At 65.7% G+C, this 50,279-nt stretch carries 40 protein-coding genes and 1 pseudogene; 31 read left to right on the plus strand and 10 right to left on the minus strand.

Annotated elements, in window-relative coordinates; all coding sequences use genetic code 11:
• The 3 genes from B2W22_RS11545 to B2W22_RS11555 all read left to right on the plus strand — a co-directional run.
• The coding region (locus tag B2W22_RS11545) for a hypothetical protein (protein ID WP_286937750.1) at nt 1-1,999 on the plus strand (1,999 nt) is incomplete at its 5' end.
• Nucleotides 1,999-2,796 (plus strand): DUF6708 domain-containing protein, encoded by a 798-nt coding sequence (locus B2W22_RS11550; RefSeq protein ID WP_286937753.1) that lies wholly within the window; start codon nt 1,999-2,001, stop codon nt 2,794-2,796. The genes B2W22_RS11545 and B2W22_RS11550, both read left to right, overlap by 1 nt.
• Entirely contained in the window at nt 2,720-3,061 is a 342-nt protein-coding gene (locus B2W22_RS11555; RefSeq protein ID WP_349679454.1) for a DUF6708 domain-containing protein, read from the plus strand. The genes B2W22_RS11550 and B2W22_RS11555 overlap by 77 nt, the downstream gene beginning before the upstream one ends.
• Before the next feature lie 294 nt (nt 3,062-3,355).
• On the opposite strand, the gene glpK is transcribed toward B2W22_RS11555, so the two are convergent.
• Both glpK and B2W22_RS11565 read right to left on the minus strand, forming a co-directional pair.
• On the minus strand, nt 3,356-4,882 hold the full coding sequence (glpK, locus tag B2W22_RS11560) for a glycerol kinase GlpK (protein WP_286937756.1): 1,527 nt from the start codon (nt 4,880-4,882) through the stop codon (nt 3,356-3,358).
• Nucleotides 4,869-6,323 (minus strand): DHA2 family efflux MFS transporter permease subunit, encoded by a 1,455-nt coding sequence (locus tag B2W22_RS11565; protein WP_175125961.1) that lies wholly within the window; start codon nt 6,321-6,323, stop codon nt 4,869-4,871. Before B2W22_RS11565 ends, glpK begins: the two co-directional genes overlap by 14 nt.
• 99 nt (nt 6,324-6,422) lie before the next feature.
• Here B2W22_RS11565 and B2W22_RS11570 point away from each other — a divergent pair, with 99 nt between their 5' ends.
• The 4 genes from B2W22_RS11570 to B2W22_RS11585 all read left to right on the plus strand — a co-directional run bounded on the left by B2W22_RS11570 (nt 6,423) and on the right by B2W22_RS11585 (nt 8,958).
• A complete protein-coding gene (locus B2W22_RS11570) occupies nt 6,423-6,611 on the plus strand; it encodes a DUF3460 family protein (protein ID WP_056564661.1) in 189 nt (62 codons plus the stop codon).
• A gap of 17 nt (nt 6,612-6,628) precedes the next feature.
• Nucleotides 6,629-7,519, plus strand: a complete 891-nt coding sequence (locus tag B2W22_RS11575) for a segregation and condensation protein A (RefSeq protein ID WP_105237199.1) — start codon at nt 6,629-6,631, stop codon at nt 7,517-7,519.
• A 35-nt stretch (nt 7,520-7,554) separates the two neighbouring features.
• Entirely contained in the window at nt 7,555-8,409 is an 855-nt protein-coding gene (gene panC, locus B2W22_RS11580) for a pantoate--beta-alanine ligase (RefSeq protein ID WP_286937759.1), read from the plus strand.
• A 183-nt stretch (nt 8,410-8,592) separates the two neighbouring features.
• The gene (locus B2W22_RS11585) at nt 8,593-8,958 is read left to right on the plus strand and encodes a response regulator transcription factor (RefSeq protein ID WP_217467871.1); all 366 of its coding nucleotides are present in this window, start codon (nt 8,593-8,595) and stop codon (nt 8,956-8,958) included.
• Nucleotides 8,959-9,204: 246 nt separating this feature from the next.
• Here the strand turns inward: B2W22_RS11585 and B2W22_RS11590 are convergent, their stop codons facing one another.
• Nucleotides 9,205-9,999 carry a copper resistance protein NlpE N-terminal domain-containing protein gene (locus B2W22_RS11590; RefSeq protein WP_175125959.1) on the minus strand — a complete coding sequence of 265 codons (795 nt, stop codon included), beginning with the start codon at nt 9,997-9,999 and terminating at the stop codon, nt 9,205-9,207.
• Between the two features lie 202 nt (nt 10,000-10,201).
• On the opposite strand from B2W22_RS11590, the gene B2W22_RS11595 reads away from it, so the two are divergent.
• The 7 genes and pseudogenes from B2W22_RS11595 (at nt 10,202) to B2W22_RS11625 (ending at nt 21,777) form a co-directional block, all read left to right on the plus strand.
• Nucleotides 10,202-11,050 carry a prepilin peptidase gene (locus tag B2W22_RS11595; protein ID WP_175186078.1) on the plus strand — a complete coding sequence of 283 codons (849 nt, stop codon included), beginning with the start codon at nt 10,202-10,204 and terminating at the stop codon, nt 11,048-11,050.
• A 129-nt stretch (nt 11,051-11,179) separates the two neighbouring features.
• Nucleotides 11,180-11,873 (plus strand): annotated as a pseudogene (gene coaE / locus B2W22_RS11600) (dephospho-CoA kinase).
• Entirely contained in the window at nt 11,870-12,622 is a 753-nt protein-coding gene (gene zapD, locus B2W22_RS11605) for a cell division protein ZapD (protein ID WP_175125956.1), read from the plus strand. The pseudogene coaE and the gene zapD overlap by 4 nt, the downstream one beginning before the upstream one ends.
• A gap of 133 nt (nt 12,623-12,755) precedes the next feature.
• Nucleotides 12,756-14,021 (plus strand): MdtA/MuxA family multidrug efflux RND transporter periplasmic adaptor subunit, encoded by a 1,266-nt coding sequence (locus B2W22_RS11610; RefSeq protein ID WP_286937764.1) that lies wholly within the window; start codon nt 12,756-12,758, stop codon nt 14,019-14,021.
• 12 nt (nt 14,022-14,033) lie between these two features.
• Nucleotides 14,034-17,132 (plus strand): MdtB/MuxB family multidrug efflux RND transporter permease subunit, encoded by a 3,099-nt coding sequence (locus B2W22_RS11615; RefSeq protein ID WP_175125954.1) that lies wholly within the window; start codon nt 14,034-14,036, stop codon nt 17,130-17,132.
• Nucleotides 17,129-20,242 carry a multidrug efflux RND transporter permease subunit gene (locus tag B2W22_RS11620; protein ID WP_175125953.1) on the plus strand — a complete coding sequence of 1,038 codons (3,114 nt, stop codon included), beginning with the start codon at nt 17,129-17,131 and terminating at the stop codon, nt 20,240-20,242. The genes B2W22_RS11615 and B2W22_RS11620 overlap by 4 nt, the downstream gene beginning before the upstream one ends.
• A complete protein-coding gene (locus B2W22_RS11625) occupies nt 20,239-21,777 on the plus strand; it encodes an efflux transporter outer membrane subunit (protein WP_286937766.1) in 1,539 nt (512 codons plus the stop codon). Before B2W22_RS11620 ends, B2W22_RS11625 begins: the two co-directional genes overlap by 4 nt.
• Before the next feature lie 39 nt (nt 21,778-21,816).
• Here the strand turns inward: B2W22_RS11625 and B2W22_RS11630 are convergent, their stop codons facing one another.
• From B2W22_RS11630 to B2W22_RS11660, 7 genes are all read right to left on the minus strand, one after another.
• On the minus strand, nt 21,817-23,235 hold the full coding sequence (locus B2W22_RS11630; RefSeq protein WP_175125952.1) for an amidase: 1,419 nt from the start codon (nt 23,233-23,235) through the stop codon (nt 21,817-21,819).
• A 196-nt stretch (nt 23,236-23,431) separates the two neighbouring features.
• The gene (locus tag B2W22_RS11635) at nt 23,432-24,394 is read right to left on the minus strand and encodes a Nudix family hydrolase (protein WP_175125951.1); all 963 of its coding nucleotides are present in this window, start codon (nt 24,392-24,394) and stop codon (nt 23,432-23,434) included.
• Nucleotides 24,387-25,253 carry an ATP-binding protein gene (locus tag B2W22_RS11640; RefSeq protein ID WP_175125950.1) on the minus strand — a complete coding sequence of 289 codons (867 nt, stop codon included), beginning with the start codon at nt 25,251-25,253 and terminating at the stop codon, nt 24,387-24,389. Before B2W22_RS11640 ends, B2W22_RS11635 begins: the two co-directional genes overlap by 8 nt.
• Before the next feature lie 6 nt (nt 25,254-25,259).
• The gene (argJ, locus tag B2W22_RS11645; RefSeq protein WP_175125949.1) at nt 25,260-26,486 is read right to left on the minus strand and encodes a bifunctional glutamate N-acetyltransferase/amino-acid acetyltransferase ArgJ; all 1,227 of its coding nucleotides are present in this window, start codon (nt 26,484-26,486) and stop codon (nt 25,260-25,262) included.
• Nucleotides 26,487-26,628: 142 nt separating this feature from the next.
• Complete coding sequence (locus B2W22_RS11650; protein WP_175125948.1) at nt 26,629-27,669, minus strand: hypothetical protein; 1,041 nt, start codon at nt 27,667-27,669, stop codon at nt 26,629-26,631.
• Nucleotides 27,670-27,729: 60 nt separating this feature from the next.
• Nucleotides 27,730-28,224 carry a MarR family winged helix-turn-helix transcriptional regulator gene (locus tag B2W22_RS11655; protein ID WP_056564603.1) on the minus strand — a complete coding sequence of 165 codons (495 nt, stop codon included), beginning with the start codon at nt 28,222-28,224 and terminating at the stop codon, nt 27,730-27,732.
• A gap of 11 nt (nt 28,225-28,235) precedes the next feature.
• A complete protein-coding gene (locus B2W22_RS11660; RefSeq protein ID WP_286937770.1) occupies nt 28,236-29,129 on the minus strand; it encodes an alpha/beta hydrolase in 894 nt (297 codons plus the stop codon).
• A 238-nt stretch (nt 29,130-29,367) separates the two neighbouring features.
• Between B2W22_RS11660 and B2W22_RS11665 the strand changes: the two genes are divergently transcribed.
• The 17 genes from B2W22_RS11665 (at nt 29,368) to B2W22_RS11745 (ending at nt 49,912) form a co-directional block, all read left to right on the plus strand.
• Complete coding sequence (locus tag B2W22_RS11665) at nt 29,368-30,531, plus strand: ABC transporter substrate-binding protein (RefSeq protein WP_175125945.1); 1,164 nt, start codon at nt 29,368-29,370, stop codon at nt 30,529-30,531.
• A gap of 185 nt (nt 30,532-30,716) precedes the next feature.
• The gene (locus tag B2W22_RS11670) at nt 30,717-31,637 is read left to right on the plus strand and encodes a branched-chain amino acid ABC transporter permease (protein ID WP_063953921.1); all 921 of its coding nucleotides are present in this window, start codon (nt 30,717-30,719) and stop codon (nt 31,635-31,637) included.
• Between the two features lie 2 nt (nt 31,638-31,639).
• Entirely contained in the window at nt 31,640-32,602 is a 963-nt protein-coding gene (locus tag B2W22_RS11675; RefSeq protein WP_175125944.1) for a branched-chain amino acid ABC transporter permease, read from the plus strand.
• Entirely contained in the window at nt 32,599-33,456 is an 858-nt protein-coding gene (locus B2W22_RS11680) for an ABC transporter ATP-binding protein (RefSeq protein WP_414631956.1), read from the plus strand. Before B2W22_RS11675 ends, B2W22_RS11680 begins: the two co-directional genes overlap by 4 nt.
• The gene (locus tag B2W22_RS11685) at nt 33,456-34,160 is read left to right on the plus strand and encodes an ABC transporter ATP-binding protein (protein ID WP_175125965.1); all 705 of its coding nucleotides are present in this window, start codon (nt 33,456-33,458) and stop codon (nt 34,158-34,160) included. Before B2W22_RS11680 ends, B2W22_RS11685 begins: the two co-directional genes overlap by 1 nt.
• 319 nt (nt 34,161-34,479) lie before the next feature.
• Nucleotides 34,480-36,465, plus strand: coding sequence for a biofilm regulation protein phosphatase SiaA (siaA, locus tag B2W22_RS11690; protein ID WP_217467870.1), 1,986 nt, complete (start codon nt 34,480-34,482; stop codon nt 36,463-36,465).
• A gap of 23 nt (nt 36,466-36,488) precedes the next feature.
• Nucleotides 36,489-37,028, plus strand: a complete 540-nt coding sequence (gene siaB, locus B2W22_RS11695; RefSeq protein ID WP_056564586.1) for a biofilm regulation protein kinase SiaB — start codon at nt 36,489-36,491, stop codon at nt 37,026-37,028.
• Between the two features lie 37 nt (nt 37,029-37,065).
• Nucleotides 37,066-37,443 carry a biofilm regulation phosphoprotein SiaC gene (gene siaC, locus B2W22_RS11700; RefSeq protein ID WP_218342211.1) on the plus strand — a complete coding sequence of 126 codons (378 nt, stop codon included), beginning with the start codon at nt 37,066-37,068 and terminating at the stop codon, nt 37,441-37,443.
• Nucleotides 37,440-38,237: a biofilm regulation diguanylate cyclase SiaD gene (gene siaD / locus B2W22_RS11705; protein ID WP_175125940.1), complete on the plus strand. Its 798-nt coding sequence runs from the start codon at nt 37,440-37,442 to the stop codon at nt 38,235-38,237. Before siaC ends, siaD begins: the two co-directional genes overlap by 4 nt.
• Nucleotides 38,238-38,276: 39 nt before the next feature.
• Complete coding sequence (locus tag B2W22_RS11710) at nt 38,277-40,853, plus strand: sensor domain-containing protein (protein ID WP_286937774.1); 2,577 nt, start codon at nt 38,277-38,279, stop codon at nt 40,851-40,853.
• 1,221 nt (nt 40,854-42,074) lie between these two features.
• A complete protein-coding gene (locus B2W22_RS11715; protein WP_175125938.1) occupies nt 42,075-44,426 on the plus strand; it encodes a bifunctional salicylyl-CoA 5-hydroxylase/oxidoreductase in 2,352 nt (783 codons plus the stop codon).
• On the plus strand, nt 44,423-45,214 hold the full coding sequence (locus B2W22_RS11720; RefSeq protein WP_175125937.1) for an SDR family NAD(P)-dependent oxidoreductase: 792 nt from the start codon (nt 44,423-44,425) through the stop codon (nt 45,212-45,214). Before B2W22_RS11715 ends, B2W22_RS11720 begins: the two co-directional genes overlap by 4 nt.
• Before the next feature lie 42 nt (nt 45,215-45,256).
• A complete protein-coding gene (locus B2W22_RS11725) occupies nt 45,257-46,114 on the plus strand; it encodes an enoyl-CoA hydratase family protein (protein WP_175125936.1) in 858 nt (285 codons plus the stop codon).
• A 2-nt stretch (nt 46,115-46,116) separates the two neighbouring features.
• A complete protein-coding gene (locus tag B2W22_RS11730; RefSeq protein ID WP_191578247.1) occupies nt 46,117-47,286 on the plus strand; it encodes an acyl-CoA dehydrogenase family protein in 1,170 nt (389 codons plus the stop codon).
• Between the two features lie 62 nt (nt 47,287-47,348).
• Nucleotides 47,349-48,989: an AMP-binding protein gene (locus tag B2W22_RS11735; protein WP_279975160.1), complete on the plus strand. Its 1,641-nt coding sequence runs from the start codon at nt 47,349-47,351 to the stop codon at nt 48,987-48,989.
• A gap of 25 nt (nt 48,990-49,014) precedes the next feature.
• Nucleotides 49,015-49,455, plus strand: a complete 441-nt coding sequence (locus B2W22_RS11740) for an acyl-CoA thioesterase (RefSeq protein WP_286937776.1) — start codon at nt 49,015-49,017, stop codon at nt 49,453-49,455.
• 49 nt (nt 49,456-49,504) lie between these two features.
• Nucleotides 49,505-49,912 (plus strand): RidA family protein, encoded by a 408-nt coding sequence (locus tag B2W22_RS11745; RefSeq protein WP_175186015.1) that lies wholly within the window; start codon nt 49,505-49,507, stop codon nt 49,910-49,912.
• The last annotated feature ends 367 nt before the right edge of the window (nt 49,913-50,279 follow it).

The raw sequence follows: 50,279 nt of genomic DNA on the forward strand, positions 1-50,279 counted from the left end.
TTCCGAGGGCAACATTCAACCCGTCACCGGACCGTCAGCGCGCGCGTGGGAAGCCTGGGTCAAGGATGGTCAGAGCATCGTCTTCAAGACCCTGCTGGCGCTCGACAAAAGCCTGATGCAAAGTCTGGTGCCCACGTTCGGCAATCAGGGCGAACTGGATTGGAACGACTTCGGGAAGCTCTACGCCCCGGTCACCAAGATCATTACCAGTAGCGACCTGGGCGACAAACTCATATGGCCTAACGTCCAGGACGCGATCGCCAGTGTGCTGGCCGCTTACAACGGTGCGGTGAGCCGACTGGAACTGAAGGTTGATGCCGGCGTGCGCAACGTCGCCACGCGTGTGAACAGCGCATCGCTCTTGCTGTACTCGCGCACATACATGACCCAGGTCGCCGTTCAGATGAAGCTGGGTGAGTTTTACACATTGATGTGCAAGCAGATCGGGGAAGACCGAAACAGGCTTGCGACGGCCATTGAGAAAGCGACCGGAAAGGCGCACAAGCAGGTGCGGTCGGTGCTGACTGCTGGTGTCCTCAGCCTGGCCCTGAGCGATCCGAAACTCGCGGAACAGATGGTTGAAGTGGTGCTCTGGGTCGAAGGCAACGCGAATGACCTGCGAAAGCGGTTCGGCGACGTCGTCAAGGATGCCACCCAGCAAACAGGGGAGGTTATCGGAGACGCCGCGCGCCGAGCCGGCGAAGCGCTAAGCGAACTCAAGGTGCTCGCTGGCACGCTGGAGCCGGGGGCACGCAAGGCCTTGGCCGGTCTTCAGCTAAACGTGGCGCGGGCCGCCGACCTCGCGCAGACCGGATTGAGGGGCGCGCGCAGTGCTGCCGCGATTGCCCGCGGCACGGTCGGAAGCGCTGAACTGCTGCTTGCTGTTGGCTCCACATACCTGTTATCGCAGGGCTTGCGTAAATCGGTTGAAGCCGTGGATGCCACCTTTGGAGCTAAACACGTGGAAGCCGTGCTGGCGGTGTATTCGGCGTCGATCGGAGTTTTGGGGGGAAGTTTTGAGGTAGTGGGACTGGCGTTGAAGGGCAGTGCCGAACAGGCGCGGAAGGTCCTGCGCGCGCCTGCGACCGGGAGCGGTGCAATCAGCCGGATCGCGAATGCTGGTAAAGCTCTGGCGCGATTTGGAGCTTTACTGAGTGCGGTATCTGGTTTCGTCGATGCAATCGCGTCATTCAAATCTGCAAGAAATGCTCGCGATTTGGGAGGCCGACCGGAGGTTGGATATTACACAGCGGCCGCGTTTTATGGAGCGAGCGCAGCTGCGTCGGGATACGCTATTTACGCAAGCTCCGCAGCCATTCTAAGCTCGACATGGGTGCTTGGACCCGTCGGTTGGGCAATTCTTTTCGGCTTGATCGCATATATAGCCGAGAGAATCGGAGAGGAAGCAGAATCTTCGCCATTGGAGAGGTGGGTCTACTGCAGCCACTTTGGTAAATCCGATTCCGGTAAATTTACCGACGCCAGTACTGCGGTTGCTGCGTTGAATGCAGCTGTTTTGGGAATCGATGCACATGTGATTTTTGATTCTGAGATCCGCTTGGTGCATTACGAAGGGTTGGCTGCAGCCATGGGAGGCATGGAGGCTGGCCCCGCAGTTATCCCGCGCTTGAAATATCGAATAGTTCTTCCGCGATACGACTCGGTCAGGGCTGCGTACTCATGGAAACTTCAAGTCAACCGCTATCGGGGGGACGAAGTGCTCGCGTCGGGCAATTACCCTCACGATGCTGCAAAAAAGGAAGAAGTGATCCTTCCATGCAATCCGTTGGATTACCGCCCGGATAGCACCATTCCGACAGTCAAGGAAGAACTGCTGACTCTCGCTGATGAGAGTAAGTCGAGTTTCCTTGTCATCGAGGGGGATATCGAACTTTCGGTAGGGCACGATATTGATGTGGCAGTCATCAGCGTCGAGTACCTCCCCAATGTTATCGATCCCGAGATGATTGCCAAAGTGGAATGTATAGAAGCAAAGTAATGATGAAAAAAAATGCACGTTTGGATAATCCAACAAAAGGGTGGCGAGCCGACCTGCCTCTGCCGAATACATTGCCTGGTGCACCACTGCCTCTGTTAGGTCGCTGCCCGAACTTCGTGGACGATATCTATCTGGAACTTAGCGGCTCCCGCAATTTTAATCGCACAGTCATATTCATTTTTGCTTTTTCGATGTTCCTAATAGCAGTATTTATCGTAAAGATATTTTTCTTCGATCTTGGCGGCGGCGCATTTTCGAGCCACCCATTTCTGTTCATGCTGACGACGGCCTTGTCAATTGGGACACTGGTTGCCGGAATAGGAATATTCCGCTCTGGCGCGGCCCCCCCTCGCGATGAGCCGATCCGCTTTAATCGCAAGCGTCGCAAGGTCTACGTTTATCGCTTTCACAACGGCAACCTAGTAAGCGGCAAAGGTACGGGCGTATGCCCCGTGATTTTTAACTGGGAAGATCTGCGCGCCGAAGCCTGGAGCCGAATGAGCCCAAGCCCGAGCGGCGTCCCGATTTTTGCTTGGGGCGTCGATATTGCAGTGGTTGCACAAGGTTCCAATCACGTTATTGATCGCTTCCAATTGGCCGGCAGCAATGCCGATGGGGAACATATGTGGGCCATGGCGCGCGCGTTCATGAACCAGGGACCCGGGTCGTTGCCAAAGTATTCGAACCTACCGCGTGATTGGAATAATCACATCCCGGCGTGTGATCCTGGGCTGCGACTGGCACCAAAAGTGCATTGGCCGATTGATATGGACGTTGAGTCGAAGACGGCGCCGTAGAACGCGTTTGTTCAGCTTCCGAATCTTGATCGAGTGGTCTCGCGGCATTGATCGCTTCCAATTAGCTGGCAGCAACGCCTACGGCGAACACATGTGGGCAATGGCGCGCGCGTTCATGAGCCTGGGACCGGAAGCATTACCCCAATATCCAAACCCTTCCCGTGATTGGAACAAAGATGTGCCGCTCTATCACTTGACCCTGCGTTTAGCGCCCAAGGTGGGGTGGCCGGATGATATGGACGTCGAATCGCGCACGGCACCGTAACTCGTCTTTGGTTGGCGCCGAAGTCAAAGTGCCGACGATGTGCCGTTGGAGCCACGCATCTACTGTCGCAGGGGTTGCGCCAATCGGTTGAGGCCGTGGATGGGCTCTCGGCCGAGATGCGACGAAGATTCTCCGCGCACCGGTGACGGGTGCCGGTGCGACCACAATACGGCATCGACGTGTCGCCCGAGTTCACCAAATCGCTGATCGATGGGGACACGGGTGAAGGCCTTGCGCAGCACAAGGCCATCTATCTGGGCGCCAGACACCAACGCCAAACCAACAACCGATGCCTTACTTAGCGGCCCCTACCGACCACCCCTTAGACAACTCCACTGCCTGCCGCCACCGCTTCATCCGCGCATCTCTCACGGACTGAGGCCAGGCCGGCGTGAACGTGCGTTCAGCCTGCCACTTCGATGCAAATTCATCCTGACCCGACCAGAAGCCTACAGCCAGGCCGGCGAGGCCCGCTGCGCCGAGTGCAGTCGATTCGGGAACCCGGGGGCGGACAACCGGAACGCCCAGAATGTCAGCCTGCATCTGCATCAGCAGGTCATTGCGGGCGGCGCCGCCGTCGACGCGCAATTCCGTCAAAGCGATGCCGCTGTCCGCATTCATGCACGTCAGCAGTTCAGCGCTTTGCAGGGCGATGGATTCCAGCGTGGCACGTGCGATGTGGGCGCGTGTGGTGCCGCGAGTCAGGCCAACAAGGGTGCCGCGCGCGTAGGGATCCCAGTGCGGTGCGCCCAGACCGGCGAAGGCCGGGACCATGAAAACGTCGTCCGTGTCCGAGACGCTGGCGGCCAGGGATTCGATTTCTTCGGAGCGCTGGATGATGCCCAACCCGTCGCGCAGCCATTGAACCGCAGCGCCGGCCACGAAGACGCCGCCTTCCAGCATGTACGCCGGCTTCCATTTGTCCTGCCCCGCTTGAGGCAGGCCCCAGCCGACCGTGGACAGCAGGGTGTTGCGCGATTCGACGGGCTTGTCGCCCACGTTCATCAGCATGAAGCAGCCGGTGCCGTAGGTGTTCTTGGCCATGCCCGGCGTAAAGCAGGCCTGACCGAAGGTCGCGGCCTGCTGGTCACCCGCCACGCCCGCGATGGGCACGGAGCCGCCCAGCCATTCCGGCAGCGCCTCGCCGACGATGGCGCTGCTGGGCGCGATCTGCGGCAAGACGCTGCGCGGGATGTTGAGCAGCGCCAGGATGTCGTCGTTCCAGTCCTGCGTGTGCAGGTCGAACAGCATCGTGCGCGAGGCATTGCTGGGGTCGGTGCTGTGTACCGCGCCGCCCGTCAGTTGCCAGATCAGCCAGGTGTCGATGGTGCCGAAGGCAAGTTCGCCGCGTTCGGCCAGGCGGCGGGCGCCGGGCACGTGGTCCAGCAGCCAGGCCAGTTTGGTGCCGGAAAAGTAGGCGTCGACAACCAGGCCCGTGCGCGCCTGCAGGAAGTCGCCGTGGCCGTCCTGGCGGAGCTGGTCGCACATCGGGGCCGTGCGGCGGTCCTGCCAGACGATGGCGCGCGCCAGCGGGCGGCCGGTGGCGCGTTCCCAGATCAGCGTGGTTTCGCGCTGGTTGGTGATGCCGATGGCGGCGATGTCAGCGGCAGCCGCGCCGGCGTTGCGCAAGGCTTCGCGGGCGACGTCGAGCTGGCTGTGCCAGATCTCGTTGGCGTCGTGCTCGACCCAGCCCGGACGGGGATAGTGCTGGCGGAATTCACGTTGGCCGACGCCGCGGACCACGCCGTCGCGGTCGAACACGATGGCCCGGGAGCTGGTCGTGCCCTGGTCCAGGGCTAGGACAAATTCATTCGTCGTCACTGTTTTTCGCGCCGTTCAGGTGTGCCCCGGCCAGCGGGTCGAGGCGTCTAAAGGAGAAAGTCGATGCCATGCACAGCAGGCCGATGACGATGAAGCCGGCAACCACGTCGCTGATGGCCAGCGTTTCGGCGCCGCGCAGCGACATGCTGATGTTCAACGTGACCGCAGCCACCCCGACGCCCAGCGTGATGCCCAGTTGCTGGGCCATGGCCGAAAAGCTGCTGGCGCGGCTCATCTTGGCGGGCGGGATGTCGGCATAGGTTAGCGTATTTACCCCCGTGAACTGCAACGACCGGAAGAAGCCGCCCACCAGCAGGATGGCGATCATCAGCCATACGGGCGTGGCCGGGTTGAAGGCGCCGCAGACGATGATGAAACCGCCCGTCAGTAGCGCATTCAAGGTCAGCACGCGGCGAAAGCCGAAGCGTTGCACGATGGGCGTGGCCACGAACTTCATCAGCAGCGCGCCGGCGGCGCTGGCGAAAGTGATGAGGCCGGCCGAGAACGGCGAAAGGCCAAAGCCCACCTGCAGCAGCATGGCCAGCAGGAACGGCGTGGCGCCGACGGCAAAGCGGCACAGGTTGCCGCCCAGCGTGGAGATGGCGAACGTGGGAATCCGCATCAGGGACAGATCGATGATGGGATGTTCGGTGCGCCGTGCGTGCACGCCGTACAGCAGTCCGCACACGATGCCCACGGAGATCAGGCCGAGCAGCATGGGCAGCGGCATCACGTCGCGGCCGATGGCCTCGAAGCCGGTGACCAGGGTGGCCAGGCAGCCGGCGCTCAGCAGAAAGCCGATCCAATCGAGCCGCGGCGTGCCGGTTTCGCGGATTTCGGTGACGTACCGCAGCACCAGAAAAATGCCCAGGAACCCGATCGGGATGTTGATCAGGAAGATCCAGTGCCACGACATGTACGTGACCATGAAACCGCCTAGCGGCGGTCCGATCACCGGTCCCAGCAGTGCCGGGATCGACAGGAAGGACATGGCCTTGAGCAGATCCTGCTTGGGGACGGTGCGCAGGAGGATGATGCGGCCCACCGGCACCATCATGGCGCCGGCCATGCCCTGGACGATCCGGGCCAATACGAGTTGGGGGAGGTCCTGCGAGATAGCGCAGGCGACGGAACTGAGGGTGAACAGGCCGATCGCGGTAATGAATACGCGCCGGGCGCCGTAGCGGTCCGCCGCCCACCCACTGATGGGCACGAAGACGGCGACGGCCAACAGGTACGACGTGATGGCCACATTGAGCCGCACCGGGGTGGATCCCAGGGCCCGTGCCATGGCGGGCAGGGCGGTCGCCACGACCGTCGCGTCCAACATTTGCATGAACAGCGCGCAGCCGACGATGAAGGGGATCATGCGCGCCGCGCGCACCGCATCCGGGGTTGACGGTGGAGCGGGATTGGCTGCGGCGGCGGATTCTGCGGACATGTCGGACGGGCTGCGGTGGAAGCCTGACGATTGTAACGCCGGGGATATGGCCGCCGTGAAGTAAACTCGAGACATCTGCAACCTAATGAAATTGGCGTCATGGCGACCAACTACGAATCCGAGATCACCCAGTTCCTCAAGGACTTCAAGAAATCCCACCCTGGCACCGAAGAGCGCCAGCGCGAGGGACGCGCCCGCCTCTGGGACAAACCGCAGGATCAAGAGCTGCTCGAAGGCTTCCGCGCGGCTCGCGTGGCGCAAAGGCCGTACGTGTATCAGGCCGACTGATACCGTTCTCGGCAAACATGGTCCAGAACCCCTCGGTGCCAGGCGATGCCCTGGCCAAGCTAGTGGCACCGTCCGTCGACAGCACGCCCGACACCATCGATAGCGTGGCGTTTGCGCGTCTGTATGGCGAACCGCTGTTCCAGATGCCGACGGACCTGTACATCCCGCCCGATGCGCTGGAAGTCTTCCTCGAGGCGTTCGAAGGGCCGCTGGACCTGCTGCTTTACCTGATCCGCAAGCAGAACTTCAACGTTCTGGACATCCCCATGGCGGATGTCACGCGGCAGTATCTGTCGTATGTGGATCAGATCCGCATCACCAATCTCGAACTGGCCGCCGAATACCTCCTGATGGCGGCCATGCTCATCGAGATCAAGTCGCGCATGCTGCTGCCGGTCAAGAAGACCGACACCGGCGAAGAGCCCGAAGATCCCCGCGCCGAACTGGTCCGCCGCCTGCTCGAGTACGAGCAGATGAAGCTGGCCGCCCAGAAGCTCGACAAGATGCCGCAGCTGGGGCGCGATTTCGTCAGCAGCCAGGCCGTGGCCGACCTCAGCGTCGAGCGCGCGCTGCCCGACGTCAGCGTGGACGACCTGCGCGCGGCCTGGGCCGACATCATGAAGCGGGCCAAGCTGAACCAGCATCACCACATCACGCGCGAGCAGCTGTCCGTGCGCGATCACATGACGCACATCCTGCGCCGCCTGAACGACGTGCGTTTCATGGAGTTCGGCGACCTCTTCATGGAGCGCGTCCGCGAGGGCGCACCCGCCGCGGTCGTCGTCGTGCATTTCATCGCCATGCTCGAACTGGCGCGCGAATCGCTGCTGGAAATCACGCAGGCCGAGCCGTATGCGCCCATCTACGTCCGCCTGGCGTACACCAGCGTGGCAGCCGTTGCGGCCTGATCCTGACCGGGCTCCTGCCCACCCCGGAGATTCCCTTGAAAGTCGTACACACCATCCAGGAATTGCGCGATCACCTGCGCGGACAGAACCGCGTGTCGTTCGTGCCCACCATGGGCAACCTGCATGAAGGCCACCTGTCGCTGATGAAGCTGGCGCGCCAGCACGGCGATCCCGTCGTGGCTAGCATCTTCGTGAACCGCCTGCAGTTCGGCCCGAACGAGGACTTCGACCAGTATCCGCGTACCCTGGCCGCCGACATCGAAAAGCTTGAAGCGGCGCGCGACGTCTACGTGCTGTTCGCGCCGAACGAGCGCGAGATGTATCCCGAGCCGCAGAATTTTCGCATCCAGCCGCCCGATGACCTGGGCGACATCCTGGAAGGCGAGTTCCGTCCCGGGTTTTTTGCCGGTGTCAGCACCGTCGTGCTGAAGCTGTTTTCCTGCGTGCAGCCGCGCGTGGCGGTGTTCGGCAAGAAGGACTACCAACAGCTCATGGTGGTGCGCAACATGTGCCGCCAGTTCCAGTTGCCCGTCGAGGTGCTGGCGCATGAAACCGTGCGCGCGGACGACGGCCTGGCGCTGTCGTCACGCAACCGCTACCTGACCGACGGCGAGCGCGCCGAGGCGCCGGCGTTGTACGCCGAGCTTCAGGAGATCGGCCGCCGCCTGGCCCAGCGCGAGCGCGATGCTACTGCGTTGGAGAACGACGCGGCCCAGCGGCTGACGCAGCGCGGCTGGAAGGTCGACTATGTGGCCCTGCGCCGCCAGCGCGATCTGAAGCGCCCCGAGGCCGCCGACCTGCAGGCGGGCGAACCCGTCGTCGTGCTGGCCGCGGCCAAGCTGGGCGCCACGCGACTGATCGACAATCTGGAATTGGTCTACACGGCCTGAAGCGGCGGGTCGGTGACATCCGGGCGCGCGATGCGGGGCGCTCGGTACAAGGCACCTGGTACAGGCGCTTGATAGGGCAATTGAGGCGAGGCGTTTTCATCAGCCCCTAGCAGAATTGCCAGCTTACGGCGGCCCGGCCGGCGGGGCAGACTGTTTGCAATCCTACATTGCAAACGAGCTTCCATGCCCTTTCCTCACCCCGAACTCGACGCCGCCCTTTCAGCCCTGACCGCCCGCGAACGCCAGATTGTTGACTACGTGGCGGCTGGGCGCGCCAACAAGGTCATTGCCATCGACCTGGGCATTTCCCTGCGCACGGTCGAGGCCCACCGCGCCCGCATCTTCGCCAAACTCGGCGCCCGCAACGCCATGCAACTTGCCTGCCGGCTGTGTGCGCACGGGCAGTCCGGCGCATCGCCCGTTCCGGGCGCGCACTGGCCGTCCCGCACTATGCCGCCTTTCGTCCGCCCTGGCGCGCCGGCCCAGGCATTGCACGAGCCCGCCAGCGAATACGGCGACTGCCCGGCAAAACCCGATGTTCCTCCCTGATGGCGATTTGGTGCCGGCGGTCTTGTGCTCACACGTAAGGCAAGCCGTGCTTCGCAGCCAAAACCCTCCGCCATAACGTGCAGCCGTGGGGGCCGCCGTATTCCGCCGCGCTTGTCGTTTCACCGGGCCCAATGGCTGCCGGCCAAAGAATTCGGGCCTGACGAACAAGGTGTTCGTCAGGCCCGGGTGGGGTGCTGCGGTGTTCGCCCTGCGGCGCTCACGCGCCGTGGGCGGACATCCCTTCGATCAAGGGCACTTGGGCGCTGCGGCGCTGGCCAGTTCGTCGATCGGGTCCAGATCCGGCTGGCGGGTCAGGTTGTAGTTCAGGTTGGGCGTCTGGCCGCCAATGGAGCGCACACGCAGCACGTTGTTGGCCGCGACCACGAATTCCACGCGGACATTGCCTTGGCCGTCCATCAGGATGACGCGCGGCGGGCGTTCTTCGGTGGCATCCCAGCAGCCTTGCTCGGAAACGGGCGGGCCCTTCTTGGGATCGTTGTCCAGGTAGGCGGTGCGGCCGCGCCAGCGGCCATTGGGCGCCAGCGTCAGCGTCACGCGCTGGGCCGTGCACTGCATGGCGGGCGAAAAACACGGCAGCGTGCCCATGTAGGTTTGCGGCTGCGGAACGAGGCTATGGGTGATGCCGTTGGCCGCAGGGGCAGGGGCAGGGGCCACGGGGGCGGGTGCCGAGCCGCCGGCGCCGCCGGAGCCACCGGCACCGCTTTCTGCGCCTTCGGGCACGGACTGGCCGTCTTCGGTGGTCTGGCCGGCAGCAACCGCCTGCTGATTCTGGTTCTGTTGACGGCGCGCGTCGGGCTTGAGCTCGATCTGCACTTGCGACGGGGCGCGGATGACGGTGCGGTAGCCGGCGCCGGAACCTTGATACTGGGCGTCGGTCACGGTGCTTTCGGCAGGCAGGTCGTAATAGCCTTCAGCTTTCTGCTTGGCGCAGCCGGTTGCGGCGATCACGGTGCCCGCTAGCAGCAGCCCCATGACGCTGAGTTTGCGGGAGCGGGAAACGATTTCTACGCGCGCGGCCATGGCAGCTTATCCGTGAATTGAGTCTGTCTCCGATTTTACGCACTTATGCGAAGATTCGATACGTTCCCCTTAGCCGTTCCCGGGCATCCCGGCACTTTATGCACAAATTACGACACGGCCGCGCGCGGCTCCTCATTCCTTGCGCCATCGCCGTTCTGTCGGATGGGCAGGCGCGTCCGGACCGCAAGGGGCGATGACGCCGATGTGGCACGTCTTTGATTTACCCCTTGGCGTCTTCATCGGCGTGGCGGCGCTGGCGGGCCTGTTCGTGGGCAACTGGCTGACGGTGCTGACCCATCGGCTGCCGCGCATGATGGAGCGCGAATGGCAGGCGCAGTGCCTGGACGCCGCCGGCAAGCCGCGGCCCGCCGGACACTATGGCCTGCTGTCGCCGGCCTCGCAATGCCCGGCCTGCGAGGCGCCCATCGAAAGAATGGCCCGGATTCCCGTGCTCGGCTGGCTGCTGCTGCGCGGCCGGTGCGCGGCGTGCCACGCGCCCATCGGCTGGCGCTATCCCGTCATTGAACTCCTGACCTGCGCGCTGTTCGCCGCCTGCGCGCTGCGCTTTGGCGCAACGCCGATCGCGTTGGCGGCCATGGGCTTGTCGGCCATGCTGGTGGCGCTGGCATGGATCGACTTCGAAACGACGTTGCTGCCCGACGTTCTGACGCAGCCGCTGGTGTGGGCGGGCCTGCTGGTGAACCTGTTTGATGCATTCACCAGCGTGCAGACGGCGGTGGTCGGCGCGGCAGCCGGGTATCTTTTCCTGTGGGTTATCTTTCATGTGTTCCGCCTGTTGACCGGGCGCGAAGGCATGGGGCAAGGCGACTTCAAGCTGCTGGCCGCGCTGGGCGCGTGGTTTGGTGTCGAGGCCTTGCCGATGTTGCTGCTCAGTGCGTCGCTGGTGGGCGTGCTGATCGGCGGGACGCTGACGCTCACCGGCCGCGCCAGCCGCGGCCAGCCCTTGCCCTTCGGGCCGTACCTGGCGCTGGCCGGCCTGGTCATGCTGCTGCTGGGCGGCGAACAAGGCATATGGCAGTTCATGAACTAGGGACGGCCGGTCAGGACGGCCAGTTGGGGCGACCAGTCAGGACGGCCGGTCAGGACGATCGGCCAGCCGAGGGCCGCCGGTATCGACGGCCATGCAACGGCACTAAGCAAGAGACAAAGGAAAGGCAGCATGTTCAACATTGGTCTGACGGGCGGCATCGGCTCGGGCAAGTCCCGCGTGGCGGACATGCTGGCGGAGTGGGGCGCGGCGTTGGTCGACACCGACGAGATCGCGCGATCGCTCACCGCCGCCGGCGGCGCTGCCATGCCCGCGATCGAACACGAGTTCGGACCGCAGGCGCTGACGCCCGACGGCGCGCTGGACCGCGCGTGGATGCGCACGCAGGCGTTCGCCGATCCGCAGGTGCGGCGGCGGCTGGAGGCCGTGCTGCACCCGGCCATCGGCCGCGAAACGCAGCGGCAGGCGGCGGCCGCGCGCGGATCGTATCTGGTCTTTGTGGTGCCGCTATTGGTTGAGTCCCTGGACCGTTGGCGTGACCGCGTGGATCGTATCTGCGTGGTCGATTGCGATCTCGAAACGCAGGTCGCTCGCGTGCAGCAGCGCAGCGGGCTGACGGAGCAGGACATCAGGCGTATCATGGCGGCACAGGCTGCGCGGGCACGCCGGTTGGAGGTCGCGGACGACGTCATACTCAACGACGCAACGACAACACCGGAACAGTTGCGCGCGCGGGCGTTGACCCTGCATGACCGCTGGCTGGCGCTGGCGACCACCACGGGCCGGTAAGCCAGCGGCTGCCGGCACCCCTGAAAATTCTTGGCCCGCCGGCCAACCACTTGATAGGGCCTGTAAAAAAGCGTGATCGTTTACGAATATCCCTTCAACGAGCGCATCCGTGCTTATCTGCGGCTGGAATACCTGTTCGACAGGCTCTTCTTCTTTGCTCGCGAGGGTGACTCACGCCAGCATCAGGTTGCCGTCACCTCCCTTTTCGATCTGCTCGACGCGTGCGAACGCACCGACGTAAAAGGCGCGGTCCTGCAAGACCTTGAACGCCAGCGCTTGGCGCTGGTCGGGCTGCGCGATCATCCCGGCGTGGCGCAGGACGCGCTGGAAGGCATGCTGCGCGAAATGGAAAAGGTGGCCAGTGCCCTGGCTGCCCCTGGCAAGACCGGCCAGTCGCTGCGCGAGAACGAATGGCTGACCAGCCTGCGCGGACGCCTGTCGGTGCCCGGCAGCGCCACGCAGGTCGACATGCCTTCGTACTATGCCTGGCAGAACAAGCCCGAGGCCGCGCGCTGCGCGGACCTGCAGGCGTGGGTGTCCCCCTTCATTCCCCTTTACGATGGCCTGACCCTGGCGCTGCGCCTGTTGCGCGAGTCCGGACGCAAAACCGACATCGTGGCCGAGCAGGGCGCCTATCAGCAGATGCTGGGCGGCAAACAGTTCCAGCTGCTGCGCGTCTGGGTGGACCCCACCCACGGCGTCTTCCCCGAGATCAGCGCCAATAAGTACATGATCTGGATACGTTTTTCCACCCAGGACGGGGAGTTCAAACCCCAGCAGGTGGCCCGTGATGTGTCATTCCAGATGACCCTCTGTAGCTCTTAGGCTGAAGTTACGCAGGGTTTCGCTGCCCGGATTCCTGTTGCGGGTAGTTTCAGCATGACGGTCATCAGGGCCGAAATCGGGACGGTCTAGTAGACAATACGGCTTTCCTTCCGAGTGTGCCGGAACCGTTTCCATGTCCGATAGCCGTCCTGTATCCCCACCCACCCGCTGGAGCCGTCGCCGCGTGGTCGGCTTGGGTCTGCTGCTCCTCGTTGTGGCGGCAATCGCGTGGTTGGTGCTCCGGCCCTCGGCCAAGCAGGGTGGTCCCGGCGGACGTGCCGGCGGCCGGCCTCCCATGGCGGCCATGGCCAACTTGCCGGTGCCGGTGCGGATCGCCACCGCCGCCCAGCAGGACATCGACATCTTCCTGCGCTCGCTGGGCACCGTCACCGCCTACAACACCGTCACCGTCCGAAGCCGCGTCAGCGGCGAACTCGTCGACGTCGCCTTCCAGGAAGGGCAGCAGGTCAAGGCCGGCGACCTGCTCGCGCAGGTGGACCCGCGTGCGTTTCAGGTGGCCTTGGATCAGGCGCGCGGCACGCAGATGCAGAACCTGGCCCAGCTGGAAAACGCCCGCCGCGACCTGCAGCGCTACCAGGCCCTCTTCAAGCAGGATTCCATTGCCCGCCAACAGGTCGACACGCAGGCCGCGCTGGTGCGCCAGTACGAAGGCACGGTCAAGAGCGATCAGGCCAATGTCGACAACGCCAAGCTGCAACTCGATTACGCGCGCATCACCGCCCCGATCGGCGGCCGTCTGGGTCTGCGCCAGGTGGACCGCGGCAATCTCGTGTCCAGCGCGGACACCAACGGTCTGGTCGTCATCACCCAGACTCAGCCGATTTCCGTGGTCTTCACCCTGCCTGAGACGCAGTTGCCCGAAGTGCGCGCGGAACTCGCCGCCGGCAAGACGTTGACGGTCGACGCCTACGACCGCGCCGACACCCGCCGCATCGCGACCGGCACGCTCGAAACGCTGGACAACCAGATCGACGTGACCACCGGCACGCTCAAGCTCAAGGCACGCTTCGACAACGCCGACGATGCGCTTTTCCCCAACCAGTTCGTCAACGTGCGCCTGCACGTGCTGACCCGCAAGGACGTGACCGCCATTCCGACGGCGGCGGTCCAGCAGGGCTCGGCCGGCGCGTTCGTCTTCCTGGTGCAGGACGACAACACGATCGCGGTGCGCCAGGTCAAGCTGGGCGCCATCAACAGCGGCATGGTCGCCGTGAACGAAGGCTTGAAGGCGGGTGACCGCGTCGTCACGGAAGGCACCGACCGCCTGCGCGCTGGCGCCAAGGTGGAAATCCTGGGCGGCGCCGAAGTCATTCCCGCCACCCGCGACAAGACGCTGGGCGCGGGGGCGCCGGCTGGCACCACGCCCGCGTCCAAGTAAGCCGAGAACGCCGTGAGCCCGTCGCGCCTTTTCATTCTGCGCCCCGTGGCCACCACCCTGTCGATGGTGGCCATCCTGATCGCGGGCCTCATCGCCTACCGTTTCCTGCCCGTTTCGGCGCTGCCCGAAGTCGACTACCCGACGATCCAGGTCGTGACGCTGTATCCCGGCGCCAGTCCCGACGTCATGACGTCGCTGGTCACGTCACCCCTGGAGCGGCAATTCGGCCAGATGCCCGGCCTGAACCAGATGTCGTCCACCAGTTCGGGCGGCGCCTCGGTCATCACCCTGCAATTCAACCTGACGCTGCCGCTGGACGTGGCCGAACAGCAGGTGCAGGCGGCCATCAACGCGGCGTCGAACCTGCTGCCGTCCGACCTGCCGGTGCCGCCCACCTACAACAAGGTCAACCCGGCCGACGCGGCGGTGCTGACGCTGGCGATCACGTCGCCCACCATGCCGCTGCCGCAGGTGCGCGACCTGGTCGATACGCGCGTGGCGCAGCGGCTGTCGCAGATCCCGGGCGTTGGCCTGGTCAGCGTGGCGGGCGGGCAGCGCCCGGCCGTGCGCGTCCAGGTGAATCCGCAGGCGCTGGCAGCGAATGGCCTGTCGCTGGCCGACCTGCGCACCGCCATCGTCGGCGCCAACGTCAACCAGCCCAAGGGCAACCTGGACGGTCCGCAGCGCTCCACCACAATCAACGCCAATGACCAGCTCAAGTCGCCCACCGACTACAACAGCCTGATCATTGCGTACAAGAACGGCGCGCCGCTGCGGCTGGCCGACGTGGCGCGCGCGGTCGAAGGCGCCGAAGACACCCGCCAGGCCGCGTGGGCCGGCGACAAACCCGCCATCCTGCTGAACATCCAGCGCCAGCCCGGCGCCAACGTGATCGACGTGGTCGACCGTATCCAGGCGCTGATGCCGCAGTTGCGCGCCGCGCTGCCCGCCACGCTGGACGTGACGGTGGTGTCGGACCGCACGCAGACCATCCGCGACTCGGTCGCCGACGTGCAGTTTGAAATGCTGCTGGCCGTCGGGCTGGTGGTCATGGTCACGTTCATCTTCCTGCGCAGCCTGACGGCCACGCTGATTCCCAGCGTCGTCGTGCCGCTGTCGCTGGTGGGCACGTTCGGGATCATGTATCTGTCCGGATTCTCGATCAACAACCTGACGCTGATGGCGCTGACCATTGCCACCGGCTTCGTGGTGGACGACGCCATCGTCATGATCGAGAACATCGCCCGCCACATTGAAGAAGGCGAAAAGCCGATGCAGGCCGCGCTGAAAGGCGCGTCGCAGATCGGCTTCACGCTGATCTCGCTGACCCTGTCGCTGATCGCCGTGCTGATTCCGCTGCTGTTCATGACGGAGGTCGTGGGCCGGCTGTTCCGCGAATTTGCGATCACGCTGGCGGTGGCCATCCTGATTTCGCTGGTGGTGTCGCTGACGCTGACGCCCATGATGTGCGCGCGCCTGCTGCGCGCCGAATCCGAAACGAAGCACGGGCGTTTTCATCAGGCCACGGGCGCCTTCATCGACCGCATCATCGCCGGCTATGACCGCATGCTGCAGGTCGTGCTGCGCCATCAGACGCTGACGCTGATTGTTGCGGTGGCCACCTTTGCGCTGACCGTGTTGCTTTACCTGGTGGTGCCCAAAGGCTTCTTCCCGCAGCAGGACACCGGCCTCATCCAGGCCATCACGCAGGCGCCGCAGTCCATTTCGTTTACCGCCATGTCCGAGCGCCAGCAGGCGGCGGCCCGCCTGGTGCTGGAGGATCCCGACGTGCAGGCCGTGTCGTCCTTCATCGGGGTGGACGGCAGCAACGCCACGCTCAGCGCCGGCCGCATGCAGATTTCGCTCAAGCCCCAGGCCGAGCGCAATGGCGATCTGCGCACCGTCATGGCCCGCCTGCAGGAAAGCCTGAACAAGCAGGACGGCCTGACCGTCTACATGCAGCCGGTGCAGGACCTGACCATCGAAGACCGCGTCAGCCGCACGCAGTACCAGATGACGCTGTCCAACCCCGACCTGAAAGTGCTGAGCGAATGGACGCCCAAGCTGGTCGAGCGTCTGCGCGCCGTGCCGGGCCTGATGGACGTGGCCGACGACCTGCAGGACGACGGCCTGCAGACGTGGGTGGAGATCGACCGCGACGCGGCCTCGCGGCTGGGCATCACCGCCGCCGTCATCGACGAGACGCTGTACAACGCCTTCGGCCAGCGGCTGATCTCCACGATCTTCACGCAGTCCAATCAGTACCGCGTGGTGCTGGAAGTCCTGCCGCAGTTCCAGATGTCGCCCAGCGCGCTGGGGCAGATCCACGTGCCCACGTCCACGGGCGCGCAAGTGCCGCTGTCGTCGGTCGCGCACATCAGCGAAGGCCGGACGGTGCTGGCCGTGAACCGGCTTGACCAGTTCCCCATGGTGACCGTGTCGTTCAACCTGGCGCCCGGCGCCTCGTTGTCCGACGCTGTGGAAAACATCAAGGCGGCCGAAGCCGAAATCGGCATGCCGTCCAGTGTCGAAACGCGCTTCCAGGGCGCGGCGCTGGCGTTCCAGAATTCGCTGTCCAGCACGCTGTGGCTGATTCTGGCGGCCGTGGTCACGATGTACATCGTGCTGGGCGTGCTCTATGAAAGCTACATCCACCCCATCACCATCCTGTCCACGCTGCCGTCCGCGGGCGTGGGGGCGTTGCTGGCGCTGCTGATCAGCGGCACGGAACTGGACATGATCGGCATCATCGGAATCATCCTGCTGATCGGCATCGTCAAGAAGAACGCGATCATGATGATCGACTTCGCGCTGGACGCCGAACGCAAGCGGGGACTCGCGCCGCGCGAGGCCATCCACGAGGCCGCGCTGCTGCGCTTCCGGCCCATTCTGATGACCACGCTGGCCGCGCTGTTCGGCGCCTTGCCGCTGATGCTGTCCACCGGCACCGGCGCTGAACTGCGCCAGCCGCTGGGCCTGGTGATGGTCGGCGGCCTGCTGTTGTCGCAGGTGCTGACGCTGTTCACCACGCCGGTCATCTACCTGATGTTCGATCGCATGTCCCGCCGTTGGCGCGGCGCGGGTGCGCCGTCCGCCGGAGACGCGCGATGATTCTGTCGGCCCCCTTCATCGTCCGGCCGGTGGCGACCACGCTGCTGAGCCTGGCGGTCGTGATGGCCGGCATGCTTGCGTTCTTTCTGTTGCCCGTGGCGCCGCTGCCGCAGGTGGACATCCCCACTATTTCCGTGTCGGCCAGCCTGCCGGGCGCCAGTCCCGAGACCATGGCATCCAGCGTCGCCACGCCGCTGGAACGCTCGCTGGGCAGCATTGCGGGCGTCACGGAAATGACCTCGCGCAGCTCGCAGGGCTCCACGCGCATCACGCTGCAGTTCGACCTGTCGCGCGACATCAACGGCGCGGCGCGCGACGTGCAGGCCGCGATCAACGCGGCGCGTTCGCTATTGCCGACCGGCCTGCGCAGCAATCCCACCTATAACAAGTCCAATCCGTCGGACGCGCCGATCCTGACGCTGGCGCTGACGTCCGACACGCTCAGCCAGGGCCAGCTGTACGACCTGGCCTCCACTATCGTGGCGCAGAAGCTGTCGCAGGTGGACGGGGTGGGCGAGGTCACGGTGGGCGGCAGCTCACTGCCGGCGGTGCGCGTGACGGTGCTGCCCGGGGCGCTGGCCAACCAGGGCGTGTCGCTGGACGAACTGCGCGCCACGCTGGCCAACGCCAATGCCAACCGCCCCAAGGGCGTGCTTGAAAACGACCGCTACCACTGGCAGATCATGGTCAGCGACCAGCTCAGCCGGGCCGAGGAATACCGGCCGCTGATCGTCGCCTGGCGCGACGGCCGGCCGGTGCGCGTGTCCGATGTGGCCAAGGTGGAAGACTCGGTCGAAGACCTGTATCAGACCGGCTTTTTCAACGACCGCAACGCGATCCTGATGGTCGTGCGGCGGCAGGCCGACGCCAACATCATCGAAGCCGTGGACGCCGTGCGCGCGCAGTTGCCCGTGCTGCAGGCGCTGATGCCCGCCGACGTCAACATGACGGTCGCGCAGGACCGCACCCCCAGCATCCGCGCGTCGCTGCACGAGGCCGAGGTGACGCTCATCATCGCCGTCGGGCTGGTGGTGCTGGTGGTGCTGCTGTTCCTGCGGCGCTGGCGCGCGGCCATCATTCCCAGCGTCGCGGTGCCGGTGTCGCTGATCGGCACGTTCTGCATCATGTACCTGTGCGGCTACACGCTGAACACCATCTCGCTGATGGCGCTGATCGTCGCCACGGGTTTCGTGGTGGACGACGCGATCGTGGTGCTTGAAAACATCATGCGCCACGTCGAGAACGGCATGTCGCCGATGCGCGCCGCCTTGCGCGGCTCGCGCGAGGTCGGTTTCACGGTGCTGTCGATGAGCCTGTCGCTGGTGGCGGTGTTCATCCCCATCCTGCTGATGGGCGGGGTGGTGGGGCGTCTGTTCCGCGAGTTTGCCGTCACCTTGTCCGCCGCCATCCTGGTGTCGCTGGTGGTGTCGTTGACGCTCACGCCCATGATGTGCGCGCGCCTGCTGCGGCCCGAACCCAAGGACCCCAAGCCGCGGGGCCGGCTGGCGCGCTGGACCGAGCGCAGCTTTCAGTCCATGCAGGACGGCTATCGCCGCTCGCTGGGCTGGGCGCTGGCGCACGGCCGCCTGATGATGCTGACGCTGGCGATCGCCGTGGGCCTGAACGTCTATCTGTACACCGTGGTGCCCAAGGGCTTTTTCCCGCAGCAGGACACGGGTCAGCTGCTGGGCTTTTTCCGTGTCGACCAGGGCACGTCGTTCCAGGCCACGCTGCCCAAGCTTGAAGCGCTGCGCAAGGTGGTGCTGGACGATCCGGCCGTGCAAAGCATGACCGGATACGCGGGCGGGCGCGGCGGCAGCAACAGCAGCTTCATGCAGATCCAGCTCAAGCCGCTGGGCGAGCGCAAGGTTTCGGCCGACGTGGTCATCAATCGCCTGCGCGCCAAGCTGCAGAACATGCCGGGCGCGCGCCTGTTTCTCGTGTCGCAGCAGGACATCCGCATCGGTGGCCGCCAAAGCCAGGGTTCGTACGACTACACGCTGATGTCGGGCGATCTGCAACTGCTGCGCAACTGGATGCCCAAGGTGCAGCAGGCGATGGCCAAGATTCCGGAGATCACCGACGTGGACGCCGACGTCGAGGACCGCGGCCGCGAGATCAACCTGGTCATCGACCGCGAAGCCGCGACGCGGCTGGGCATCAGCATGGCCACCATTTCCACGGTGCTGAACAACTCGTTCAGCCAGCGCCAGGTGTCGGTCATGTACGGGCCGCTCAACCAGTATCACGTGGTGCTGGGCGTGGACCCGAAGTTCGCGCAGGACATCGAATCGCTGCGCCAGGTCGAGGTCATCACCGCGGACGGCGCCCGCGTGCCGCTGTCGGCGTTCACCAAGCTTGAAAACGCGAACGCGCCGCTCAGCGTGAGTCACCAGGGCCTGTTCGTGGCCGACACCATCTCGTTCAGCCTGGCGCCCGGCGTATCGCTGGGGCAAGCGACCACCGCGATCGACAATGCCGTGGCGCGCCTGGGCTTGCCATCTGACCAGATCCAGGCGGGCTTTCAGGGCACCGCCGCCGCGTTGCAGCAGACGCTGGCGCAGCAACCCTGGCTGATCCTGGCCGCGCTGGTCACCATGTACATCGTGCTGGGCATTCTGTACGAAAGCTTCATCCACCCGCTCACCATCCTGTCCACGCTGCCGTCGGCGGGGCTGGGCGCGCTGCTGGCCCTGCTGCTGGTGCGATATGACTTCACGCTGATTGCGCTGATCGGCGTGTTCCTCTTGATCGGCATCGTCAAGAAGAACGCGATCATGATGGTGGATTTTGCGCTGGACGCCCAACGCCACCACGGCATGACGCCGCGCGACGCCATCTTCCAGGCGTGCCTCACGCGGTTCCGTCCGATCATGATGACGACGATGGCGGCCATCTTCGGCGCGCTGCCGCTGGTGCTGGCCACCGGCGCCGGCGTCGAGATGCGCCAGCCGCTTGGCATTACCATCGTGGGCGGCCTGGTGCTGAGCCAGATCCTCACGCTGTACACCACGCCCGTGGTCTATCTTTATCTGGACCGCTTCCGCCTGTGGGCCGCGCGCCGGCGCGCCTCGCGGGGCGGGAATTCCGCATCCATAGAACACACATGATCCGTACCAAGCCGTATTCCTCCGCCACTCTTGCCCGCGCCGCCGCCACGCTCGCGCTTTGCGCGCTGCTGGGCGCCTGCGCGGTCGGGCCCGACTATCAGCGCCCGGCGCTGGACGTGGGCGCGGCCTACAAGGAAGGCCAGGTCGAGGTGCCCGGCTGGAAGCCGGCCCAGCCGCGCGACGACGCCGACCGCGGCGCGTGGTGGAAGGTCTACGACGACGCCACGCTGAATGGCTTGGTGGACCGGCTGAACACATCCAACCAGACCATCGCGCAGGCCGAGGCGAACTACCGCCAGGCGCTCGGTCTGGTGCGCGGCGCGCGTTCGGGCTTCTACCCCACCGTGGGCGCGGGGGCGGGCATGACCCGGGGCGGTAATGGCGGGCAGAGCGGTTCGTCGACGGGGTCCGGCAGCAACGTGTCCAACCAGTATTCGCTGACGGGCAGCGTCAGCTGGGAACTGGACGTCTGGGGCCGGGTGCGCCGCAGCGTCGAGTCCTCTGAAGCCAGCGCCGCCGCCAGCCTGGCCGACCTGGGCGCGACCCGCCTGAGCGCGCAGGCCGCGCTGGTGCAGACCTATCTGCAACTGCGCGTGCTGGACGAACAGAAGCGCCTGCTTGACGCCACCGTGGCCGCGTACGAAAAGTCATTGCAGCTCACGCAGAACCGCTACGAAGTCGGCGTCGCGGGACAGGCCGACGTGGCCGTCGCGCGCACGCAGCTTGAAAGCACCCGCGCGCAGTCCATCGACCTGGATTGGCAGCGCGGTCAGTACGAGCACGCGATCGCGGTGCTGATGGGCCAGGCGCCTTCGCAGTTCAGCCTGCCGCCCGCGGTGTTCACGTTGCGGCTTCCGCAGATTCCGGTGGGCCTGCCGTCCGAGCTGCTCGAGCGCCGTCCCGACGTGGCCGCCGCCGAACGCCGCGCCGCGGCCGCCAACGCGCAGATCGGCGTGGCGCAGGCCGCGTGGTTCCCCAGCCTGACGCTGTCGGCCGACGGCGGTTTTCGCAATGGCGGATTCGCGGAGCTGCTGACGGCGCCCGCCCGTTTCTGGTCGCTGGGGCCGGCCCTGGCGCTGACGATCTTCGACGGCGGCGCGCGCGAGGCGCAGGTCGAGCAGGCCCGCGCTTCGTATGACTCGCAGGCCGCGGCTTATCGGCAGGCGGCGTTGACCGGTCTGCGCGAGGTCGAGGACTACCTGATCCAGCTTCGCGTGATGGAGCAGGAGCAGATCGTGCAGCGCCGCGCGCTGGAATCGGCGCGCGAATCGTTGCGCCTGATCCAGAACCAGTACAAGGCGGGCTTGGTCGATTACCTGAGCGTGGCCGTGGTGGACGCCACGGCGCTCAGCAGCGAGCGCAATGCGCTGAGCCTGTTGGGCAACCGGCTGGTGGCCAGCGTCAATCTGATCGTCGCGCTGGGTGGCGGTTGGGAAGGACTGCCGGTCGAGACGGCGCGTGCTGACGGCGCCGGGCCGGCCGTGACGCAGACGTCCGCCGCGCAAACACCTGCCGCGCAAACGCCGGCGCAGTAACCGCGCGCGGGGCCGGCGCCCCTGCGCCAGGCGGTGGCCTTACAAGCCAACCGCCTTCAGATCCGGCCGCTGGCGATGCCATTCCGTGACCGCCTGGAATGCGATGCCGATCTTGCCCAGGACGCCTTCCGCGTTGGGCTTGCCCAGCAACTGCACGCCTAGCGGCAAGCCGTCGCTGGTAAAGCCCGCGGGCAGCGCCAACCCGGCTGCATTCATGTAATTGCCTGGGCGGGTGAAAGCCGCAAGCGGAGTGGCCGCTTCGTCCACCTCGGCCAGCGGACGCGCGCCGAACGGGGCGGCTGGCGTGAGCACGGCGTCGAACTCCTGCATCCAGTCCAGCCAGTCGCGGCGCGCCTGTGCGTGCGCCTGCAACGCCGCGATGTAGTCGGCGGCCGAGATCCCCTTGCCCGACAGCACGCGCGCGCGCACATACTGCCCGATGGGCTTGGCAGGGTCCTCGATGTAGCCGCGATGCAGCGCGTAGGCTTCGGCCGAGATGATCTGGCCGTTGCGCTGCATCATCTCGCGAAAGTCGAAGGGCAGGGGCGTCTCGGCCACATCCGCACCCAGCGCGGCCAGCACGCGGCGCGCGTCGTCCAGCGCCGATAGCGCGTCGGCGTCCACGGCGATGGGATGCTGTGCCGTCGGCATCACCGCGATGCGTACGCCGCGCAGAGGCTGCGCGCCGCCGGCCGGCTCCCGGTAGTCGAACGCGGGGATGCCGAACGTCAACGGGTCCTGGGTATCGTGGCCGGCCATCAGTGCGGTCAGCAGCATCGCGTCGCGGGCGTCGCGGGTCAGCGGGCCCAAGGTGTCCAGCGTGGTCGACAACGCCACCGCGCCGTGCAGGCTGATGAGACCGCGCGTGGTCTTCAGGCCCGTGATGCCGTTCAGGGCGGCCGGGATCCGGACCGAACCACCGGTGTCCGATCCCAGGGCCGCAGGCGCCAGGCCGGCCGCCACGGCGACGCCGGATCCGCTGGATGAGCCGCCGGGCACGCGCGCACGCTCCAGGTCCCAGGGGTTGCGCGGCGTGCCCATGACGGGATTCGTGCCCCAGCCGCCGAAGGCGAATTCCACCATATGGGTCTTGCCCAGCATCACCATCCCCGCGTCCAGCAACCGCGTGACTGCGGTGGCGGTGACGCCGCTGCGGCGTTCGCGCCAGGCCTCGGACCCCGCCGTGGTGATGTGGCCCTGGATGTCGCACAAATCCTTGACCGCCACCGGCACGCCGTCCAGCGGGCTGAGCAGCCCGTAGCCCGCGCGCCGCCGCGCGTCGGCGGCTTCGGCCAGCCGCAGTGCACCCGCGTTGTCCACGCTGATGAAAGCGCCCAGTGTGGGATTTGCCCGGTCGATGCGGTCCAGGAAGTGGCGCGTCAATTCCACCGAGCTGTAGCGGCCCTGTGCCAGGCCATCCGCCAGATCGGCCAGGGTGGCAAATGCGATGTCAGACATGGATTCCCTCGATGCGATGCCATGCGTCTGTCTGCCAGGCGCATGCAACCCCGTCCGCGTGATGGCGGCCGGTCTCGGCATGTAGGGTGCATCGGCGCGGGGGTTTGGTCTATGCGCGCTTTCCCGCGCGAGTCAAAAGCAAAACGGCCCATGCGGGGCATGGGCCGTCGGACGGCCAGGCGAAGTGCGATGCGTGTCAGAGCACGCCGCGGATCCCGGCGATGCCGTGCGCGCCGTGGCGCAAGGCTTGCGAGACGGTCTGGGTGGATTGACCGCCCAGCGCGAACACCGGTATGCCGGCATCCCGGTTGCCTTCCACAAACCCTTCCCAGCCCAGCGTCGGCGCGCCGGGATGGCTGGGCGTTTCCAGCACGGGGCCCAGCACGGCGAAGTCTGCGCCCAGTTCGCGGGCGTGGACGACCTGGGCGTTGTCATGCGCGGAGACGCCGACCAGCGCATTGCGGGGCAATTCCGGACGGGCGGTCAGGCGCAGCGCGTCTGCCGTGCGCAGGTGCACGCCGTCGGCTTCTTTCCACCATGCAACGGGATGGATGCTGTTGACCAGCACGCGCGCGCCGGCGGCGCGGCAGCGCTTGATGACCTGTTGCAGCACTTCGTGCAGCGAACTGGCGCCCACGCCGTCCGGCCATTGCGGTTCACGGAACTGCACCAGCTTCACGCCACGCGCCAGCGCGGCGTCCAGGCGGCCGAGGAACGGCGCGATGCCCGCGCGCGAGCCGATGGCGCTGATGCCGTAGGTGGTGGGCAATTGCAGCCAGCGCAGCGGGGGCAGGGTGGCGGGCAGCAGGTCGCCCACCGAGGCCGCATTGGCCGGATCCACCCATTCGAGCCGCTGATTTTCCAGGCTTTGCGGTTCGCCTTCCCAGCCGGTGACGTGGCAGAAGGCCAGGCGCACCGTGGTGTGCGGGTAGGCATGCACGTACGTGACCCACGGGCGCGACTGCGTGACGCGGATGCCGATTTCTTCCTGGAGTTCACGGGCCAGCGCCTGCAGCACGGTCTCGCCGGGTTCGAGCTTGCCGCCCGGCAGTTCCCACCAGCCGGACCACGGCTTGCCTTCGGGCCGCTGGCCCAGCAGAAGCTTGCCGTCCGGGCGCAGGATCAGGCCGGCGGCGACGTCGACGATCTTTTCAGACATGGCGGGCCGCCCAGTCGCGTGCGAACTGATACGCCACGCGGCCCGAACGCGAGCCGCGTTCGATGGTCCATTGCAGCGCCTCGGTGCGCGAGGGTTCGATGTGCTGTTCAGGGCAGCCCAGCTCGCGCAGCCAGTGATATACGATGTCCAGGTAGTCGTCCTGCTTGAACGGGTAGAACGACAGCCACAGACCGAAACGCTCGGACAGCGAGATCTTTTCCTCGACGGTTTCGCCGGGGTGGATTTCGCCGTCGGGCTGGTGCTTGGCCTGCAGGTTTTCGCTCATGTATTCCGGCATCAGATGGCGCCGGTTGGACGTGGCGTAGATGAGGACGTTGTCGCCCGAGGCCGACACCGAACCGTCCAGCACCGATTTGAGCGCCTTGTAGCCGGCCTCGCCTTCTTCAAAGGACAGGTCGTCGCAGAACACAATGAAGCGTTCGGGCCGCGCCGCGACCAGTTCGACGATGTCGGCCAGGTCGCCGAGGTCGGACTTGTCGACTTCGATGAGGCGCAGGCCGCGGTCGCCGTAGGCGGCCAGCATGGCTTTGACCAGCGAGCTCTTGCCGGTGCCGCGCGCGCCGGTCATGAGCACGTTGTTGGCGGGCTTCTTTTCAAGGAACTGCAGCGTGTTGCGGTCGATGGTGGCCTTCTGGCGCTCGATGTGCTGCAGGTCCTGCATGTCGATGCGCGCCACGTGGCGCACGGCGTCCAGCCAGCCGCGCGCGCCGCGCTTGCGCCAGCGGAACGCGTGGGCGGTCCAGTCGATATCGGGCGGGGCGGGAGGCAGGAAGGCCTCCAGCTGCGCCAGCACGCGTTCGGCGCGCTGGATCAGCGTGGTGAACTCGTTAGCCGTCATGGTCGATCAGGAGCGGTAGTCGGCGTTGATCGACACGTACTCGTGCGAGAAGTCGCAGGTGTAGACCGTGTCGCTGACCTGGCCGCGGCCCAGCGCGATGCGCACCGAGATCTCGGCCTGCTTCATCACGCGCTGGCCGTCGGCTTCCTGGTAGTCGGGGTTGCGGCCGCCGTTCTTGGCAACCAGCACGTCGTCCAGCCACAGGCGGATGTTGGACACGTCCAGGTCGTCGATGCCGGCGTAGCCGACCGCGGCCAGGATGCGGCCCAGGTTGGGGTCGGATGCGAAGAACGCGGTCTTGACCAGCGGCGAGTGCGCCACGGCATACGCGACCTTCAGGGCTTCCTCGGTGGTGCCGGCTTCTTCGACGCGGATCGTCATGAACTTGGTGGCGCCTTCGGCGTCGCGCACGATCTTGGTGGCCAGTTCCAGCGCGGCGGCGGTCAGGGCCTCGCGCACGGCGGCGTAGGCGGCGTCGGATTCGCTGTTGACGTTGACGCCCGACTTGCCGGTGGCGGCAATGATGAAGGAGTCATTGGTGGAGGTGTCGCCGTCTACCGTGATGCGGTTGAACGAGGCATCGGCGATCTCCACGGCCAGCTTGCGCAGGAGGGGCTGGGCAATGCCGGCATCGGTGGCCAGGAAGCTGAGCATGGTGGCCATGTTGGGACGGATCATGCCCGCGCCCTTGCTGATGCCGGTGAAGGTGACCGTCTTGCCATCGATCTGCACCTTGGCGGACGAAATCTTGGGCAGCGTGTCGGTGGTCATGATGCCGTGGGCGGCGCTGGACCAGTGGTCGGCGGCCAGGTCGGCGATGGCGGCGGGCAGGCCGGCGACCAGGCGGTCGAGCGGCAGGGGTTCCAGGATGACGCCGGTGGAGAACGGCAGGATCTGCGCGGCGGGCACGCCCAGCAGCTTGCCCAGGGCGTCGCACGTGTCCTTGGCTTTCTTCAGGCCTTCTTCGCCGGTGCCGGCGTTGGCGTTGCCCGTGTTGATGACCAGCGCGCTGATCGGGCCGCCGGCGGCCAGGTGGGCCTGGCAGACCTGCACCGGGGCGGCGCAGAAGCGGTTACGCGTGAAGACGCCCGCCACGCTGGTGCCTTCGGCCAGGCGGAACACCGTCAGGTCGCGCCGGTTGGCCTTGCGGATGCCGGCCTCGGTGACGCCGATTTCTACGCCGGCAACAGGAAAAATTTCGGACTCGGAGGGGATCTGCAGATTAACGGCCATGACTTCGTCTCTTGGTGTGAGCGGGACGGAACCGCCGCCAGGCACGGCGGCGCGCGGGAAAGGTTCGTATTATCCCACCGGATCCGGCGGGGGTGGCCGGTCCCCTCGGCAACCCGAGGGGAGGCGGCCCCAGGCGCCGGCCTCAGGGAGCCATGCGCATGGCGGCCACGTCCAGCACGCCGGCTTCGCGGTTGCTCAGCACGCTGCGCACCGTGCCGTCGGGCGCCTGCAGCACCGACTTGCCGGCCGGGACGTCTTCGCCGCCGGCCCGGCGCGCCGAGCGCCCACGGGACGGCGAGAACAGCAGATCGCCGGGCTGGGCGCCCTGCAGGCGCGGGTTGGCGGCCAGTACGCGCGTGCCCGGCGGGTAGGTCATTTCGCCCAGGACGGTGTCGCGCGCCGCCAGACCCTCGAAGCCCAGCATCCGGCGCTGCGCGTCCAGTTGCAGGTCGACCTTCAGCAAGGGAATCCCGGCGACGGTCAGGGCGTCGCTGCCTTCGGTGCGCAGCAGCCAGCGGGGCGCCGTGCCGGTCTTGTCCAGCGGCGTGCCGCGGGCGGCGGGGTCGACCTTCAGCCAAGCGCCCGCGGGCACCGGCTGCTGGTCCAGCGTATTGCCGATGGCAAGGTGGCAGCTGGAAAACTGCGGATGCCCGCCTTGCACCACGAATTCGATGCGATGGCCGTGCGCGCAGAGCCAGCCTTCCAGCGCCTGGTCCCGCGCGATCTCGGCGGACAGGGTTTCGGGCTGCTTGGGCGTGGCGGGGTAACGGAACAGGCGCGTCGCGGCGACGCCGTTAATGTCTGCCGGGTGGGATTCGGGAAAGATGGCCCGGTCGAACGATGCCAGTTCACCGGGCGTGGCAAGCCGAAGCGTGGTGCCGGTGGGCATCTGGACGCCGGCCAGTTGCGTGGGTTGTGACAGCACCGTCTTGCGCGCGTCGTCGGCCTGCGCTTCGCGCTGGACCGAGAACCACTGGCTGAACTGCTGATACGGGAAGATGGCGCCGATGACGGCCAGCACGGCCATCAGGACGGTGCCGGCGCGCCGGTGGCCGGACAGCCAGTCTCGCGCGCCGGGCGAGGTGGCCAGGGCGGCCAGCCAGGTGAACAGCGTGGCGAGGCAGGCGAGCGAAGCCGCCATCAGCACATAGAAATTACCGCCAGGAAGAGAAACCGGAATCATGGCGGCAATTATGCGCCAATCCGGCAGGCCGGACCGTCGCGAAAAAGTCCTGGTCCGCCCTCAGTCGCGGGCCGCCGCCGAGCGCGTGGCCACCACCTGCAGCTTCAGTTCGCCCAGCGCCTGGAACAGGGCGTTGCGGCTGGCCTCGGGCAGTTCGGCAAACATGGATTTGACCCAGTTCTCGTGGGCGCGGGCCATGCGCGCAAAGCTCTTCTTGCCTTGCGGCGTCAGCTTGATGAGCGAGCTGCGGCGGTCGGACTCGACCTTGGTCCGCACCACCAGGCCTTCTTTTTCGAGCTGGTCGGTGATCCCGGTGATATTGCCGTTGGTGACCATCATGTGGCGCGACAGCTCGCCCATCTTCATGCCCTTGGGGGCGCGCTGCAACTGCGCCATCAGGTCGAAACGCGGCAGGGTGGTGTCGAAGTCGTTGCGCAGGCGGCTGCGGATCTCGCCTTCGATGAGGTTGGCGCAGGTCAGCATGCGCAGCCACAGGCGCAGCGCGTGATGGTCGTCGGGCGCGGCGCGGGATTCCAGGTCGGGGGTATCGGTCATGGCTCGGAAGATTACCGGGAATGCGGGGGTGAAGAGGGCGCCAGACCCATCTGTTCGAAGATGGCTTGGGTCAGCGGGCTGTTCGGATCGTTGAGCGTCAGGACAATATCAAAATGATTGGTGCCTGGCATTGGTACATACCTACCGGGAAAACCGCGCGCCCGCCATGCGGCCAGATAATCATCGCTCTGGCGCTTGAATTCGTCGGTTTCGGATTCTCCGTAGCTGACCATCAGCGGGCAGCCCGCCTGCGGCAAATGCAAGGCGGGGCTGTTGCGGATGGCATCGGCTTCGCTCATGCGCATCCATTCGTTGATGTGGGTGTGCACCAGCGGGCGCAGGTCGAACAGGCCCGACAGGGGCGCGGCGCCCCTGACGACGCCGGGCGGCACGTCGTAGCTGGCATGCCAGCCGCTGGCGAGCAGGGCGCCGACCAGATGACCGCCCGCCGAGCTGCCGCAGATGTGGATGCGCGACGGGTCGCCGCCGTACTCGGCGATGTGGTGGTGAATCCAGGCCAGCGCGCGCCGGTTTTGGTCCACGATACGGTCCAGCGTGACGGCGGGGGCCAGCGAATAATTCACCGACACCACCACCGCGCCCGCCTGCGTGAACGCGGGCGCCATGTTGCTGGATTCGTTTTTGGACAACAGGCGCCAGTAGCCGCCGTGTATGAACACGAAGACGGGCGCGCCGGACTTGCCGGCCGCGGCTGGAAATATGTCCAGCAGTTCATCCGGATGATCGCCAAAAGGCACGTCCAGCGCGCATTCCAGCGTGCTGCGCGCCGTGGCGCTGTCCTCGGCGTATTTCTTGAGTATCGGTTGGATGTCGGGTACTGTCGCGCGAGCGTTGTACTGGACGTCCAGTTCGGCGCGATCGTAGTTGCGGTAGAGGGTGACCATGGCGGCAGGTGGTAAAAACCCTAGACTTGTTTTGCCGATTACTTTAAACCTAAACTATGAACCACGCCAGTTTTCCCTGTGCTGCATAAGGGGATTGGGGCGTTGCAGAGCATACGTTCTGCAGGCACCGGCCTGACGGCGGCGACCATCGCGCCAGCGGGCCGGGCATAGAAGTCTTTCGCATCGCACTTTCAAAAAGAACACCCTCTGCGCGGGCTCGCGCACGGAGCACACCACCATGCGTTTGATCACTTCCTTCCTGGCTGCCGCCGCCCTGATTCCGGCCCTGGCACAGGCCGACACCGTCAAGGTCGGCATCGCCAACGACATCTCGGGCCCGTTCTCGGCGCTGGGCGCCGAAGCCCGCGACGGCTTCAACCTGGCCATCAAGCAACTGGGCAGCAAGCTGGGCGGCCAGCCCGCGGAATTCCTGCAAACCGACATGGGCGGCAATCCGGACCAGGCCCGCCAGCTCGTCACGCGCTACATTCAGCGCGAAAAGGTCGACTTCTTCACGGGTCCCATCGGCTCGAACGTCGCGCTGGCCGTCGGCCCCGCGCTGTTCGCCGCGAAGGTGCCCTACCTGTCCAACAACCCCGGTCCCAGCCAGTTCGCCGGCGCCCAGTGCAACAACTATTGGTTCGGCACGTCGTACCAGAACGATGCCTTCCACGAAGCGGCCGGCAAGGTCGCGGCCGATCGCGGCTTCAAGAAGATGTTCATCATGGCCCCGGACTACCCGGCCGGCAAGGACGCGCTGACCGGCTTCAAGCGCGGCTACAAGACCGCCCCGGGCGACGAGGTCTACACCAAGCTCGGCCAGATCGACTACGCCGCAGAGATCGCGCAGATCCGCGCCGCCAAGCCGGACGCCGTCTACATCTTCCTGCCGGGCGGCATGGGCATCAACTTCGTCAAGCAGTTCGTGTCCGCCGGCCTGTCGCAGAACGTCAAGCTGATCGGCCCGGGCTTCTCGGCCGACGAGGACGTAATCCAGGCCGTGGGCGACCCCATGCTGGGCATGTACAACACCGCGCAATGGGCGCATGACCTGGACGTGCCGCAGAACAAGGCTTTCGTCGAGGCCTTCCGCAAGGAATACAACGGCCGTTACCCGTCGGTGTACGCCGCCCAGGCGTATGACGTGATCATGGCCATGGACGCCGCCGTCAAGCAGGCCGGCGGCAAGGCCACCGACCGTGATGCCATCGTGAAGGCGCTGGAAAAGGCCGACTACCCCTCGGTGCGCGGCAGCTTCACCTACGGCAAGAACCACTACCCGATCCAGGCCTACTACCTGCGCGTCGTCGAGAAAGACGGCAGCGGCCGCATCACCAACAAGCTGGTGGGCAAGGTGTTCGACAAGTACCAGGACGTGTACGTAGGCGACTGCAAGCTCTGATCCCCCCGAAGCGCTGCGCGCTTTCCCCCAGGGGGCGTCGCAGCGGACCGGCGAAGCCGGATCCGCGCGACCCCGCTTGGGGGCGGCGGCTTGGGCGCGGGGATGCGTCGCTGATGCAGGTGGGATAGCTTTGGTGAATTGATCGCGGGGGCCCTTCGGCGGCGCGCGGCAAGGGGGAAGTTTTCATGACGTTTACGCTGATCGTCGAGCAATTGCTGAACGGTCTGCAGTTTGGGTTGATGTTGTTTCTGATTGCGGCCGGGCTGACCCTGGTGTTCGGGATCATGGACATCATGAATCTGGCTCACGGCTCGCTCTATATGGCTGGCGCCTATGTCGCCGCCGAAACCATGCAACGCACCGGCTCGTTCACCGCCGCGGTTCTTGTGGCGGCGGTTGCCACGGGCATCGTCGGTATCGTGCTGGAGCTCTCGCTCATCCGCCGCCTGGCGCTGCGCGACCACCTGGCCCAGGTGCTGGGCACCTACGCCGTCATCCTCATCGCCAATGACCTGGTCAAGATGATCTGGGGTCCGGCGCCGGTCATGCTGAACATGCCCGCGATGCTGTCCGGTCCCGTGCGCCTGTTGCCCGACCTGATGTATCCCGCCTACCGCCTGATGATCATCGTCTTCGGCGTGGCCGCGGCCGCGGGCCTGTACTGGTTCGTGACGCGGACCCGTGCCGGCGTGCTGGTGCGGGCCGGGGCGTCGAACCGCCAAATGGCCACGCTGATGGGCGTGCGCGTGCCGCTGCTGTTCCTGGGCGTGTTCGTGCTGGGCGCGATGCTGGCCGCGGTGGCGGGTGCGCTGCTGGGGCCGATCACCTCGGTGCAGGTGGGCATGGGCGAAGAAATCCTGATCCTGGTGCTGGTGTGCATCGTCATCGGCGGCATCGGCTCGATCCGGGGCGCCTTCGTGGGCGCGCTGCTGGTCGGCATGGTCGACACCGCCGGCCGGGCGTTCCTGCCGATGCTGCTGCGCCAGGTGTTTTCGCCGGCCGTGGCCTCCAGCGTCGGTCCGACGCTCGCGGCCATCGCCATCTACGTGTTGATGGCGGCAGTGCTGGTGTTCCGGCCCTCTGGCCTCTTTCCGGCGCGGGGCTGACCATGAAAACCAAGATCTGGACCGTGGTCCTGCTGGCCGCGCTGGCGGTGTTCCCGCTGGTCGCGCCCATGCTGGGCCTGGACTTCTACATTTCCTTCGTGCGGCGCGTGCTGATCTACGCGCTGGCGGCAACCAGCCTGAACCTCATCCTGGGGTATGGCGGCATGGTGGCCTTGGGTCACGCGGCGTTCTTCGGCGCGGGCGCCTATGCGGTGGGCATCCTGTCCATGTCGGGCGTCACGTCCGCGCTGGTGTCCTGGCCGGTGGCCATGCTGCTGGCGGGCGTGCTGGCCTGCATCACGGGCGCGATCTCGCTGCGCACACGAGGCGTGTACTTCATCATGATCACGCTGGCGTTCGCGCAGATGCTGTTCTACATCTTCATCTCGCTGCGCCAGTACGGCGGTGAGGATGGCCTGAACCTGCCGGGATATTCCACGCTGCCGGGCATCGACCTTGCCCACGATGTCAGCTTCTATTACCTCGTGCTGGCCCTGTTCGCGCTGCTGATGTGGGCCTTCGGTCACGTCGTCGCCTCGCGCTTCGGCATGGCGCTGCAGGGCATCCGCGAGAACGAATCGCGCATGGAGTCCATGGGCTATCCCGTGTACCGCATCAAGCTGATGGCGTTCACGCTGAGCGGTGCGGCAGCGGGGCTGGCCGGCGCGCTGCTGGCCAACCACAACCTCTTCATATCGCCCAGCCTGATGCATTGGACCCAGTCGGCCAACCTGCTGATCATGGTGCTGGTGGGCGGCATCGGCCTGCGCTATGGCGGCGTGGCCGGTGCGGTCGTGATGCTGACGCTGGAAGAAGTGCTGCGCCTGTGGACCGAATACTGGCACCTGCCCCTGGGCGTGCTGCTGCTCTGCGTGGTGTTTGGCGCGCCGCGCGGCCTGGTCGGCCTGTTCGGGCCGCTGTTCAGCGGGCGCGCTGCGCCGCAATCCGGCAAGGTGGGCTCATGAGCAATCCGATGAATGCCACGACTGGCGCAGCCGCGAATAGGACGCAACCCGCGGGGACGCACCGCTCGGGGACACAACCCGCGGGGACACACGCCCCGGTGACGCACGCCCTGCAGGCGCGCGGACTGGTCCGGCGCTTTGGCGCGCTGGTGGCCACCGACAACGTATCGCTGTCGCTGGCGCCGGGCGAGATCCATGCCCTGATCGGCCCCAACGGCGCGGGCAAGTCCACGCTGATCCACCTGCTGTCGGGCACGCTGTCCGCCGACGCCGGCACGCTGGAAGTCGACGGCCGCGACGTCACCGCAATGAACGCGCACCAGCGCGTGGCGGCGGGCCTGTCGCGGTCCTACCAGATCACCAACATCTTCAAGCAGTCCAGCGTGCTGGATAACCTGGTGCTGGCCGTGCAGGCCCACGCCGGCAGCAGCTTCCGCTTCTGGAAGCCGCGCGCCGCGGAATCGGCGCTGTACGAACAGGCGCGCGAGCTGGCCCGCGAATGCGCCATCGACGCCAGCCTGCTCGACCGCGCCGCGGGCACGCTGCCGCACGGCGAGCAGCGCAAGGTGGAATTCGCGCTGGCGCTTGCCGCCCGGCCCAAGGTGCTGCTGCTGGACGAACCCATGGCAGGCATGGGGCCAGACGAGACCGTCCGCCTGACCGAACTGATCGAATCCTTGCGGGGACGCGCCGCCATGCTGCTGGTTGAACACGACATGCAGGCGGTGTTCCGTCTGGCCGACCGCCTGTCCGTGCTGGTGTACGGGCGGGTGATTGCCTCGGGCACGCCGGACGAGATCCGCGCCAACCCCGAAGTGCGCCAGGCCTACCTGGGCGACGAGGAGACCGCATGATGCTGACCATCGAATCAGCCAAGAGCGGCTACGGCGCCAGCCAGGTGCTGTTTGGCGTGGACCTGGAGATTGGCGCGGGGCAGGTTGTGACGCTGCTGGGCCGCAACGGCATGGGCAAGACGACGCTGCTGCGTACGCTGTTCGGCCAGTTGCCGCTGCGCGGCGGCAAGATCCATTTCGCGGGGCAGGACATCAGCGGATGGAGCCCGGACCGCATCGCGCGGGCCGGCGTCGCCATCGTCCCGGAAGGGCGCCAGTGCTTTCCCAATCTGACGGTGCGCGAACACCTGACGGCCTTCGTGGCCGGGCGCAACCCGGAGATCGGCGAACCGTGGACGCCCGATCGCGTCTTCGAACTCTTCCCCCGGTTGGCTGAACGCGCCCGAAACATGGGCAACCAGTTGTCGGGCGGTGAGCAGCAGATGCTGGCCATCGGCCGCGCCCTGGTGACCAATCCCCGGCTGCTGATTCTGGACGAAGCCACCGAAGGGCTGGCCCCGAAAATCCGGGAAGAGATCTGGAACTGCCTGGCGCGTCTGCGTCAGGCCGGCCAGACGATCCTGGTGATCGACAAATATGTCGAAAGGTTACTCAGCCTGGCGGATCGCCATGTCATCCTGGAGCGCGGCAAAGTGGTGTGGACCGGGGACTCGCAGGCCCTGGACGCCGACCGCAGCCTCTGGGAACGCTATCTGGGCGTCTAACAACGTGTCGTAATAAAGCTGCAATTCGGACCTGCCAGGCGTAACAGCCGCTGATATAAAACGCAATAAATCACGATATATATTGCTGCGGTGAAACTTAAGGTGTCTCGAACGCATCCAGACGTTTGCACCTGTATCAATAAACCCCCCTGGCATCTACACTAGCCGCGCCGGTTGCCCGCACGGGGCGCCGGCGTTCAGGCTCATGGCTCAAAAGGCGGGGCGAAGCACGGGTACGGCGCCTCGTAAGGTCAGCGCGTCCTATCTGCGTCCCCTTTTTCGCGCGTGGCATCGCATCAAGTTGTCAGGAAGATTTTGCATGGCGAAATGGGGATTGCGCAGGAAATCACTGATGGCGCTGCTGTTGGCGTGCCTGGTCGCCTTGGCGCCGGCCGCGCTGATTGGCTGGCAGGTGCTGGACGGCGTCCGCGAGCACTTTGGCCGCGCCTTTTCCGACAACTTCACGCAACTGAACCGCCAGCGCATCCTGGCGCCGGTGTCGCGCGAACTGGCGCTGTCGCAGCGCCTGGCCGACAGCGAGGTCACGCGCCGCTGGCTCCGCAATGAAAACGATCCCGCCGCGCGCGAGCTGTTCTTCCGCGAGGCCGACGGCTACCGGCGCGATCTGCTCGGCGGCGCGTACTTCATCGCCAGCGCCAGTTCCGGCAACTACTACTTCAACGACGACAAGCCGCTGTCGGAGACGCCGCGCTACACGCTCAGCCCCAGCGCGGCCGACGACGGCTGGTTCTACGCCACGATCAAGTCGCCCGCCCGCTACAACATCAACGTCAACCCGGACCTGAAGCTCAAGACCACCAAGGTCTGGATCAACGTACAGATCCGCGACGGCGAGACGGTCATGGGGCTGACGGGCGCCGGTCTGGACGTGGGCGGGTTCCTGAAGGAATTCGTGAACAGCGGCCAGCCCGGGGTCACGCCCATCATCGTGGACGAGGAAGGCGCGATCCAGGCGCACATGAACCCCGCGCTGATCGCCTACAACTCGGGCGCGGGCGGGGCGGGCGGCAAGGGCATGGTCTTCAGCCTGCTCGATCAGGGCGAAGGCCGCGCCGAGCTGTTGTCGGCCATGCATGCCGCTCAGGCGGATCCGCAGTCCGTGCAATCGGCCTGGGTCAAGATGGACGGCGTGCGCCAGCTGGTGTCCGTGGCGTACATGCCGGAGCTGCACTGGCACGTCCTGACGGTGGTCGACCTGGGCGCGGCCCGGGTGCTGGATACCGGCTGGCTGTGGCCGGCGGCCATCGGCCTGGTGCTGCTGTTTGCCGCGATGCTGCTGTGCTTCGGCTACGCCATCGAGCGCCTGATGCTGCGCCCCTTGCGCCGCCTGCAGCAGTCCGCGCGGGCAATCGCGGACGGCAGCTACGACGTGCGCCTGCCGCCGGGCGGCCAGGACGAGATCGGCGACCTGAGCCGCGCGTTCGGCGTGATGGCCGACAAGGTCCGCAAGCACACGGCCGAGCTGGAAACCAAGGTGCGCGAACGCACCTCGGAACTGGAAGACGCCAACCGCGCCATGGCCGCGGCGCACAAGAAGATCGGCGACTCCATCGACTACGCCAGCCTGATCCAGCGCGCGATCCTGCCGGACCGCCAGCTGACGCAGTCGCTGGGCGCGCACCATTTCGTGCTGTGGAAGCCGCGCGACGTGGTTGGCGGCGATTTCTACGTGTTCCGCGAGGACGGCGCCAACTGCCTGCTGGGCATCATGGACTGCGCGGGTCACGGCGTGCCCGGCGCGCTGATGACGATGCTGGCGCGTGCGGCGATCGATCTGGCGATCACCGAGGTCGGACCGGGCGATCCTGCGGGCATTCTGACGCGTACCGACAACGCCATCCGGGCCATGCTGGCCGACGCGCAGCTGCCCCGGGCCCTGGCGACCAATACCGATGCGGGGCTGGTATATATTGACCGGCAAGCCGGCAGGCTGCTGTACGCAGGCGCGAAGATCAGCCTGTACGCAAGTGACGGCGAAAACCTGCATGAGGTGCCCGGCGGCCGGCGTGCGCTGGGCGACAAGCGTATGGGGGTTTACGAGAACAACACGCTGCAGATGGAGCCGGGCTGGACGTATTACCTGGCGACCGACGGTTTTCTGGATCAGGCGGGCGGCGAGCACGGGTTCGGCTTTGGCAATACGCGCTTTGCGGACATGCTCAAGACACACGCGCGCCGGCCGTTAACCGAACAGGCGGCCGCGTTCAGCCAGGCGCTCGCCGAGTACCAAGGTGGCCGGCCCCAGCGCGACGACATCACCTTGCTGTCTTTCCGTTTCGAATAATCGTTATCAAGGCGGTACCCTCCATGAATGCCTCCGATCTTTACGCGTTGGGCGCGCGATTCGACCAGAACCGCACGTTGCTGTGTTTCAACGGGCCGATCTCGCGCAGCCTGATCGAGGAAATCGGCAATGCGCTGAAGAACTACCTGAACGCCGAGCACGTCCGGCCCGCTGAAGCCATGGACGTGTTCTCGGTCTACATCGAGATGATTCAGAACATCCGCCAGTACGCTGCGCAGAACGGCGACGCGGACGCCTCCGCCACGGTGGTGATCGGCCGCCGCGACGAAAGCCGCTACGTGGTGTCGGCGGGCAATCTGGTCAGCGCGGAAGACGGCCACAGCCTGGTCGCCCGCATCCAGGAACTGGCCGCGCTGGACAAGCCGGCCCTGAAAGCCGAATACAAGGCCCAACTGCACAAGCCGCGTACGCAGGGCGTCGCGTCGGGCGCGGGCCTGGGCCTCATTGACATCGCGCGCCGCGCCGGCGCGCCGCTGGAAGCCAGCCTGACCCCCGCTGCACAGCCGGGCAAGGCCTTCTTCAGCCTGAGCGTGGTGGTCTGAGGACGCGCGCTCAACAGGATTATTTTCGGAGTATTTGATGAAAGACCTGAACATTCCCGGGACCCAGTCCACGCCCGCCATCACCGCCGACGCTGCCGCCGGCGTGCTGGCGATGCGCGGCGACTCCTACCCCGAGAATTCCTTCGAGCTGTTCGGCCCGGTCATTGAATGGGTCGAGACGTACCTGCAGGATCGCGAAACGCCGCTGAAGCTGGAGCTGGAACTCCTGTACCTGAACACCAGCAGCATCAAGTCCGTCATGGACATCTTCGATGTGCTCGAAGCCGCGCACCGCAAGGGCCGCGAGGTCGGCGTCACCTGGTTCTACGACATGCGCAACGAGCGCGTGGGCGAACTGGCTGAAGAGTTCAAGGAAGACTGCACGTTCCCGTTCTCGGTGGTTGGCCGCCAATGAAACCGGGCGCCGCCGAACTGGATCAGCGTATCGCCGAGCTGCTGGCGGATCCGGCGCATGCCGGCCATCCGCTGCGCGACGCGCTGGAAGCGCTCTGGCGGCACACCGAGGAACAGATGGCGCGCATTCAGCGCGTCACGCAGCTTTCGGACGCCTATCAAAGCATGGCGCATGAACGTGAACTGGGCCTGTGCGACCAGTTCGACCGCCAGCTGCGCCGCCTGACCCGCATCGCGCGGATCTCGGATCACTACCAGAACATGATGCGCGACCTGAACCGCGCGCTCGAGGAAACGTCCAGCCGCGACCCCCTGACGGGCCTGTTGAACCGGCGCGCGCTGATGGAAATGATCAAGCAGGAAGTCCAGCGCGCTGCGCGCAGCGGCGACAGCTTTGTCGTCGCGATGCTGGACGTGGATCACTTCAAGGCCGTGAACGACCGTTTCGGCCACGAGACGGGCGACCGCGCGCTGGTCGAACTGGCCGGCGTGCTGGGCGAAAGCCTGCGCGAATACGATCTGTGCGGCCGCTGGGGCGGCGAGGAATTTCTCGTGCTGCTGCCCCATACGGACCCGGACGCGGCGCAGGCGGTCATGGACCGCCTGGTGAGCGACGTGCGGGGGCTGGCGATGCCGGCCGGCGACGAAGTCCTGCGGCTGACGGTCAGTATCGGCATGGCGTATCACCAGTTGGGCGAAACGTTTTCGGAGACGCTCAGCCGGGCGGATCAGGCGTTGTATCTGGCCAAGCAGGACGGACGCGATCGCGTCGCCCTTGGTTTTCCGAGGCGCTGAATGAAACCGGAACAGCTGTTATCCGGGTTGGAGCCCCTTATGCTTGATTCTCATCTTGGCGGTTCGCAGTCGAACCCCCAAGGCGCCGCGTGGCATGTGGGCAATTATCTGACGTCGATGGACCGCGCCTTGCTGCTGTTCGATTTCGACGCAGCCGGCTCCTTGTTGAACGGCAATACCAATTTCCTGGCCGCGGTGGGTTACACCCGCGAAGAGGCGCTGACCCTGCGCCACGAGCTGCTGTGCGACAGCATGGACGAAGGCAAGGGTACGCGCAGCGGCGAACAGGTCTGGGACCGGCTGCGCCGCGGCCAGCACTTTTCGGGCACCTGCCGCTACCGCAAGAAGGATGGCAGCTCGCTGTGGATCGAGGCGACCTACCTGCCGCTGCTGAACGACGCGGGCGAGGTGGGCCGCGTGACGGTGATTTCGCGCAGGTCGATCGCGGACGCGGAGCGCCAGGAAGAAATCCGCCTGCTGATGTTGGGCATCAACGAAACGGGCAACGCGGTGGCGGTGTCGGGCTCCGATGGCCGCATCGTCTACGTGAACGACGGCTTTCAGCGGATGCTCGGCTTTTCCCGTAGCGATGCGCTGGACCAGGATCTGGGCGAACTGCTCTCCGGCGGCCGCGCGGACGGCGGCACGCGCGAGGAACTGCACCGCCGCGTGGCCTGTCGCGAGGGTTACCACAAGGACGTGCTGGTCTATGACCGTGGCGGCAAGCCGCTGTGGGTGTCGGTGATGGCCAACTCGGTGTTCGACGAGCGCGGGACGCTGGTCAACATCGTGGACGTGCTGACGGACATTACGCCAACGAAGGTGCACGAGGTGCTGCAGCGCCGGGTGCTGCAGGCGATGGTGAACGAGGCCTCGGTGGTCGAGGTCATGAACATGGTGTGCCGCGAGGTGGAACGCCTGGCGCCGGAAGTGGCGGCGTCAGTGGTTCGCGTGGACGACGCGGGCCTGTTGCGCCCGCTGGCGGCGCCGAGCCTGCCGCAGGGCTATTCGGACGCGCTGGAAGGCGTGCCGATCGGGCCGCAGGTGGGCGCCTGCGGGACGGCGGCGTTTCTGGGCCGGCCGGTGATCGTGCCGGACATTGCAACAGACCCGCTGTGGGACGATTACCGCCATCTTCCGCTGCCGGAAGAATACAAGGCGTGCTGGTCGTCGCCGATCAAGTCGAGCGATGGCCGGGTGATCGGGACGTTCGGTTTCTATTTCCGCGAGCGCCGGCTGCCTGATGATTTCCATCACCGTCTGGTGGACGTGTGCGTGTACCTGTGCGCGCTGGCGCTGGAACGCGAGGAAGCGCGCGCGCGCATCCGCCAATTGGCGTTCTACGACGAGCTGACGGGTCTGCCGAACCGCAATCTGCTGCTGGCGCAGGCGGAGCAGGCGATCGCGCGGGCGGAACCGGAGCGCAAGCGGGTGGCGGTGTTGTTCCTGGATCTGGACCGCTTCAAGCAGGTGAACGATACGCTGGGCCACCCGATCGGGGACGCGCTGCTGCGGGATGTGGCGCAGCGTCTGCGCCGGTTGGCGCGGGCGACGGATATCGTGGGCCGCCTTTCCGGCGACGAGTTCGTGATGTTGATGCCGGAGTTCGAACATGGCCGCCTGACCGCGGCGGCGGAACACATTCTGGTGGCGCTGGCTCAGCCGTTTTCGGTGGGCGGCATTACGCTGAATCCGTCGGTGAGCATCGGCATCAGCGTGTTCCCGGAGAACGGCCGGGACATGGATACGCTGCTGCGCCATGCGGACATGGCGATGTACCAGGCGAAGACGGCGGGCCGCAATCGCATTTCGTTCTTCAGCGCGGAGATGAATCGTCAGGCGCAGGAACGGTTGGCGCTGGAAGCGGCGCTGCGGGATGCGTTGGAAGCGAAGGCGTTGCGTTTGCACTATCAGCCGCAGGTTGGCTTGAAGAACGGCAGCCTGTACGGGGTGGAGGCGCTTGCACGTTGGCGCCATCCGACGCTGGGGGATATTTCGCCGGCGCGGTTTGTGCCGCTGGCGGAAGAGTGTGGGCTGATCGGTGATCTGGGCGACTGGGCGTTGCGCGAGGCCTGCTCGCAATTGGCGATCTGGCGCAATAACGGTCTGCGAGTGCCTTCGGTGTCGGTGAACCTGTCGGCGACGAATTTCCACAATCTGAACCTGCCGCGGATGATTGCGGCGACGTTGGCTGAGTTCGGGTTGGCGCCTGCGGATTTGATGCTGGAGATTACCGAGGGCGTTGTTCTCGATGCCACGGCTGGGACGTTGCGCACGATTGCTGAACTGCATCGGTTGGGCGTACGGCTGTCGATGGATGACTTCGGGACTGGTTATTCCAGCCTGGGGCATTTGCGGCGCCTGATCGTTGACGAACTGAAGCTGGATCGCAGTTTCGTGCAAGGGTTGGAGAGCGATGATGCGGCTCGGGCGCTGACCAGTGCTGTGATTCGGATTGGGGAAAGCTTGAGTCTGCCGGTTGTGGCTGAAGGCGTCGAGAACGAAGAGCAGCGGCGGTTTCTGATCGAGCAAGGGTGTGCTGCGGGGCAGGGGTTTCTGTTTTCGCCGCCGTTGCCTGCGGGGGATCTTGAGGAGTGGTTGCGGGCTCGGGGGTGATTGGTTCGCTTCGTTTGCCGGGTTGAGTTCTTGAGACGTCCGGCACGGTGGCGTCCCGGGGCGCGCGGGGCCACGATTGCGGTCCGGAGCCTTCGCTCCGGACTCCCCCGTCGTCATCTTCGTCCAGGCCTACGGCCTTCCCTTCAGATTCCCTCGGGCTTATCGACGCCCCGCGCACCCCGGGACGCCACCGCACCGGACTCTGGCAATTCAAGTTTTGAGGCAGCGGGGGCGGTCGGCGTGCTTGGCATTTTTGCGCAGAGCACTTCGGGCCAGAAGCATCTTGCGGTGCCCGTCTCCGTTCGGCCGCGCGGGCGGCCTCCGGAGACTTACGCGGCGTCTTGCGTTGTGGTGATGACGCTTCGCGCGTAGGTGGCGCTTGGGTGTCAGACACCCGCACAGACGACACCTGCATAGATGGACTACAGCTTGAAGAGTGCTTCCAGGGTGTCAGACACCCATGCGAGCACGATTCGCTGCTAATCGTCACTTGAACTCTAGTGCCCGATGGGCGGCGCGCGTACAGGTCGGCAGGCTGTGGCGAACCGTCGCCGCGCCGCCCATCACGGCTCTCCCCACGGTGATGCTGGAGCTTTAGAACCCCACTCCCCGCAAGCGCGCAAGCGACTACCTCCACGTCGACCCACAGCGCGTATGCCGATCGTGGCCGCCCGCGCGGCCGCGACTCGGCGGGCCCCGCAAGACTCGTCCCTGACCACTGCTCTAGCAGCGCCCCGAATCATGCACACCGCAGCTCCTCGGTGCGGGCGACAGGGGGCCGAGCGCCGTCGATGCGCCCGAGGGAATCTGAAGGGAGCCGAAGGCGGACGAAGATGACGACGGGGCAGTCCGGAGCGAAGGCTCCGGACCGCAATCGTGGGCGCTCGGCCCCCTGTCGCCCGTGCCGAGGGGCGGGAGAAGATCGCAGCAACCGTCAATCCAAAGCCACAGCCAACCAGAGCCACAGTCAATGCCGCCTCGACGCCACGCGCCCCACACCTAGTCGCACACAGCCATTCACGCCCAACCCCGCCCCAACACTCGCACTCCAATCGTCCCCCATTTCCCCGTCCCCCTCCAGCATCACTAAATACTTTCCCTCATTTGCACACCCACCACTTCCGATATATATTTCAAGCCTAAACTATCCAGACCTAAATATCTGCGGCTTCCGCTCCAGCACCACAGAGCGACTGTCGCGTACTTGGAGCGTATACGGCAATGAAGATAGTCTGCATCGGCGGCGGTCCCGCCGGCCTGTATTTCGGTCTGCTCATGAAACTGCAGAACCCCGCCAACGAAGTCACCGTCATCGAACGCAACCGTCCGTATGACACTTTTGGCTGGGGCGTGGTCTTCTCCGACGCCACCATGCAGAATTTGCGTGAGGCCGATCCCGTCTCGGCGCAAACCATTGGCGATGCGTTCAACCATTGGGATGACATCGACATCCATTTCAAGGGACGCAGCATCCGCAGCAGCGGCCACGGCTTCATCGGCATTGGGCGCAAGAAGCTTCTGAACATCCTGCAGGCGCGTTGCGAAGACGTGGGCGTGAAGCTCGTGTTCGAGAACTTCGTCCAGGACGACCAGGCCATCGCCCGCGAGTACGACGCCGATCTCGTCATTGCCTCGGACGGCATCAACAGCCAGATTCGCACCCGGTACGCCGATACGTTCCATCCCGACATCGACCAGCGCCGCTGCCGCTTCGTCTGGCTGGGCACCAAGAAGGTGTTCGATGCCTTTACCTTTGCGTTCGTGCAGACCGAGCACGGCTGGTTCCAGGCGCATGCTTACCGGTACGAGGACGGCATGTCGACGTTTATCGTCGAGACGCCGGAGGAAACCTGGCAGGCTGCGGGCATCGAGCAGATGAGCCAGGAAGAGGGCATCGCCTATTGCGAGAAGTTATTTGCGCCCTGGCTGGACGGCAATCCGCTGATCAGCAATGCGTCGCACCTGCGTGGTTCGGCGATCTGGATCCGTTTCCCGCGCGTCATCTGCAATACGTGGGTCCACTGGAACAAGCTGGACACCGCCCGTGGCGAGCGCCGCGTGCCGGTCGTGCTGATGGGCGATGCCGCGCACACGGCGCACTTTTCCATCGGGTCGGGCACCAAGCTGGCGCTGGAAGACGCGATCGAGCTGGCGCGTTGCCTGAGCGGCGCGGAAGGCAGCGTCGAGGCCGGACTGCATCATTACGAGGAAGTGCGCAGCGTCGAGGTGCTGAAGATCCAGAACGCCGCCCGCAACTCCACCGAATGGTTCGAGAACGTCGAGCGTTACGCCGACCTGGAACCCGAGCAGTTTGCGTATTCGTTGCTGACCCGTTCGCAGCGCATTTCGCACGAGAACCTGCGCCTGCGCGATCCGGCCTGGCTGGAAGGCTTTGAGCGCTGGATCGCGGAACGCGCCGGCGCGGCCACGCCCGAGGGCCGGCGTCCGGCGATTCCGATGCTGACGCCTTATCAGGTGCGCGGCGTGCGGCTGAAGAATCGCATCCTGGTGTCGCCGATGGCCATGTATTCGTGCACGGACGGCGTGCCGGGAGATTTCCATCTGGTTCACCTGGGCGCGCGCGCCATGGGTGGCGCCGGCTTGGTGATGGTGGAAATGACCTGCGTGTCGCCGGATGGCCGCATCACGCCGGGGTGCCCGGGGCTGTGGAACGACGAGCAGCAGCAGGCGTTTGCCCGCATCGTCAACTTTGTGCACGGCAACAGCGATGCGCGCATCGGCATGCAGTTGGGTCATGCGGGCCGCAAGGGGTCGACGCAGCTCGGCTGGCAGAAGATCGATCATCCGCTGGCAGAGGGCAATTGGCCGCTGGTGTCGGCGTCGGCCCTGCCGTACATCGAAGGCGTGTCGCAGACGCCGCGCGCCATGACGCGCGCGGATATGGACGAAGTGCGCGACAACTTCGTGGCGGCGGCGCGCCGCGCGGCGGCTGCGGGCTTCGACTGGCTGGAGCTGCACTGCGCGCACGGCTATCTGTTGTCCAGCTTTATTTCGCCGCTGACCAATCGGCGTGAGGATGAATACGGCGGCAGTCTGGAAAACCGGCTGCGCTTCCCGCTGGAGGTGTTCCATGCGGTGCGCGCGGTGTGGCCCGAGGACAAGCCGATGTCGGTGCGGATCTCGGCCAGCGATTGGGTGGAAGGCGGCATCACCGCGGACGATGCGGTCGAGATCGCGCGTCACTTCAAGGCGGCGGGCGCCGACATGATCGATTGCTCGTCCGGTCAGGTCAGCAAGGAAGAAAAGCCGGTGTACGGCCGCATGTTCCAGACGCCGTTTGCCGATCGCGTCCGCAACGAAGCCGGCATCCCCACGATTGCGGTGGGCGCCATTTTCGAGGCCGACCACGCCAACGGCATCATCGCCTCGGGCCGTGCGGACCTGTGCGCGCTGGCACGTCCCCATTTGGCTGACGCCTCCTGGACGCTGCGCGAAGCGGCGCGCGTGGGCTATGTTGATGTGTCGTGGCCGAGCCAGTATTTCGCCGGCAAGCGCCAGCTTGAGACCAACTTCGAACGCGCCGCCGCGATGGCGCAACTGGATATCAAATGAACGCACAACCGCTACCGCTCGCCGGGCGTCACGCCCTGGTGACGGGCGGCGCCCGCGGCATCGGCCTGGCCGCCGCCCGGTCGCTGCTGCAGCGCGGCGCCCGCGTCACGCTGCTGGGCCGCGATGGCGGCGCGCTGGACGCGGCCGCCGACGAGCTGGCCCGATTGGGTCAGGTGCAGGCGGTCAGCGCGGACATTGCCGACGAAGCCTCGGTGCGCGCCGCCTTCGCGCAGGCCGAAGCCGAGTTCGGCCCGGTGCTGATCCTGGTGAACAACGCGGGGCAGGCGGTCAGTCAGCGCTTTGACCGCACGGACGCCGCGCTGTGGAACCAGATGCTGGCCGTCAACCTGACGGGCACCTTCCATTGCATCCAGGCGGCGTTGCCGGGAATGCTGCAGGAAAAGTGGGGCCGGGTGATCAACGTGGCCAGCACCGCTGGGCTGATCGGTTATGGGTATGTAAGCGCCTACTGCGCTGCAAAGCACGGCGTGATAGGGCTGACCCGGTCGCTGGCGCTGGAAACGGCGCAGAAGGGCGTGACGGTCAACGCGGTGTGTCCCGGCTATACCGAGACCGACATCGTGCGCGGCGCCGTCGCCAACATTGTCGAGAAGACCGGCATGACGCCGGAAGCCGCCCGCCTGAAACTGGCGGAGCGCAACCCGCAGGGCCGCCTGGTGCAGCCCGAGGAAGTGGCCGAGACGGTCGCGTGGCTGGCGCTGCCGGCCTCCGCTTCGATCAACGGCCAGGCGATCGCCGTCGACGGCGGCGAAGTGATGACCGGCTGAGGCCGGCGTTCCATCCACCCAGCATTCATGAACGGAGACACCATGAGCACCCAGCCCGAAGAGCACACCATGAAGCATCACAAGCGTCCCATCGCCGGCTACCAGGCGAAGACGTTCCTGTGGCAGGTGTCGGACGACGGCAAGGTCGGCACCATTACGCTGAACCGTCCCGAGCGCAAGAATCCGCTGACGTTTGATTCGTACGCGGAACTGCGCGATTTCTTCCGGTCGCTGGTGTATGCCACCGACATCAAGGTGGTGGTGGTGACGGGCGCGGGCGGGAATTTCTGCTCGGGCGGCGACGTGCACGAGATCATCGGCCCGCTCACGAAGATGAGCATGCCGGAACTGCTGGATTTCACGCGCATGACGGGTGATCTGGTCAAGGCCATGCGCGCTTGCCCGCAACCCATCGTGGCGGCCGTGGACGGCGTGTGCGCGGGCGCGGGGGCGATGGTGGCGCTGGCGTCGGATATGCGCTTGGGCACGCCCGCCGCTCGGACCGCGTTCCTCTTTACCCGCGTGGGGCTGGCGGGGGCCGACATGGGCGCGTGCACGTTGCTGCCGCGCATGATCGGTCAGGGCCGTGCTTCGGAACTGCTGTACACCGGCCGCGCGATGACGGCCGACGAGGGCGCGAGCTGGGGGTTTTTCAATGCGCTGCACGAGTCAGGCAAGCTGCTGGAAGCGGCGCAGACGCTGGCGGCGCAACTGGCCGCGGGTCCGACCTTCGCACACGGCGTGACCAAGAAGCTGCTGCACCAGGAATGGAACATGGGTGTGGACGAGGCCATCGAGGCCGAAGCCGAGGCGCAGGCCATCTGCATGCAGACGCGCGATTTCCATCGCGCCTACGAGGCCTTCGTGGCCAAGCAGAAGCCTGTCTTTGAGGGGAACTGATGATGCGCGACGCAAGCTGGCTGGACTGGCCCTTTTTCGACGACGCGCATCGCAAGCTGGCGCATGACGTGGACGCCTGGTGCGAGCAGTCGCTGGGCGACGTGGACCATCACGACGCAGATGCGGCATGCAAGAAGCTGGTCAAGGCCATGGGCCAGGCCGGGTGGCTGCGTTACGCGGTGGCAGGAGGCCCGGGCGGGGCTTGGGGCGGCGCGCTGCCGGAGGTGGACTCCCGCGCGGTATGCATTCTGCGCGAGACGTTTGCCCGGCATGAAGGATTGGCGGACTTTGCGTTTGCGATGCAGGGCCTGGGCAGCGGCGCGATTTCGCTGATGGGCTCGGATGCGCTGCGCCAGCATTACCTGCCGCGCGTGGCGCGCGGCGAGGCGATTGCGGCTTTTGCGCTGTCGGAGCCTGATGCGGGGTCGGACGTGGCGGCGCTGGCCTGCGAGGCGAAGCTGGATGGCGATCACTATGTGCTGAATGGTGCCAAGACGTGGATTTCGAACGGCGGCATTGCGGACTTCTATGTGGTGTTCGCGCGCACAGGGGAAGCGCCGGGCGCGCGGGGCATCAGCGCGTTCGTGGTGGATGCGGACACGCCGGGGTTCGAGGTGGCCGAGCGCATCGACCTGATCGCGCCGCATCCGCTGGCGACCATTACATTCGACAACTGCCGCATCCCGGTGACGCACCGGTTGGGCGACGCGGGGCAAGGTTTCAAGCTGGCCATGATGACGCTGGACATCTTCCGCGCGTCGGTGGCGGCGGCGGCGCTGGGGTTTGCGCGCCGGGCGCTGGATGAAGGATTGGCGCGCGCCAAGTCGCGCCGCATGTTCGGCCAGACGCTGGCCGACCTGCAACTGACGCAAGCCGCGTTGGGCGACATGGCAACCGCCATCGACGCCTCGGCGCTGCTTACGTACCGCGCCGCGTGGATGCGCGACGTGCAGAAGCTACGCACCACGCGCGAAGCGGCGATGGCCAAGATGACGGCGACGGAGTCGGCGCAGACGGTGATCGACCGGGCGTTGCAGATGTTCGGCGGCGCTGGCGTGGTGTCGGGGATGCCGGTGGAGAAGCTTTACAGGGAAATCAGAGCGCTGCGTATCTACGAAGGCGCCACGGAAGTGCAGAAGTTGATCATCGCCCGTGAATTGCTGAAGGCATAAAGGGCCATCGAGCGCCTGCTTTTTGCAACGTAAACCGCATCGCACAGCCAAGGGGAATTTTCATGGAAGTATCCGCCCACATCGACACCTTTGCCCGGGACAACCTGCCCCCGGGCGAACAATGGCCTGAGTTCCTGCTGGACGGCCCCGACGTGGCCTATCCAAAGCGTTTCAATTGCGCGGTGGAATTGGTTGACGCGATGGTCGGCCGAGGCCACGGCGATCGCGTGGCGCTGCGCTGGCGCCAGGACGGCAAGCCGGCGACGATGACCTACGGCGAACTGGCCGCGCTGACGAACCGCATCGCGCGCGTGCTGACCGAGGACATGAAGCTGGTGCCGGGTAACCGCCTGCTGCTGCGCGGCCCGAACAATCCGATGATGGCGGCCTCGTGGCTGGCGGCGATCAAGGCGGGGCTGGTGACGGTGCCGACGATGCCGCTGCTGCGTTCGAAGGAACTGAAGCAGATCATCGAGAAGGCGCAGATCCAGGCGGTGCTGTGCGACGTGCGCCTGAAGGACGAGGCGCAGTTCTGCGCGCAGCCGGATCACGAGAACCACTGCCCGGGTCTGGCGCAGGTGATGTACTTCAACGATTCGGCGGCCGATGCCCTGGACGCGCTGGCGGCCGGTAAGCCTGACACGTTCGAGGCGTGCGATACGGCGGCGGACGATGTGTGCCTGATCGCGTTCACCAGCGGCACGACGGGCTCGCCGAAGGGCTGCATGCACTTTCATCGCGATGTGCTGGCGATGTGCGACCTTTTCCCGAAGCATGTGATCAAGCCGGGGCCGGACGACATTTTCTGCGGCACGCCGCCGCTGGCGTTCACGTTCGGGCTGGGCGGGTTGTTGTGCTTTCCGCTGCGAGTGGGCGCGAGCACGGTGCTGGCCGAGAAGCTGTCGCCGGAAAGCCTGCTGGAACTGATCCAGGAGTTCCGCGCGACGATCGTGTTCACGGCCCCGACCTTCTACCGCCAGATGGCGGCGCTGGTGGGCAAGTTCGATCTGTCGTCGCTGAAGAAGAGCGTGTCGGCGGGCGAAGCGCTGCCGGATGCGACGCGTCAGCTCTGGAAGGACGCAACGGGGATCGAGATGATCGACGGCATCGGCGGCACGGAGATGATCCACGTGTTCGTGTCGAGCCCGCCGGAGTCGGTGCGCCGCGGTGCGATTGGCCGCGTGGTGCCGGGGTATGTGGCGCAGATCGTTGACGATGAGATGAAGCCGGTGCCGAACGGGACGGTGGGCCGGTTGGCGATCAAGGGGCCGACGGGCTGCCGCTATCTGGCGGACGAGCGCCAGCGCCGGTTCGTGCAAGACGGCTGGAATCTGCCGGGCGATACGTTCGTGCAGGATGACGACGGCTATCTGTTCTACCAAGCGCGCAACGACGACATGATCGTGTCGGCGGGCTACAACATCGCGGGTCCGGAAGTCGAGGACGCGCTGCTGCGCCATGAGGCGGTGGCGGAGTGCGGGGTGGTGGGCGCGATGGACGACGAGCGCGGTCAGGTGGTGAAGGCGTTTGTGGTGCTGAAGCCGGGGTTTGCGCCAAGCGCGGAGCTGGTGACGGCGATGCAGACGTTCGTGAAGGCGAATATTGCGCCCTACAAATATCCGCGCGCGATCGAGTTCGTGGATACGTTGCCGCGGACCGAGACGGGCAAGTTGCAGCGGTTTGCGCTGCGCAAGATGGCATAGGCATTGCAGGCATCAAGGAAACATCATGGCAGCACCCATCACGACGGCTCCTTTCGTGAGCCAGGTAGAAGTCCGATTCCGCCATTGCGATCCGGCGGGGATCGTGTTCTATCCGCGCTATTTCGAGATGATCAATGATTTCGTCGAGGAGTGGTTCGACAAGGGAATGGGGTTGCCGTTTCATGCGCTACATGTGGAGCGGCATATCGGTACGCCGATGGCGTCGGTGACGTGCGATTTCAGCGCACCGAGCCGGTGGCACGAGAAGCTGCGCCAGACGCTGTCGGTGCAGCGCATCGGTGGGGCGTCGTTCAAGGCGCTGGTGCGGTTTGAAGGGCCGGAGGGGCAGTTGCGGTTGTCGGCGACGCTGACGATTGTGACGGTGGATCTGCGGACGATGAAGTCGATGCCGCTGCCTGCGGATCTGCGGGAACGCATGCAGCATTTTCTGGCAACCGCGGCATAAGCGGGCGCCACCCTGTGGTTTGTTTATTTGATCAATAGGATGAGACGTTATGAAGATTCTGCAACCGCCGGATTGGATGGCGCCCCGGGGCTATTCGAATGGTGTGCTGACCGAGATGCAGGTGGGCAGCAAGGTCGTGTTTGTGGGCGGACAGGTGGGATGGAACGGGCAGCAGCAGTTCGAGTCCGATGATTTCGCAGACCAGGTGCGTCAGGCGCTGCTGAACATCGTGCAGATTCTTGCCGAGGGTGGGGCGAAGCCTGAGCATATCGTGCGGATGACTTGGTATGTGACGGATAGGAAGGAGTACGTTGCGGCGTATCCGGGCATTGGTAAACACTACCGGGAGTTGATCGGTCGGCATTTTCCGGCGATGACGGCGGTGGAAGTGGCCGCTCTGGTGGAGGATCGCGCGAAGGTGGAGATCGAGGTCACCGCGGTTGTGCCTGCGCAGTAGTTTTTATGGTTTGACGGTGTATCGAAGGTTCGCCGCTTTTGCTTCCCGGCCGGCACCGGGCGGCGAGGGCGGCGGGCCTTCGGTGCTTGTGGGGCGGATTTTCTTGTGAGCATGCCGCTGAAGTCAGGTGTCTGACACCCGCATGAGAAAGTCGTCATTGCGCGGCGGTATTCGCCGGGTGTCTGACACCGTGCGCGATGCGTAGGACTGATTCGGGTGTCTGACACCCTGCGCAGTGCATAGGTCCGTTTGCTAGATGTCTGGCCGTCGTCGATGATTCGCCGGTCGCGGTTCTTAAGACGCCCGGCGCGTCGTCGGTCTGGGGCGCGCGGGGCTACGATTGCGGTCCGGAGCCTTCGCTCCGGAC

Source organism: Achromobacter sp. UBA4530 (assembly GCF_002388205.1).
Taxonomy (GTDB): Bacteria; Pseudomonadota; Gammaproteobacteria; order Burkholderiales; family Burkholderiaceae_B; genus Achromobacter; species Achromobacter animicus.

Excerpts from the sequence above, each read along its gene's own strand:
- B2W22_RS11550 (WP_286937753.1), top strand. The coding sequence starts at position 1,999 with ATGATGAAAAAAAATGCACGTTTGGATAATCCAACAAAAGGGTGGCGA.
- B2W22_RS11565 (WP_175125961.1), bottom strand. The coding sequence starts at position 6,323 with ATGTCCGCAGAATCCGCCGCCGCAGCCAATCCCGCTCCACCGTCAACC.
- B2W22_RS11570 (WP_056564661.1), top strand. The coding sequence starts at position 6,423 with ATGGCGACCAACTACGAATCCGAGATCACCCAGTTCCTCAAGGACTTC.
- B2W22_RS11575 (WP_105237199.1), top strand. The coding sequence starts at position 6,629 with ATGGTCCAGAACCCCTCGGTGCCAGGCGATGCCCTGGCCAAGCTAGTG.
- B2W22_RS11585 (WP_217467871.1), top strand. The coding sequence starts at position 8,593 with ATGCCCTTTCCTCACCCCGAACTCGACGCCGCCCTTTCAGCCCTGACC.
- B2W22_RS11590 (WP_175125959.1), bottom strand. The coding sequence starts at position 9,999 with ATGGCCGCGCGCGTAGAAATCGTTTCCCGCTCCCGCAAACTCAGCGTC.
- B2W22_RS11595 (WP_175186078.1), top strand. The coding sequence starts at position 10,202 with ATGTGGCACGTCTTTGATTTACCCCTTGGCGTCTTCATCGGCGTGGCG.
- B2W22_RS11610 (WP_286937764.1), top strand. The coding sequence starts at position 12,756 with ATGTCCGATAGCCGTCCTGTATCCCCACCCACCCGCTGGAGCCGTCGC.
- B2W22_RS11620 (WP_175125953.1), top strand. The coding sequence starts at position 17,129 with ATGATTCTGTCGGCCCCCTTCATCGTCCGGCCGGTGGCGACCACGCTG.
- B2W22_RS11625 (WP_286937766.1), top strand. The coding sequence starts at position 20,239 with ATGATCCGTACCAAGCCGTATTCCTCCGCCACTCTTGCCCGCGCCGCC.
- B2W22_RS11630 (WP_175125952.1), bottom strand. The coding sequence starts at position 23,235 with ATGTCTGACATCGCATTTGCCACCCTGGCCGATCTGGCGGATGGCCTG.
- B2W22_RS11635 (WP_175125951.1), bottom strand. The coding sequence starts at position 24,394 with ATGTCTGAAAAGATCGTCGACGTCGCCGCCGGCCTGATCCTGCGCCCG.
- B2W22_RS11640 (WP_175125950.1), bottom strand. The coding sequence starts at position 25,253 with ATGACGGCTAACGAGTTCACCACGCTGATCCAGCGCGCCGAACGCGTG.
- argJ (WP_175125949.1), bottom strand. The coding sequence starts at position 26,486 with ATGGCCGTTAATCTGCAGATCCCCTCCGAGTCCGAAATTTTTCCTGTT.
- B2W22_RS11650 (WP_175125948.1), bottom strand. The coding sequence starts at position 27,669 with ATGATTCCGGTTTCTCTTCCTGGCGGTAATTTCTATGTGCTGATGGCG.
- B2W22_RS11655 (WP_056564603.1), bottom strand. The coding sequence starts at position 28,224 with ATGACCGATACCCCCGACCTGGAATCCCGCGCCGCGCCCGACGACCAT.
- B2W22_RS11660 (WP_286937770.1), bottom strand. The coding sequence starts at position 29,129 with ATGGTCACCCTCTACCGCAACTACGATCGCGCCGAACTGGACGTCCAG.
- B2W22_RS11665 (WP_175125945.1), top strand. The coding sequence starts at position 29,368 with ATGCGTTTGATCACTTCCTTCCTGGCTGCCGCCGCCCTGATTCCGGCC.
- B2W22_RS11670 (WP_063953921.1), top strand. The coding sequence starts at position 30,717 with ATGACGTTTACGCTGATCGTCGAGCAATTGCTGAACGGTCTGCAGTTT.
- B2W22_RS11675 (WP_175125944.1), top strand. The coding sequence starts at position 31,640 with ATGAAAACCAAGATCTGGACCGTGGTCCTGCTGGCCGCGCTGGCGGTG.
- B2W22_RS11680 (WP_414631956.1), top strand. The coding sequence starts at position 32,599 with ATGAGCAATCCGATGAATGCCACGACTGGCGCAGCCGCGAATAGGACG.
- B2W22_RS11685 (WP_175125965.1), top strand. The coding sequence starts at position 33,456 with ATGCTGACCATCGAATCAGCCAAGAGCGGCTACGGCGCCAGCCAGGTG.
- siaA (WP_217467870.1), top strand. The coding sequence starts at position 34,480 with ATGGCGAAATGGGGATTGCGCAGGAAATCACTGATGGCGCTGCTGTTG.
- siaB (WP_056564586.1), top strand. The coding sequence starts at position 36,489 with ATGAATGCCTCCGATCTTTACGCGTTGGGCGCGCGATTCGACCAGAAC.
- siaC (WP_218342211.1), top strand. The coding sequence starts at position 37,066 with ATGAAAGACCTGAACATTCCCGGGACCCAGTCCACGCCCGCCATCACC.
- siaD (WP_175125940.1), top strand. The coding sequence starts at position 37,440 with ATGAAACCGGGCGCCGCCGAACTGGATCAGCGTATCGCCGAGCTGCTG.
- B2W22_RS11710 (WP_286937774.1), top strand. The coding sequence starts at position 38,277 with ATGCTTGATTCTCATCTTGGCGGTTCGCAGTCGAACCCCCAAGGCGCC.
- B2W22_RS11715 (WP_175125938.1), top strand. The coding sequence starts at position 42,075 with ATGAAGATAGTCTGCATCGGCGGCGGTCCCGCCGGCCTGTATTTCGGT.
- B2W22_RS11720 (WP_175125937.1), top strand. The coding sequence starts at position 44,423 with ATGAACGCACAACCGCTACCGCTCGCCGGGCGTCACGCCCTGGTGACG.
- B2W22_RS11725 (WP_175125936.1), top strand. The coding sequence starts at position 45,257 with ATGAGCACCCAGCCCGAAGAGCACACCATGAAGCATCACAAGCGTCCC.
- B2W22_RS11730 (WP_191578247.1), top strand. The coding sequence starts at position 46,117 with ATGCGCGACGCAAGCTGGCTGGACTGGCCCTTTTTCGACGACGCGCAT.
- B2W22_RS11735 (WP_279975160.1), top strand. The coding sequence starts at position 47,349 with ATGGAAGTATCCGCCCACATCGACACCTTTGCCCGGGACAACCTGCCC.
- B2W22_RS11740 (WP_286937776.1), top strand. The coding sequence starts at position 49,015 with ATGGCAGCACCCATCACGACGGCTCCTTTCGTGAGCCAGGTAGAAGTC.
- B2W22_RS11745 (WP_175186015.1), top strand. The coding sequence starts at position 49,505 with ATGAAGATTCTGCAACCGCCGGATTGGATGGCGCCCCGGGGCTATTCG.